Origin of the sequence: Sphingomonas sp. PSPC2-2, assembly GCF_049897725.1 — a bacterium.
Classification (GTDB): domain Bacteria; phylum Pseudomonadota; class Alphaproteobacteria; order Sphingomonadales; family Sphingomonadaceae; genus Sphingomonas.
In genome coordinates, this window is the sequence record NZ_JAFCWU010000001.1 from 113,773 (window position 1) to 169,410 (window position 55,638).

The window sequence follows — 55,638 nt, forward strand, 5'->3', positions numbered from 1 at the left end:
CGACCGACGATCGCGCCTTCCTCATGCCCCATCGCACGTGCCCGCAACACGCGGTTCGCCGCCCGGATCCGCCCGTCGGGATTGATCAACGCCGCCATGATCCCGGCGCTGCCGAGTCGATCGCCCGTCGCTCCCGAGATCAAATTCTCCATCGTCTGGGCGAGATCCAGGCCCTGCGTTGCATGGAAACGCCAGACCAGAAGGTTGCCGTCTTCGCCGGCCCGCGTCACTTCGGCGGAAAGCTGCGCGCCTTTGATGAGGAGCCGGGCGACTCCCGCCGAGCCATCACGCCAGGCGGCGCGTCCGGCAGCCCCCAAAAGCTCCACACCAGTCGCATCAAACGGCAGCCCCGGCGGGGTCGCAAAGCCGCCGAACAGCGTCTCGTAGCGATTGTTGGCGCACACCAACCGTCCGGCACGATCGGTCACCGCAATCGCATCCGGGCTGCTCTCCGCAACCGTACGCGCGACGCTCCAATCCGGCTCGGCAGCGAGTTCCGCGGTGCGCGGGAACAGACGGCGGAACAACAGCAGCCCGCCCGTCGCCACGAGCGCGGTCGCAAAGAACGCCGCCGCAATCGGCGCGCTGCCGATCACCACCAGAACGATCGCCGCAGCCGCGCAGCCGCAGCCAATCGCGATCAAAGCTGCGCCGCGAGACGGGTTCGGAGACGTTGGAAGCGATGCCATCCGCACCTGCATTGGGCGATGCGCCGGGAGCGTCAAGGGCAAAGCGGCCAGACACCGCCGCACCGCGCCACCCGTCCAGGCGGCGCGGTGCAGAATACCGCCTTTACCAGACCTTCACACGGTCAGCCGGGGCAAGATACAGCTTCTCGCCCGCCTTCACGCCGAACGCCTTGTACCAGGCATCGACGTTGCGCACCTCGGCGGTGCGGAAGGGCCCGGGCGAATGTTCGTTCGAAATCACCTGCGAACGCAGCGCCGGTTCGCGGAACTTGATCCGCCAGACCTGCGCATAGCCAAGGAAGAAGCGCTGGTCGCCCGTCAGCCCGTCGATCACCGGAGCAGGCTTCCCGCCAAGCGAGCGGTGATACGCATCATAAGCCAGCGCCAGCCCGGCAAGATCCGCCATGTTTTCGCCCAGTGTCAGCCCGCCCTTGATGTGCAGGCCCGGCAGCGGCTCATACGCGTCATACTGCTTGACCAGCTTGTCGGTCATCGCGGTGAAGCGTTTGACGTCCTCTGCGGTCCACCAATCGGCGAGCTTGCCGGTCGGATCGTATTTGCGCCCCTGATCGTCGAAATGGTGGCTCAGTTCATGCCCGATCACCACGCCGATGCCGCCGTAATTGACCGCCGGGTCCGCCTTGGCGTCGAAGAAGGGGGGCTGCAGGATCGCCGCCGGGAAGACGATCTCGTTCATCGGCGGATTGGCATAGGCGTTCACCGTCATCGGGGTCATGCCCCATTCGGTGCGATCGATCGGCTGGCCGAGCTTGTGCAGATCGCGCTCATATTCAAACGCGTTCGCCGCCGCGACATTGCTGACGATGTCGTCGCGCTTCACCGTCAGCGCCGAATAGTCGCGCCACTTCGACGGATAGCCGATCTTGGGGGTAAAGGCGGCGAGCTTGGCGTGCGCCTTTACCTTGGTTTCCGGGGCCATCCACGTCAGATTGTCCAGCCGCACGCTCATCGCCGCGATGATGTTCTTGACGAGCTGGTCCGCCGCCGCCTTGGTCGCGGGCGGGAAATATTGCGCGACATATTCCTGGCCGACCTGTTCGCCCATCGCCCCGCTGACGATCCCCACGCCGCGCTTCCACCGCACCGGCTGCTGCGGCGCACCGCTCAGCACCGTGCCATAAAAGGCGAAATTGGCGTCGTTGATCGGCTTGGCGAGAACGCCGGCGTAGCTGCGCAGCAAGCGCAGGATCAGGAAATCCTGGACCACCTGGACCGGGGCATCGGCGAAAGCCTTGGCTTCGTCGGTCAACGCGCTGGGCATCCCGACCAGATAATTGCCCTGGCCTGCGGTCCCCGCCGTCTTCATGTAGACCTCCCACGGGAAGCCCGGGGCCTTGGCCGCGAAGTCAGCCGCCGACCACTTATTGTAGGTCAGATCGGAATCGCGCGATTTGATGCGGTCCCAATGCGCGGTCGCCAGCGTCTTTTCAAAGGCGTAGACCGCCGCGCCGCGCGCCGCGGCATCGTCCACACCGGCGAGGCCCAGCATCTGCACCTGATAGGCCTGATATTTTGCGCGCGTGTCGGCGAGCTTGGGGTCGTCCTTCAGATAATAATCACGATCGGGCAAGCCGATGCCCGATTGGCTCAGCCCGACGATATAGGTATCGGGGGCCTTGTCGTCCTGGCCTACGCCCATGCGGAACAGGCCGCCCACGCCAATCCGTTGCAGCTTGGCCATCTCGACCGCCAGCGCAGTCTTGTCGCCCGCTGCGCGGATTTCGGCGATCCAGGGCTTGATCGGATCGATGCCCTTGGCGTTGATCGCGGCGTCATCCATGAAGCTCGCATAGAAATCGCCGATCTTGTCGCCGGGACGCTTCGCCGCAGCATCCAGGATCGTGCGGGTCTGTTCCAGCGAGCGGTCGGCCAAGCGGTTGAACATACCGTACGTCGCCTTGTCCGCCGGAATCTCGGTGGCTGCTTCCCACTTGCCGCCTGCGAACTTCACGAAATCATCACCCGGCTTAACGCTGGTGTCCATGCCGGCAATATCGAGCCCGAACGCGCCGATCTCGGCACCGGCCGCTTTCGGCGCGGGCTCTGCCTTCGCTGCAACCTTGGGCTTCGGTGCCGGATTTGCGTGGGTCACCCCCACCAGTGCCGCAGACGCGAGCAGGGAAACCGTGACCAACGAACGACGCATGCAAAAATCCTCTCAACGGACATTTAATGGAGCGTGTTGTAACCGCATGACACATTCCGTCAAATCGCTTGTTTCGGCCCTTTTTGCGCAGCACGCCTGCGCCATTTGCGACCGATGCGGACGCGCCACACCAGTCCGGCCAGAAAAAAACCTGCCGCCGACAGCGCCACAGCGATCAAAATCAGGCCGACAATCGTCGCCGGACCACCCTGCGAAACCAGCCAATGGAGCAGGCCGACATTGGCCTTCACATTGCTGGCAATCGGCGCGCCCGGCACGCTGCGATCGAGCCGCAACACCCAATGCCCGAGTTCGTAGGCGCACCAGAATAGCGGCACCGTTGTGACCGGGTTGTGCAACAACGTCGTCCCGACGGCGACCGGTACGTTGGCACGCACCGGAAGCGCAGTCACCGCCGCCAGGGGCATGTGCGCGAATGGGAACAGGACGCCCGTAAAGAGCCCCAAAGCGACGCCCCGCGGCACCGAACGACGCGTAAAGCGCCACAATTCCGGGGCGAGAATGCGGTGCGCAACGGGACGAAGATAGCGATTCGCCTCCACGCTTTCCCGCGTGGGGATGTGGCGACGCGCGAATGCGATGATCTGTGCCGTGCGGCGGGCGCGGATGACGACGTCAACCACGGTCGCGCATCAGCCTCCCTTGCTCGCGCTTCCAGTCGCGTTCCTTGATCGAATCGCGCTTGTCATGCGCCTTCTTGCCCTTGGCCAGCGCCAGTTCGACTTTCGCGCGGCCCTTGGAATTGAAATAGACCATCAGCGGCACGAGCGTCATGCCCTCGCGCGCCACCGCGCCGTGCATCTTGTTGATCTCGCGCTCGTGCAGCAGGAGTTTGCGCGCGCGCTTGGGCTCATGGTTGAAGCGGTTGCCGTGGCTGAATTCGGGCACGTTGGAATTGATCAGCCACACCTGACCGTCCTTCACCTCGGCATAGCTTTCGGCGATCGAGCCGGTGCCGCTGCGCAGGCTCTTCACCTCGGTCCCGGTCAGCGCGATGCCCGCTTCATAGACGGTATCGATCGCATAATCGTAACGCGCGCGCCGGTTCTCGGCGACGATCTTGGTTTTTTCGAAAACGGGGGGCTTTGGACGGGCCATAAGAGCGGCGATGTAGGCGCTGTCGCCGCGAAACAAAAGCCACAAGCGCAGATTGGCACCGACCCACCGCAAGATCGCACATTTTGCGCAGGTCGCGCGCGTTGTTCGCTCGCTATGCGCGCGCCAATCCTATAAGGTGAGGGTATGACCGAGTGCCTGAGCCCCAAATTCGCGACGCACAGCTTCGCCATCGCCATCGATGCCGCCGACATCGATTTCATGGGCCATGTCAACAATGCCTCCTATCTCAAATGGGTACAGGATGCGGTGGTCAGCCACTGGCAGCGCTTTGCCCCGGCAGAAGCGCTGGCGACTCACGCCTGGGTCGCGCTGAAGCACGAGATCACCTATCGCAAGCCGACCTTTCTCGACGACGAAGTGATCGCCACCGTGCTGCTCGAAAAGGTGCAGGGCGCGCGCGCTTTCTACGAAACGATCATCAAGCGCGGCGAAGACGTGCTCGCCGAAGTCAAATCGAGCTGGTGCTGCCTCGACGCCACCACCCTGCGCCCGGCCCGCCTGGCGCGCGACGTGATCGACCGCTTTTTCGCCAAGGATTGAGCGGCGGGTTGGCCGCTCAATCCCTACCAGCCCCCCATCCGTTCGTTTCGAAACGAACGGGGACGACCAAGCGCTATGCTGCGGGGCGGGATCGCCAGAGCGACCATGGAAGATTTTAACCAATAGCGGACGCAATGCGCTTGCGGTATCGTCGCAATATGGAAGAGATTTTCCTGGCGACGACCGATCTCGTTGGATGGATCAACGAGGAATATGGCCCTTGGGCAGGATGGGCTGCGGCCATCGTATCGCTATTTGGGTTTGCAGCCGTTATTTTTTCAATGTTCGCGTGGCTGGCGCGATAACAGCAGATACCGCCCAGTTGCGAACGTTCAACGCGGCGGTTTCTGACCTCGGATATCAGCCCAATATTCGGCTTCCACGTCACCATCGATATCGATCGGATTTGCGCTTCCTTTGTTGAGCCGATCAGAGCCATCCTTGCACGGCCCGGAAATCCAGAAGTGCGCTCCGCTCTCCGTATCGAAATAGTTCGCCTTGAAGCCCTGCCCACCGAGGCGCTGAAAGGTGCGACCTGCATAGTGAACCGACTGACCCGATTTCGACAGGGTGACGCGACCAATACGGGCGGGGCCGTTCAGGCCCTCGGATTTGTCCTCGATATACATGATGCGTGTTTTCTTCGCGGTCATCCGGCGTGCCTTTCCAGTCTATTTATACCCGCAATCGCCAAGGCACGAAACGGCGGCTTTCCACCAAGCCCAGAGGCTAACCCTACCCCCTCAAACCAACCCAGCCGCCGCCAGCCCCGCATCCACCGCGCGCTGGCTCGTCTCGCTCGGCCAGGTCATCGGCAAGCGCAGCGCTTTCGGAAAGTCCGGCCGCACCCGGCTCAGCGCATATTTCACCGGCCCCGGCGAAGCATCGGTGAACAGCGCCACATGCAGCGCGAAAAGCCGGTCGTGCAGCTCCAGCGCCGCCGCATAGTCCCCCGCCGCACACGCCGCCTGGAACGCCGCGCACAAAGCCGGCGCGACATTGGCGGTCACCGAAATGCACCCCACCCCGCCGGTCGCGTTGAACGCCAGCGCCATGTCGTCATTGCCCGAAAGCTGCACGAACCCCGCCGGGCACGCCGCGCGCTGCGCCGATGCGCGCTGGATCACCCCCGTCGCATCCTTGATGCCGACCACGCTGGGGAAGGCATGCGCAATCCGCGCGACCGTCTCGACCGCGATGTCGGTCACGGTGCGGCCGGGCACATTGTACAGCACGATCGGCAAGTCGCACGCCTGCGCCACCGCCTCGAAATGGCGGAAGATGCCCTCCTGATTGGGCCGGTTGTAATACGGTGGCACCATCAGCGCGGCATCTGCGCCCGCCGCCTTGGCCGCCTTGATATTGTGGATCGCGACGCGCGTGTCGTTGGAGCCCGCCCCCGCGATCACCGGCACGCGGCCCCTGGTCTGGTCGACGCAGATGCCGACGATGTGGAAATGCTCCTCCACGCTCAGCGTTGCCGCTTCACCGGTGGTGCCGCAGGGCACGAGACCGGTCGAACCCTCGTCAATCTGCCATTCAACCAGATCGCGATACGCCGACTCATCGAACGCGCCGTCGGCGGAGAACGGCGTGACGAGCGCCGGGATTGATCCCGAAAACATGGTTAAGTTGCTCCTGAGAGACGGAATTCCGTCGCATTTTTAGATTTGTCGCGCGACAAATACGGACGAAAGGCATATTCTGTCCACATGATTGCTTCGCTCCTTAAATCAGCCCTGTTGCTGGCGGGGGTTTCCACCATCGCGGTGACGTCGAGCGACGCACAGGATCAACTCGGCTGGGGCCGGGCAACACAGGTGCTGGCGGGCACGACCGCAACCAACGCCGCGCTGGCGGCGTCGATCGCCGAGTGGAAGGCGCTGCAACAACCGAGCGGCTATAGCTTCGAACGCTATGCCCGCTTTCTCCTCGCCCACCCCGGCTGGCCCGGGGAAATGGGCCTGCGGCGTGCGGCGGAGCGGTCGCTCGATCTGGGCGGTTGGTCGCCCTCCACCGTTGTCGCATTTTTCCACCGGTTCCCAGCTTTGACGGGTTCAGGCCGCACGCGCTTTGCCGAGGCGCTGGCGGCCACGGGCGTGCGCGAGGAGGCCAATGCCGCCGCCCGCGCCGCCTGGGTCGCAGGGTCGCTCTCCACCGCCGATGAAGCGCGGATCGTCACCGGCTTTGCGAACGCGCTGACGCCCTCCGACCATAATGCGCGGATGGACATGCTGCTGTGGCAGGGCGCGCTTGCGGCGGCACAGCGGCAGATGGCGCTGGTCAGCCCCGCCTGGCAACCGGTGTTCGCCGCCCGCCTTGCCTTCCGTACCAACGCCCCCGATGCGGCCGAGCGTGCAGTAGCGACCCAGCAATATGGCGCGGCCGATCCGGCCTGGCTGGCGGATCGCGCCAATTGGCTGCGGAGCACTGGTGCCTCCGCCAGCGCGCGCACCTTGCTGGCGCAGCGTCCGGCGCTGGCGATGACGCCCGGCAGCCCCGAACAATGGTTCGAAGTGCTGCTGACCAACGCCAAGGCAGCCGCAGCAGACGGTCAGGCGACGCTGGCATATGATATCGCCCGCAAGGTCAGCGATGCCTATCCTGCCGGCACCGATGTCAGCACCCGCCCCTATGGCGAGCGCGACGACTATACGAGCCTCACCTGGCTGGCCGGGCAGACCGCGCTGAAGCAACTCGCCCGCCCAGCCGATGCCGTCCCGCTGTTCCTGCTCTACGCCAGCGCATCGCGCACGCCGACGACGCAGTCCAAGGGGCTATACTGGGCCGGACGTGCGGCAGAGGCCGCCGGGCACCGCGACGAGGCCAATGGCTATTACGCGCGCGCGGCGGGCTTCCGCGACCTGTTCTACGGCCAATTGGCGAGCGAACGCATCGGCCAGCCGCTCAACCCGCCGGGCGACCCGATCCTGCGCCCGGTCGCGCCGGAAATCCGCGCGGCTTTCTATGCGCGCGAAACGGTACGCGCCGCGCAATATCTCGGGACAACGGCGGCGTGGGTCGACCAGACCGCCTTCGTCCGCCAGATCGCGATCGACGCCAAGACCGATAGCGACCATGTCCTGTCGACCGAATTGTCGCGCACGCTTGGCCGCCCCGATCTCGGCGTGATGGTCGGGCGCAGCGCCCTGCAGAATGGCCTGAGCGAATATTCCACCGTCGGCTTCCCCAATGTCCGCGTGCCCGTCGCAAGCCAGGACGACTGGACGATGATCCACGCCATCGCCCGCCAGGAAAGCCAGTTCGACCGCGCCGCGATCAGCCATGCCGGCGCGCGCGGGCTGATGCAGTTGATGCCGGGCACCGCCCGCGACACCGCGACCAAGCTCGGGCTCAGCTACAATCCGTCGGCGCTGACCACCGATACCGATTACAACATCATGGTAGGATCGACTTATTTCCGGCACATTTACGGGATTTACGGCAGCTACCCGCTCGCCGTCGCCGCCTACAATGCCGGTCCCGGCAACGTGAACAAATGGCTCCGCGCCAATGGCGACCCGCGCCTGCCGGGCGTGGACATGGTCGACTGGATCGAGGCGATCCCGATCTACGAGACCAAGAATTACGTGCAGCGCGTGCTCGAAAATGCCGTGGTCTATGATTTGATGAACCCAAGCCGTTCGCGGTCGTCCGGCGCGAACCGGATCAGTTGGTATCTTGGGAAGAGCACCCCAGGCTGAAACACCCCATCTTGGGGATGACAGCGCACCGGCAGATGTGGTGTAGCATCCGCGATGGACGATCGCCCCAATTACATGACCCCGGCGGGCTATGCCGCGCTCAGTGCCGAATATCAGCAGTTGCTGGGCGATGAGCGCCCCAAGCTGGTCGACGTCATCTCCTGGGCGGCGGGCAATGGCGACCGCTCGGAGAATGGCGACTATATTTACGGCCGCAAACGCCTGCGCGAGATCGATCGGCGGCTGGGGTTTCTCGCCCGGCGGATGAAGGCGGCTAAGGTCATCGACCCAGCAGCGCAGCCGGACCGGGGGCGCGTATGGTTCGGGGCGACGGTGACGATCGCCGACCCTGAAGACTTTAGCGACACCGCCGAACGCGTACTGACGCTGGTCGGCGACGACGAGACCGACGCCGCCGCCGGGCGGATCGGCTGGAACGCGCCGATCGCGCGGGCGCTGCGGGGGGCCGCAATCGGCGACGTGCGCCGCGTCACGCTCCCGGCAGGCGAGCGGCAATATGAGGTGATTGCGATCTCCTATCCGTGAAGAAACGCGAACACGCGACGGAAACTGCAGGATTTACGACGGAACCGGCAGGAACGACGATGACTTCGCGCACGTGATGCTACAGCACGGTAATCGCGCGCAAGACGATGCGCCGAGTAAAAGGTTGATGACAATGGCAGTGGTGCAGCGGGTGTTCGTCACCGGCAAGGTTCAAAATACGGGATTTCGGGACTGGGCGGTGCGCCGCGCGCAGGAATTTGGCGTGACCGGTTGGGTGCGCAATTTGAAGGACGGGCGGATCGAAATGCTCATCGCGGGCGAGGACGACGCCGTCACCGCCATGACCGAGGCGTGCCGACAGGGCCCTCCGCTCGCGCGAGTCGATCATCTGGAAGCCAATGCCGACGGCGAGCGCGTCCCCAAGGGGTTCACCAAACGCTTCACCGCCTGAGCGGCAGGCGGAACGGCGTGGTCCCGCCACGCCGTTCCGCCCAGCGCTTATCGCGTCAGCTTCTTGTAGGCGAGCCGCGTCGGGCGGTCTGCCGCATCGCCCAGGCGACGGCGCTTGTCTTCCTCATAGCTCTCGAAATTGCCCTCGAACCATTCGACATGGCTGTCGCCCTCGAACGCGAGAATGTGCGTGGCGAGGCGATCGAGGAAGAAGCGATCGTGGCTGATGACCACAGCGCAACCCGCGAAGGATTCCAGGGCCTCTTCCAGTGCGCGCAGCGTCTCGACGTCAAGATCGTTGGTCGGTTCGTCGAGCAGCAGGACGTTGCCACCCTCCTTGAGCATCTTGGCGAGGTGAACGCGGTTGCGCTCACCGCCCGAAAGCTGGCCGACCTTCTTCTGCTGGTCCTGCCCCTTGAAGTTGAACGCGCCGACATAGGCCCGCGTGCCCAGCTCCTGCTTGCCGAAGCGGAACACTTCGAGCTTGTCGGAGATTTCCTCCCAGACATTGTTGTTCGGGTCGAGATCATCGCGCGACTGATCGACATAGCCGAGCTTCACCGTCTGGCCGATCTCGATCGTGCCTTCGTCGGGGGTTTCCTGGCCGGTGATGAGCTTGAACAGCGTCGACTTGCCCGCGCCGTTCGGCCCGATCACGCCGACGATGCCGCCCGGCGGCAGCGTGAAATCGAGATTTTCGAACAGCAATTTGTCGCCATAGGATTTGGTCAGGCCCTTGGCCTCGATCACCTTGCCACCGAGGCGTTCGGGGAGCTGGATCAGGATCTGCGCCTTGCCGACCGCGCGGTTTTCCTGCTTCTCCATCAGCTCGTCAAACGCACGGATACGCGCTTTGGACTTGGTCTGGCGCGCCTTGGGGGTCTGCCGCATCCACGCCAGCTCGTCGGCAATCGCCTTGGCCTTGCCCTGCTCCTCCCGCTCTTCCTGCTCGAGCCGCTTCACCTTCTTTTCGAGATAGCCCGAATAGTTGGATTCATAGGTGTAGTACCGCCCGCGATCGAGCTCGAGCACCCAGTTGACGACGTTATCGAGAAAGTAGCGATCGTGGGTGACGAGAATGACGTTGCCGACATAATCGCGCAGGTAATTTTCGAGCCACGCGACGCTTTCCGCGTCGAGATGGTTGGTCGGTTCGTCGAGCAGCAGGATGTTGGGCTTTTCGAGCAGCAGCTTGCACAGCGCAACACGACGCTTCTCACCACCCGACAGGTTGGTGACGGCGCTGTCGCCCGGCGGGCAGCGCAAGGCTTCCATCGCGATTTCAAGCTGGTTGTCGAGGCTCCAGCCATCGGCCGCGTCGATCTTTTCCTGCAACTCGCCCATTTCGCCGAGCAGTGCATCATAATCGCAATCCTCGGGCGGATCGCCCATGATCGCGACGATTTCGTTATAGCGCTCGACCATCTGCGCGATCGGCCCGGCACCCATCTTGACGTTTTCGAGCACGGTCTTGGTTGGGTCGAGTTGCGGCTCCTGCGGCAGATAGCCGACCTTGATGCCATCAGCCGCCCATGCCTCGCCCGTGAAATCGGGGTCGATGCCGCCCATGATCTTCATCAGCGTGGATTTGCCCGAGCCGTTCGGCCCGATGATCGCGATCTTGGCGTCGGGCAGGAACTGCAGGTGGATGTTGTTGAGCACCGGCTTGGCGGCACCGGGGAAGGTCTTGGTCAGGCCCTTCATTACATAGCTGTACTGCACGGCCATCGGCTGCGGGCTCCGGGATCGAGAAGGATGGATTTGAGTGGCGGCAGATAGCGACCGCCAGCGCGCTTGGCAACGCGCCGACGACAGAGGTACCGCTCAGCGACAGGGGCGCAATCTTCGGAGGCGGATTTCGACGGTCCCATGCGATTCCCGTTGCAACCGCCCCGTGTCTTGGTCTTACTCTGGTGTTGACCAACCTTCCACCCGCCGCGCGGCAACGCCGCTCGGTGCTTTCCGCATCAACCCTTTGCCAACAGACGGGAACCGCCCTTGATAAAGCTTCGCGCCTTCGCCCCTGCCACGATGCTTCTCGCCACCACGGTGCTGGCGACACCCGCGCTCGCCCAGCGCGTCGCGCCGCCTGCGGTGGCGATCGCACCGACGGTGACCGCGCTGCGCGATGCGGCGCTGAAGGACGATGTTGCCTATGATATCGTGTCGGGCATCACCACCGAGGTCGGCCCGCGCCCGGATGGCTCCCCCGCCGAAGAACGCGCGCGGCAATGGGCCGTCGCAAAACTGAACGCACTCGGCTTCAAGAACGTGCGAATCGAACCCTATGAACTCAAGAACGTATGGGTGCGCGGCGTTGAAACCGCAGAAGTTCTGGGCAGCTATGCGCAGCCGCTGCGGCTGACCGCACTCGGCAATTCGGGTGCCACGCCCGCCGCTGGGCTGACGTTGCCCGTCGCCTATTTCGCCAGCTTCAATGATTTGCTGCTCGCCCCCGCAGGCAGCCTCACTGGCAAGATCGCCTTCGTCTCCAATGCGATGCAACCAACGCAGGATGGGTCAAGCTATGGCAGCCAGGGCATGGCGCGCTTCGTCGGGCCGACCGTTGCGGCCAGCAAGGGTGCGAGCGCGATCGTGATCCGCTCGATCGGCACCGACCACGGTCGCGGGCCGCATGCGGGCACGACCAACTTCGCGCCCGGCGTAACGCCGATCCCCGCCGCCGCGCTTTCGGTTGCCGACGCCGAAAATCTCGAGCGGATCGTCAAACTCGACAAGCAGGTGAAGCTGCACCTCACGCTGACGCCGACGGTGGTGCCAAGCCGCACGTCAGGCAATGTCATTGCCGAAGTGCCCGGCACCGACCCCGCGGCGGGGACGATCCTGATTGGCGGGCATCTCGACAGTTGGGATCTCGGCACCGGCGCGATCGACGATGGTGCGGGCATTGCGATTACGGCAGCCGCCGCCAAGCGTTTGCTGGATTCGGGCCCGCATCGCCGGACAATCCGTGTGGTGTGGTTCGGCGACGAGGAAACAGGCGGCTTTGGCGGCGCGGCCTATGCCAAGGCGCATGCCGGCGAAAACCACGCACTGGCATCCGAATCCGATTTCGGAGCGGATCGTGTGTGGCGCTTCGAAACCAATTTGCCCGAAAGCGCCAAAGCGGTTGGCGACCGTCTGGTCGTCGCGCTGGCCCCGCTCGGCATCGTGCGTGGTGCGGGTGTGGGGGGTGACGGAACCGATGTCGGTCCGACGCTCAAGACCGGCGTTCCGGCAGTTGATCTTAACCAATCGGGCTTGCGCTATTTCGACTATCACCACACGCCCGAGGACACGCTCGATCGTATCGACCCGGAACAACTCCGCCAGAATGTCGCCGCCTGGACCACGCTGCTCGCGATCGTCGCCGATGCGCCCGAAGCGATGGGCGCAGTGACCCCAAAGAAGTAACCATAACTCAACCCGTCGCAAATGTGGCGGAAAGGTGGCATTTGCGGTGACTTATGGCGAATTTAAGATTGACGCACCGCAGCAGGACGTTATGCCACGAGCCTTCGCGACGGCGTTGGGCCGTTCGTGAAACTGCTAATTTGCTTGGGAGCAATTGCATGAAGAAGATCGCCCTTGTTCTCGTTGCCGCCGGTGCCCTGTCGCTTGCTGCGTGCCACAAGAACCCTGAAGCAGCCGCCATCGAGAACAACGCCGACGTCATCGCCGACGGCATTGATAACAACGCTTCGGTCCTCGACGACGTTGCGTCGAACACCTCGAACGCTGCTGCTGCAGACGTGATCGCAAACTCGGCTGACGCGCTGCACGACAAGGCGGACAACGTCCGTGACGCAGGCGCAGCCAAGGCTGACAACGTTACCAAGTAAGACTGTCGGGCGTTTCGCCCAGGTCTGATGAATTGGGCGCTTCCTTCGCGGGAAGCGCCCTTTTTCGTGGCCGCTCAATATCCGCGTTGCGCGAGCACGACATTCAGCGCGTACAAACGCACCGCTATCTCGCGCCGATATGATATTTCGGGAGGGGACAAGGCCAGCGCCTTTGCCCAATATCGCTGCGCGGTACGGAAATCGCCCGCCTCCACATAGGCAAGTCCTTCAAAAAAGGGCGGCGCAGGATGATCCGGCGCAATCCGAGTCGCATGATCGAAGGCGAGCCGCGCGGCGGGCGAAACCGTATTATCATGCTGCGCCAGGGCGGTGCCAAGGCCAACCCACAAGGTTAAGCTGCGCGGATAGTGGCCAAGCCCCATCAGCACTACCTGCGCACCGCTGTCGCGGCTGCCACGTCGCATCAGCGCGTCGGATGCGACCAGATAGGCCCCATCCCCCGAAAATCGACCGAGCAACGCCCCGCGCAAATCGACGATCGAGGGATCGATCACGACCGTGGCGGCATTCGCCTGCGCCGGTCGGCCCGGCAGGGTTGCATGGCCCTGCATCGCGTACCCGACCGCCCCCAGCACCATGATGGGCACGACAACACCCCATAAGTGCGGCGAAACGCCCGCCCGCCACAGAACAAGAACGACCGTCAACGCAATCAGCGCCAGTGTCACCCAACCGTTCATTGCGGACCCATCAAGCTTGCCATCGCGTTACATTAGACCATTTTGTGTGCGCGTCGACGCGCAACCCCATGTCCGGCCGCGCGTTCGCCCACCAAACGGTCCAAGGAATCGATATCGTGAAACAGTTAATCGCTTTCGACCTCGACGGGACGCTCGCCGAGAGCAAGCAGAAGATCGGGGGTGAGATGGCAGGCTTGCTCAGCCAGATGCTCGCACGCGTTTCGGTTGCCGTCATCTCCGGCGGCGATTGGCCGCAATTCGAAAAGCAGGTGGTTGCGGCCCTGCCCGCCCCCGCCGCGATCGAGCATCTGTTCATCATGCCGACCACCGGCACCAAGCTCTATCGCTTCATCGATGGCATATGGAGCCCGGTCTATGCCGAGATCTTCGCGCCTGACGAGCGCGACCATATCCTAAGCGCGCTGACCGAAGCGACCAAGGAAGCGGGCTTTGCCGACGAGAAGATCTGGGGTGAGCGCGTCGAGGATCGCGGCAGCCAGATCACCTTTTCCGGGCTGGGGCAGGAAGCGCCGCTCGACGCAAAAAAGGCCTGGGACCCCGATTTCGCCAAGCGCAAGGCGATGCAGGTGCTGCTGCGCAAGGCCCTGCCCGATCTATCAGTCAATATCGGCGGATCGACCTCGCTCGACATCACCCATGCGGGGATCGACAAGGCCTATGCGATGCGGCGGCTTGCCGAACATTCGGGCATCGCGACCGCCGACATGCTGTTCCTCGGCGACGCGATCTATCCCGGCGGCAATGACGATGCCGTGCGCGCAGCGGGCATGGACACGATCGCGGTGCGCGACGTGGCGGAAACCGCCACCGCCGTGCGTGCGATGATCGCCTGCCTGCCCGTGCGTTAGCCCCGGCCGATCAAGCGGCGCGCGATGCTGTCGGCCACGTCGGCGGCAGGCGCGCCGGTGCGGTCGCTTTCGTCCCATACTTCGATCAGACGATCCGGGATGCGGGCGATCCGCGCATTGACCTCGGCCTGGTCGCCCTGGCCGAGATATTCCAGCCCGACATTGATGATGCCGCCGGCGTTGATAACATAATCGGGCGCGTAGAGGATCCCGCGCGCCTGCAGTGCCGCGCCCTCGGCCTTGGTTGCCAACTGGTTATTGGCGCCACCCGCCACCACCGTGGTCTGCAACGCCGCGATCGATTCGGGGGTCAGGATCGCGCCCAACGCATTGGGGCTGACGATGTCCGCCTTGATGCCGAGGATCGCGTCCGCCGCCACGGTTTCGACGCCGAGCTCTTCAGCCAGCGCCTTTGCACGGTCCGCATTGACGTCCGCCAGCGTCAGCCGCGCGCCATCCTTGGCGAGCAGCCGGGCAAGACCACCGCCAACGCTGCCCACACCCTGGATCGCGACATGCACGTCCTTCATCACGTCCGCACCAAGACCACGCTTGGCGGCAGCCTTGACGCCGAGATACACGCCCATCGCGGTATAAGGTCCGGGATCACCGCCCGCGCTGCCTGCCGCGACCGGCAGGCCGGAGACGTGCTTGGTCATTGTCGCGATCGTCTTCATGCTCGCTTCGGACATGCCAACGTCTTCCGCCGTGACATACCGTCCGCCCAGCGATTCGACCACGCGGCCAAAGGCTTCCAGTTGCGCGTGGCTGATCGAATCGCCCGGCTTTTCCGCCAGCACGACGCCCTTGCCGCCACCCATGGGCAGGCCCGCCATCGCGTTCTTGAAGCTCATGCCACGCGACAGGCGCAGCGCGTCGGTGATCGCACCGTCGCTATCGGCATAATGCCAGAAGCGCACGCCACCCGCTGCCGGACCTAGCTTGGTCGAGTGAATCGCAATGACCGCACGGAGCCCCGAGGCAGGATCGGTGAAGAGGTGTACGCCCTCATGATCGTCGAAATCGGGGAAGCCCCAGCCGCTGGTCACGCTAGAATTCCTGGCTGCTTGAAGAAATGGGGCGACCGACGGGACTTGAACCCGCAACATCCGGCATCACAAGCCGACGCTCTAACCAATTGAACTACGATCGCCGCAGAGCAAGCGCCCCTAGCGGGCGGGGGGGGCCAGCGTCAAGAATACAAGCTCAAAATTTCCCCTCAACGGCGAGAAGATATCCATTGGGCATGTGCTGAAACCCGCTGCGCTCCAGCTTTTGCGCGGCCGCAGCGTCACTCGGCTTGGCCAAAAACTCGGCGCGAAAGCGTCCCGAATCCCACAACCGTACCGTCACTTGCTCGGTCCCGGCCTGGCTGACGAGCGGCAACAGCAGCGCGCCCGCATCACACCGCGCCGCGCCCGCCAGGCCCTGCCCCAGCGTGATTCCGGCGATATCGCCACCCAGCGTTGCCTTGACGCGCCCTTCGGCGCGCTCGCACCGCCCGTCCACAAACCGCACGCTGACATCGTCCAGATCGATGGCCGTTATGGGCAGCGGCGCAAACGCGTCCCCGACGGGTACGCCAGCGGTCATCTGCTCGATTCCGACGCTGTGCCGCGAGACGCTGACCGCGCCGTGCAAGGCACGCCCGGTGCCCGAAGGGTGCCCCTCCAGCGCGAGTCGCGCGCGCCCCGCGAGCAAGGCCCATGGCGACAATGCAGCATCGACATCGCCCAAGGCGATGCTGCCCAGTTGCGCCTCGCGCAACGAGCCCGCCCACACGCTGCCACTGGCCGCACGCGCGGCAAAGCCGGTGCCATCCAGATCGAACCACGCCAGCGCGAACCGCAGCGGCAACAGCAGGATCAACGCCAGCACAAAGATCGCGCCGAACAGCGCCGCCGGTCCGGTGCGCAGACGGATCATTGGCCCTGCGCCTTCAACGTCATTTGTACCGCCACCGTGCGATCGCCATTGTCGGTCGTTCCCAAGCGATCGACCAGCATGCCCGACGCTTCGAGATCGGCGATCCAGCCGATCAAAGCCCCCGGCCGGGCCGAGGCGATCGTGATCTGCACCCGGTCGCCGCCCTGCGGTATGACACTGGCGAGCGCGAAACCGGCATCGTTGGCGCGCGTCCGCACCATCGCTTCGAGCGGCCCGGCCAGCGGCGCGGCGCGGTCGGCCTGCGCGGCCTTCACCGCATCGACCCGCGCTTGCGTCTCACCCAGGCGAATCACCGCATCGGCATGGCGCGTCCTGGCCGATTCGAGCGCATCGCCGAGCGGCACGACCAGGAAATAGCCCAGGGCGAGCACCGCCATCGCCGCACCGGCCAGCAGCAGATACTGCTCGCGCCGGGAGCGGGCGCGATACCAGAGGAGCAAGCGCTCGGTCATCGCGGCTTCACCATGATGTCCCCCGTCACGCGCCCGCCGACCGACTGGAACTGCCCCATCGGCGTAGCGCTGAGCCCGCTCGCTTCGATCCGGCGCTGGAGATCGAGAATCTGCCCCTCATTCTGCACGCCCACCGTCACGCGCATCGCGCCATTCGAATCGAAGGACAGCGTGCGGATCTCGGTACCGGGTGTCGCGCGCATCGCCGCGAAAACGGTCGCGGCGGTGCGGCTGAAGCCGAGCCCGCCGCCGCGCAACCGCTCGAGCCGCGCGCTGAGTTGGCGGTCAGCGTCGTTCACCGCCTCGCCGCGCGCCAGGCCACTGCGCGCTAGCAGATCGGCGCGGCGTTCGAGATCGTCGGCGGCGAGCGAATAGGTCAGCAGTTGAACGCAGGTGATCAGCAACGTCACCGCCAACACCGCCCCGGCCAGCCAGCCGAGCCGCCGGATCAACGCCCAATCGATCGCCGTGGCGACCACCTTCGCAAACGGCCCCTGTCGCAGGTTGAGTACGGGCGCATGGGCCGCCGCGATGATCGCCGCCTCCATTTGGTCGCGCGGCAAGGTCTCGGGCGTAACCCCGCCGGTGATAAGATCGGTCAGCCCGGCCTCGTCGGCAAAGCCGCTGGTCGGCCCCCGCACCACCCCCGCACCGCCGAGATCGGCGCGGACATAGCCCGCCTCCGGTCGCGGCAACAGCAACGGCGCGGGCAGCAGTACATCGGGATCGATGCCATAGTCTGCCAGGACGTTGAGCCAGTCCCGCATCTGGGTCGCCGCCACGACGGCGATCGGCCGTTCGACCAGCGCCTCCTCGCGCCCCACCGCGACATGCACTTCGCCAATCGGGGTTGCGCTCGCATCTGCGGCAAGCAAGCGCGCCGCCGCCACCGCCTGGGCGAGCGAGCGGTCGGGCAGTTCGGCCCAGTGCAGCGTCACCGCATCGGCGGGCACCACCGCGACCAGGCGTTCCTCGCCAACGGCGGCCAATACGGGCATCCCCTCGCCCCGCCCGGCCACGCCATCGCCCGCGATCCGCAGCCAACGCCACGCGGTGTCGTGCGTCGGAAGAAAGAGGACGAGCGTATCGGTCATGGTCGCTCACCCCATTGCCGCGATACCAGCCGCGCGGGAAGAGCCGTTGCGTCGATCAGGCCGCTTTGTTCCAAGCGAATACCGCCCAGCGCGACATCCACCCGCAGCGCAAACCATGTCGTCTTGACGTCGGTCTGCCCCGCGCCGCCCTCGCCCGCCGCCCCGGCGAGTGCCGACTGCGACCAGAACGCCCCCGCATTGGAAAAGCCCTTTGGCGGTCGCTGCAACAGCGCTTGGCGCACGGCCTCGACCGACAAAGTCTGGCCGAGCATTGCGATCAACGGCGCTTGTTCGGGCAGCACGGTATTGACGTTGATCTTCGAGGGGATGGCGACGGGCAACGTGCAAATCCACGGTCGCAGCCGATCGTAATCGAGGCGTGTAACGCCCGCGACCGCCCGCAATTCGCTGGGATCGCTCATCAACGTGTTGGCGGTGCGATAGGCGAGCTTGCCGCCGCCATAGACGTTATCCTCGGCACCACCATCGAGGGGGCTGTTGTCGCTGTCGATCCAGTCCGCCGCCGCCGCCGCAATCGCATCGGGGGAGCGCGCGGTGGGATCGACGAGCGCGATCAAGCGCGCGAACTGCGTGCGCGCCGGGGTATAAGCGGCATAAACGCCCGGCGTTGCCTCAATGGCGAGGCTGTTGAGGTTGAAGCAATTGCCGCCATCGGTGACGGTCGCGGTGGCGGTGCCGTTAGGAATCGGCAGCGCGAAGGGCTGGCCACTCCAGCCGCCCTCCAACGTCACCTTGTCCGGGCTTTTCGACAAAAGATCGCTGATCTTGAACACCGCGAGCGTTTCCGCCGCGAAAGAAAAGGCGCGCGCCTGGTCGAGCGTGACCGCGTTGCTGCCCAGTCGCGTCGCCAACCGCAGCTTCTCGAGCGCGACCCCAGCCAATACCGCAATCACCGCCACCAGCAGCAGCACCGTCAGCAGCGCCGCACCGCGTTCGGATCGGGGGGCCTCAGCGCGCATTGGTCACGCGTTTGCCATATCCGGTGCCGACGAGGAACATCTCGCGCGTCTCGTCCCCCGGATCACGCACGATCCTGAGTTCCAGTGCATCGGGCAGCGGGTTCTGGTCATTGCCGACCCAGCGATCACTCCACGCGCCCTTCAGACGATAGCGCAGCGCAACCGTGCGGATGTGCGACAGGAGCGGCGTCGGCGGCAGCGCGGGGGCACCGTCGAGCATTGGATATGCAACACGGACGAGCGCGCCATCCTCGAGCCGATATTCGACCTTCTGTTCGGACGGGCGCGGCGCGCCGTCGAGGTTGCTCCAGCCGCCGCGCACCACGCGCAACAGCACCGCACCGTTGGTGCCCGGTTCGCCGATAAACGCCGGCAACATCTCGCCCCCCTCGCCGCGCGTCGGGCGCACCACCGCCTGCGCGAGGTCTGCGGTCAGGATTGCGGACAGGCGATTGCGCGCCGACACCGCCTCCAGTCTCGCCCCGGTCAGCCCTTGCGCCCGCACCGAGAACGACAGCAAAGCCACCCCCGCCGCCGCCAGCAGACCGAAAATCAACAGCGAGATCATCACCTCTATCAAGGTGAAGCCGTGTTCGGCCCGTCTGCTCATGGATTGGTCGCCCCGTCGCGCACCATCGTGATATGTCCGGCGCTGCGACCAGCCGGATCGAGCACGGTCACGTCGATACGCAATATGCGGGCGTCACCGGTCGGCTGCACCACGCGCGTCCACGCCCAATCACGCCCGCCATTCGCCTCGGTGCCAGTGGCCGAACCGATGGTCGGCGGGCGGGCATCGGTCATCGCCTCGATCGCGATGTTGCGCGCCACCATTTGCGCCATCAGCGTGGTGTCGAGCGTCGCTGCGCCGCGGATCGTCGCGCCCTCCAGCCGGATCAAGGCGAGCGCGGCCAGGCTGAACACGGCGAGCGCGACCATCATCTCGATCAGCGTGAAGCCGCGCGTCGCGGTGCGCACCCTAGCCACCGATCCGCACCGAACCGTCGGCCCCGATATGCACCACCACGTTCTCGCGCGACCGCGTGAGCGTCACGTCGAGCGGCCGATCGGCCATGCCGGTCGAATCGAACAGGATACGGTCGCGTGGTGTCGCGCCACTTGGCACCGCCCGCGTGCCGCTGCTCCAACGTGTCACCCGCAATGGCTTTTCCGCCATCGCCACCCATGCGCCGTCCTGCCGTTCGTCAAAACCATAGCCGCCCTCGGACACCCACACGCTGATCGGCCGCGCTCCCACCACCGCCAGATCATGCGCCGCGCGCGTCCGGGCGGCGAAGCGCGCGGCCTCGTCGGTCAGCCGCCCGCGCGGATCGGGCAGCGCCAGCACCACCACCGCGCTGGCCAGGCCGATGATCGCGATCACGATCATCAGCTCGATCAGCGTGAAGCCGCGCTCGCGCGCGTTACTGCCAGCTACCGATATCGGCATTGGCCCCCTCGCCGCCTTCCTTATGGTCCGCGCCCAGCGTCCACACATCGGCCTCGCCATGCGCGCCGGGAGACGCATAAAGATAGGGCTTGCCCCACGGGTCGAGCGGCAATTTCTTGATATAGCCGCCGCGCTGATATTTCGACGCGTCGGCGTCGGCGGGGGGTGAGACCAGCGCCTGCAAACCATCGGTGGTCGAGGGATAGACATCATTTTGCAGTTTGTAGAGATCGAGCGCGCCTTCGATCTGCGCGATATCGGCCTTGGCCTTGGTGATCTTGCCCCGGTCACCCAGCGGCAGCACATTGTAGGTCACGATCGCGGCGAGCAAGCCGAGGATGACGACCACCACCATCAGCTCGATCAGCGTAAAGCCTTGTTCGCTCGGGCGAACACGGCGGCGAGTGCGGGGAACAGACATTTCAGACCTCATTGTCCGGCAAGCGTGTTGAGTTGCAGGATCGGCAGCAGGATCGATAGCACGATCGTGGCGACAATGCCCCCCATCACCACGATGATGAGCGGTTCGAGCAGTGACAGCGCGGTGGTGGTGAAGCGATCGAATTCGCGCTCCAGATAATCCGCCGCGCGTTCGAGCATGTCGTCGAGCTGCCCCGCTGCCTCGCCCGATGCCGCCAGATAGGTCAGCAAGGGCGGGAACACACCCGTGCGCCGCATCGCCGCCGACAGGCTGCCGCCACCCCGGATCGATTCGATGATGTCGTCCGACGCGCGTTTGAGGCGGAGGTTGTGGATCGTGCCGCCGGTCAGCGTCAGCCCTTCGAGCAGCGGCAAGCGGCTCGCCACCATCGTCGCCAGCGTGCGCGCCATCCGCGCGGCGTGGAGATCGCGTAGCAACCGACCGAGCAAGGGGATCTTCAGGAGCCACGTATCGAAGGCGAGCTTCGCGCGGGGGTCTTTCAGCACCCGCCAAACGCCAACGCCGATCAGCGCGGCTCCCGTCAGCAATGCCCACCAATAGCCGACCAGGAAGGCCGACAGCCCCATCACCGCGCGCGTGAGGAAGGGCAATTGCTGCCCGACCGTGTCGAACTGTTCGACCACTTGCGGCACCACGAACACCATCAGCGCGGTTACCACCGCCATCGCCACCACCGCCAGCACCATAGGGTAAGCCAGCGTAGTGATAATCTTGCCGTTAATCTCGGCTTGCCGCTCCAGCAGCAGCGACAGGCGTTCGAGAATGATCGGCAGCGCGCCTGACGTTTCGCCCGCCGACACCATCGCGCGGTACAAGGCCGGGAAGCTCCTGGCCTCGCGCGCCATCGCCTCGTGCAGCCGCCGCCCTTCGACCACGCCGGCATGGACCGATTCGACGATCGCGCGGACATGCTCCTGCTCGGTCTGGCGCGCGATCGTGCGCAGCGATTCCTCCAGCGGCGACACGCGGTTGAGCGTGGCAAGCTGACGTGTGAACAGCGTCAATTGCTTGGTGCTCATGCGGCGACGGCCAAGGCGCAGGTCAGCCAGCAGCGGCTTGCCCTTGGCCGGGCGGCCCGAACCCGGCTCGACCTTGACGACATACAGTCGCCGCCGATCGAGCAACACGCGCGCATCATCGATCGACGGCGCCGCGATATGCCCGCGCGCCTCGCGCCCCTTGGTGTCGATCGCGAGATAATCGAAATCAGGCATGAGCCCCCCAAAACCCCTCTCCCTTTGGGAGAGGGAGGGGCCCGCCCGGCAAAGCCGGGCGGGAGGGTGAGGGCGACCGCCGAAACCAAAGGGTGCCACCCTCACCCTTCCGCCGCCTGGCGGCGGCTCCCTCCCTCTCCCAAAGAGAGAGGGATAAGGGCGCGCACTCCCTCACGCCGCATCCTCCGGTACCACCATCGGCGCTTCCGCATCGGCCATGTCGCGCCGCGACACGCGCACCGCTTCCTCCGCCGTGGTCACGCCGTCGCGCACCAACTGCCGCGCCGCTGCGCCCAGCGTCGGCGCATGGAGAAAGGCATGGCGCGCTATCAGCGCTTCATCGCCGCCATCGTTGATCAGGCGGCGTACCGTCTCATCGACGCGGACCGCTTCATACACGCCCACGCGCCCCTTGAAGCCGCTGCCCTGGCACTGTTCGCACCCAACCGCCTCATAGACGATCGTGCCGGGTTCAAAGCCGAGCAACGCCGCCACCGGCCCATCCGCCGCGACCGGCCGGCGGCAATGCTCGCACAACCGCCGCACCAGCCGCTGCGCGATCACCGCGCGCAAGGTGGACGCCAGCAGGAACGGCTCGACCTTCATGTCGCGCATCCGCGTGATGGCGCCGACCGCATCATTGGTGTGAACGGTCGACAGCACTAGATGCCCGGTGAGCGAGGCCTGCACCGCAATCTCGGCGGTCTCGCGGTCGCGGATTTCGCCGACCATCACCACATCGGGGTCCTGCCGCAGGATCGCGCGCAGGCCCGCCGCAAAGGTCAGCCCGACCTTGGGGTTGACCTGCGTCTGCCCGACGCCCTCCATCGCATATTCGACCGGGTCCTCGACCGTCAGGATGTTGCGGCTACCATCGTTGAGCAGCCGCATCGATGCGTACAGCGTCGTCGTCTTGCCGGAGCCGGTCGGCCCGGTGACGAGGATGATGCCGTTGGGCTCCGTCACCGCATCCTTCAGCAATTGATGGATAGCGGGCGTCATGCCCAGCGCATCCAGCGTGATCCCGGCATTTTCCTTGTCGAGAATACGCAGCACCACGCGCTCGCCCGCGCGGCTCGGCAAGGTCGATACGCGCACGTCGAGCAACTTGCCGCCCAGCGTCAGCCCGATCCGCCCGTCCTGCGGCACGCGCCGCTCGGCAATGTCGAGCCGCGCCATCACCTTGATGCGGCTGACGACGACCGGCGCGACATGCGGCGGCATGCGCAGCGTCTCGCGCAGCACGCCATCGATCCGCATCCGCACCACCAGCCCGGTTTCATACGGCTCGACATGGATGTCGGACACGCCGTTGCGCGCGGCATCGGCGATGATGCCGTTGATCAGCCGGATCGCGGGCGCATCGTCGGCGGTGTCGAGCAAATCGTCGGCTGTCGGCAGGTGGTCGGCCAGCATGTCGAGTTCATCGCCCAGCCCCAGCGCCCCCGCCGCCATCGCCGCCGCTTGCCCGTCCATCGCATAGACTTCGGAGAGCAAGCGGTCGAAATCGCTCGGCGTAACGGGTGTTACCTGAAACGGCCGGGCCAGATGGCGGCGCAGCTCGATCAAGGTTTTGGGGTCGGCTCCTTCGCGCATCGCGACGGTGAGGTGCCCTTCATGGTTCGGCGCGACCACCACGCCGAACCGACGCGCAAAGGCGTAGGGAATGGTGATTTGCGGCAAGGCATCAAAATCTCCCCTCCCGCTTGCGGCAGGGGTTGGGGGAGGGTTGTCGCTGGACAAGACGGTGGCGAGAGTACCCTCCCCTAGCCCCTGCCGCAAGCGGGAGGGGAAAGTTCCAGGATCACCGCCCGTCCCCATCACCGCCCCCGCTTGGTGTGGATCACGGTGCTCGAACTGCGCTGCACCGGCACCGCGATGCGGGGATCCTCGATGTTGCCCGGCACCGGCGCGCTCGGGATCGGCGGGGCCGCGCCCATATAGTCGCGCACCAACTGGTCGATCGAAGGCTCGTCATTCGGCGCGGCCAAGCCCTGCTGCAGGCGCAGATAGCCATAGCGTTGCTCGGTCAGGCGACGGCTGTCCTCGGCGGTGCGCAGGATCGTCGGGCGGATGAAGATCATCAAATTGGTCTTGGTCCGCGACTTCGCCTTGGAGCGGAACAGATTGCCCAGCCCCGGCAGATCGCCCAGCAGCGGAATCTTCTGGATCGTGCGGCGTTCATTATCGTCGAGCAGGCCGCTGATGACGGCGATGTCGCCATCGTCGACCGTGCGCACTGTCTCGACCTCGCGCTTGTTGAGGATCAGGTCGCTATTGTCGCTCGACACCGGCCCCGCGATCGAACTCACCCCCAGCCGCAGATTGAGCTTCACCGTGCCCGAGGAATTGACTTGCGGCCGCACCGTCAGCTCGATCCCCACATTCTCGCGTTGGGTGGTGCGGAAGGTATTGTTGAAATTGTTCGACAGCGCCTGCCCAGTGGTGATCGGGATTTCCTGCCCGACCAGGCTGTGCGCTTCCTGATTGTCGAGCATCACCAGATGCGGGACTTGCAACAGGTTGGAGGTGGTGTCGCTCTTCAGGGCATTGATGATCGAACCGAACACCGTGTCGCCGATCTTACCGGCCCAGCCGCCAAAACCGCCGCTCGCCCCCAGAATCGAGCTGATCGCCGATTGCGCGAGCGAATCGCTCGCGCTGCTGTTGGTGCTGGTGGTCACGGTGGTGCCGTTGACCACCGTCGTCGTGGTATTGAGCTGCCGCGCGCCAATCGCCCCGGCGATGGTCAGCAAGCTGGGTGCGGTGTTCTGGAAACTCGATGCCGCGAACACGCCGCCCTTGATGTTGGCGATGGCGAATTGTGCGCCAAGCTGGCTGGCGGTCTGGTCCGAAACTTCGGCGACGATCGCTTCGACCAGCACTTGCTCGCGCCGGGTGTCGAGTTGATGCACCACATCTGCCAATTGGCGCTGAACCTCCGCAGGCGCCGCGATGACGATAGCGTTCGCGCCGACGAAGCGCGTGACCACTGCCGCCGTCCGCCCGGCCGAACTGATCGCGGCTTGCCCGGTCGTGGTGCCGCCGCCGGTCGAGACGTCTTGTTGGACGGTCGGCGCGGCGGTCTGGCGTGCGGTCGTCTGAAACCCGCTGCCGCTGCTACCATTCGACTGGCCGTTATTGCTGCCAAAGGTCGATGCCGAAAGTTGCTGGTTCGAAATGGGTGACGGGGCCTGCCCGACCAGTTGCTGAAGCACGGGCAAAAGCTGCTCGGCATCGGCATTTTCGAGGAAAATCACCTTGATCTCGGTGCCGTTCTTGGCGCGCCGGTCCAGATCCTCGGCCACCGCCGCCAGCCGCGCAACCGACGCCGCATCGCCGCGGATCGCCACCGAATTGGAACTGGTCACGGCCACCACGCTCGCGCTCGAGCCAGTTGACGGTCCACCGCCGCCTGCGGCCTGCCCGGTCAGCGCTTGCAACGCCGTTGCAATTTCACGGGCACCGGCATTCTTCAACGCGACAATGCGCGTTGCAGCATTGTCGGTGTCGATCTGGCGGATCACCTCGCGCACGCGTCGGACATTGTCGGCGAAATCGACGATGACCAGGCTATTCCCGCCACGATTGGCGGTGACCGAGCCCTGCGGCGAGATCAACCCGCGCACGGTATCGACCGCCGAGGCAGCGTCGATCGAGCGCAAACGAACGATTTCGGTCACGTAGCTGTTGCTGGCCGCCCCGCGCGCCCCCACGCGGCTGGGCTGCGACGCGGCATTGTCGGTCGGCTGCACCCGAAACGCGCCGTTGCTGGTCGGCACCGCGACCAGGCCGTTGGCGCGCAGCGTCGACAGGAAAATCTCGAAATATTGCGATTTGCTGACCGGGTGATCGGTCACCACCGTCACCTTGCCCTGCACGCGCGAATCTATGATGAAAGTCCGCCCCGTCACCCGCGCCGCATCGGCGATGAACGCGCGGATGTCGGCGTCGCGCACGTTCATCGTGGTCTGCGCGACGGCAGTGCCTGCGAGCGCAAGCGCCAGAAACGGTGCCAGAGTTAGTGTCTTCATTGCCCCGCAATCGTGATGGAAAGTGGAATCGTGTCCTTGCCGCGCTCCACCGCGATGGAGAGCAGACCGCCCTTGGCAAATTGTGCGGCTAGGCGCTCGATGTCGCCCGCCCCCCCGACCGCTTTCCCGGCGATCTGGGTCACGACGTCGCCCTCGTGCAACCCCGCAGTGCGAAAGGCCATGCCACTGCCTTGCGATCGGACTGTCAGCCCAGTCACCCGGCCATTATCGATGCGCGGGATGAACCCAACGTCCGAACGCAGTTGGGCGAAGGTAATCCCCGAAGGAGCCGGAGGCATCGGCCGCACCGGACCACCGCCAACCAGCGGCGGCGCAGCGGGCGCAGGCGTGGCGACTGGCGGGGTTTCCGGCTGGACCAGGAAGAGGTCTTCAGACGCGCCATTGCGGTCGATCGTGACATGGTCGAACGCGACCGCCTTCAAGCGCACGCCGGGCATGATTTCCTGCCCCACACCGACGCTTTGCTGCACCCCGTCAGGCCCAGCAATAATCGCCGAGCCGCCGCCCTGCGCTTCATCGACCCGCGTTCCGAACAAGGTCAGTTGCAGGCTGGTGACGACGGCCGGTCCCGCCGCATCGCCACCGCTGATGCGAAAGAACGGATCGAAGCTGCTCAAGAGCGCTTGCGGCGCTCCGGCGAACCCGCTGTGTGCCGGACGCCAGACGCCGATCGCGCCGACCGGCGTCACCACCGTCCACACCAGCCGCGCTCCTTGCACCGCGAGCAGAGCGATCAGCAGCAGCTCGAGCGCGCTATACACTTTCGTCACGGGTACGCGTCGCAAAACACTCCGCGCTCGCGCATCCAACACCAACCGCATGCGGCATTATTCCTTGATCGCGCGCCTAACCTTGTCCGCGTGTTACAGACACCGGGCGACGCTGTGAACCTCGCACGGTCGCAAGGACTGGAAAAGCCACAACGGCTTTGGCAGGGATAGGCCGATGACCGCGCAGACACATTTCGGATCGGGCAACCCGGCGGTCGCCATGATCGAGCATATCCTCGCCCAACCGGGCGTGCAGCGCGTACCCAGCACGAAACTGACGCTGTTTGTTCGCCGCGGCTTTCTCGATCCCGAAACGTCCACGGCCTTGTGTGCGCGCGTGGACGCCACACGACGCCCCTCGACCCTTTCCGATTTCAACGGCGACCCGACCTTTCGGACCAGCGAGACGGGCGATCTGGACCCGCTCGATCCGCTGGTGATCGATCTCAACGCGCGGATCGCCGCCTTTACCGGACTCGATCCGGCACATGGCGAGCCGATCCAGGGGCAACGCTATGCGGTGGGACAGGAGTTTAAAGCTCACACCGATTATTTCGAACCCAACGGGATCGACTATCAGCGGTATTGCGGCATTGCGGGCAACCGTACGTGGACGGTGATGATCTACCTCAACCAGCCCGAAGCTGGCGGTGCGACCCGCTTCAAGGCGATCGACAAGATCATCCAGCCCGAAACCGGGAAGCTGCTGGCGTGGAACAATCGCCTACCCGACGGGCGGCTCAATCCCGCCACGTTGCACCACGGGATGAAAGTCCGCGCGGGCACCAAATATGTCATCACCAAATGGTTCCGGGAACTGCCCTGGCGCTGAGGCCAGAACGCGGCTGGCTCCGAGGGAGCGCCAAGCGCGAATGGTGGGCGCGGCAGGGATTGAACCTGCGACCCCACCCGTGTGAAGGGTGTGCTCTACCACTGAGCTACGCGCCCGTTGCCGTCCTGCACATGCGTATGTGGGAGGGCTAAACGGATGAGGGCGGCGTTACCGCCGCCCTCTTCACCAATCCCTTAAAACGAGCGAGTGCCGCTTGTCCAGCGGCACCTAACATGTTTTCGGGAGATTAGATCAATTGACCGAATCCTTCAGGCCCTTGCCGGCCTTGAACTTCGGCTGCGACGACGCCTTGATCGTCATCGGTTCGCCGGTGCGCGGGTTGCGGCCGGTCGAGGCCTTGCGCTTGCTGACCGAGAACGTGCCGAACCCAACCAGGCGGACTTCGTCACCCTTTTTCAGCGCCGCCGAGACCGCGTCGAACACCGCCTCGACCGCCTTGCTTGCATCACCCTTCGTCAGACCCGACGTGTCGGCCACCGTCGCGATCAATTCCTGTTTGTTCATCGCCACCAAACCCCCGATACAAAATGGAAAAATATACCCAGGCAAAAAGCCGGTTGCGCACTAAGACGGCTAGCGCGGGGGCTGTCAAAACAAAAAGCGACAGCCCCGGTCTAAAATCGGCGGAAATGCGGCATTTCGAGTAATCGATCCGATCAATGATGCACTTCGCCGCCAATCGGGGCGACACCCGCCGGCGGCTGCGCCGCCAGGTCATCGGCCTCGGTCCAGTCGATCGCGGTGAGCGGGCCGGTCAGCGCGAGCCGCAACACTTCATCGACATGCGCCACCGGGATGATTTTCAGACCATCCAGGATATTGGCCGGAATCTCCGCGAGATCCTTCTCATTCTCCTGCGGGATGAGCACGGTGGTGATGCCGCCGCGCAGCGCCGCCAGCAGCTTTTCCTTCAAGCCGCCGATCGGTAGCACACGGCCGCGCAACGTCACCTCGCCCGTCATCGCAATGTCGCGGCGCACCGGCACGCCGGTGAGCGTCGAGACGATCGCCGTCACGATGCCGATACCCGCCGACGGACCATCCTTGGGCACCGCCCCTTCGGGCAGATGGATGTGGATGTCCTTGCGCGCAAAGATGCTCGGCTTGATCCCATAAGAAGGCGAGCGCGCCTTGATGAAGCTGAACGCGGTCTCGATCGATTCCTTCATCACATCGCCGAGCTTGCCGGTGATCTTCGCCGCACCGCGCCCGGGCACGGTGACGCTTTCGATCGTCAGCAATTCGCCGCCGACTTCGGTCCAGGCGAGGCCGGTGACGGCACCGATCTGATTCTCTTCCTCGCCCAGGCCATGACGATATTTTTTCACGCCCGCAAATTCAGACAGGTTGTCCGGGGTCACGGTGACGCTCTCGGCCTTGCCCTCAAGAATGCGCCGCAACGCCTTGCGCGCGAGCTTGGCAATCTCGCGCTCCAGCGTACGCACACCGGCTTCGCGCGTGTAGAACTGAATGAGCGCGCGCAACCCCTCGGTGGTGAGCGTGAACTCGCCGTCCTTCAGGCCGTGCGCCTCGATCTGCTTGGCGATCAGATGCCGTTCGGCGATCTCGACCTTCTCATCCTCGGTATAGCCCTCGAGCCGGATGATCTCCATGCGGTCGAGCAGCGGCTGCGGCAGGTTGAGCGTGTTCGCGGTCGTCACGAACATCACGTCGGAAAGATCGACGTCGATTTCGAGATAGTGATCGTTGAACTTCGCATTCTGCTCGGGATCGAGCACTTCGAGCAGCGCCGAGGCCGGATCACCGCGGAAATCCTGGCCGAGCTTGTCGATTTCATCGAGCAGGAACAGCGGGTTGCTGGTCCCAGCCTTCTTGAGATTGGTAACGATCTTGCCCGGCAGCGAGCCGATATAGGTGCGGCGGTGGCCCCGAATTTCTGCTTCATCGCGCACACCGCCTAAAGATTGGCGGATAAATTCGCGGCCCGTGGCCTTGGCGATCGACTTGCCCAGGCTGGTCTTGCCGACGCCGGGGGGGCCGACGAGGCACAGGATCGGCCCCTTCAGCTTGTTGGTGCGCGCCTGTACCGCGAGATATTCGACGATGCGGTCCTTGACCTTTTCGAGCGCATAATGGTCCTCGTCGAGCACCGCTTGCGCCGCCGAAATATCCTTGCGGATCTTGGACTTCTTGCCCCACGGCAGGCCCAGCAGCACGTCGAGATAGTTGCGCACGACGGTCGCCTCGGCCGACATCGGTGCCATCGTCTTGAGCTTCTTCAGCTCCGCCGTCGCCTTGGTGCGGGCTTCCTTGGACAGTTTGAGCGTCGCGATCTTGTTGGTCAGCTCGGCGATCTCGTCGCCTTCGCCCTCGTCGCCCTCATTGCCGAGTTCGCGCTGAATCGCCTTCAACTGCTCGTTGAGGTAATATTCGCGCTGGGTCTTCTCCATCTGGCGCTTGACGCGGCTTTTGATCTTCTTCTCGACCTGCAGCACGCCCAGCTCGCCCTCCATGAAGGCAAACACCATCTCGAGTCGCTTGGCCGGATCGCGTTCGATCAGCAGCGCCTGCTTGTCGGACACCTTGACCTGAATGTTCGCGGCAACGGCATCGGCGAGCTTGTTCGCATCCTCGATTTCCCCGAGCTGGACCGCAGTTTCGGCGGGCAGCTTGCGGTTGAGCTTGGCATAGTTTTCGAACTGCTCGACCACGGAGCGCATCAGCGCCGCCATTTCGGTGCTGACAGCCTCGAGTGCCTCCTCGCCCTCATCGCCTTCAAGCAACTCGACGTCGGCAGCGAGATAGCCCTCGGTCTGCGTCAGGCCGGTCAGGATGGCGCGGCGCTTGCCCTCGACCAGCACGCGCACCGTGCCATCGGGCAATTTCAACAGTTGCAGCACGACGGCGGTCACGCCGATTTCGTACAGATCGTCGCGATCGGGATCGTCTTCGCTCGGGTCGAGCTGCGCGACCAGGAAAATCTCCTTGTCGGCGGCCATCGCCGCCTCCAGAGCCGCGACCGACTTGTCGCGACCAACGAACAGCGGCACGATCATGTTGGGGAACACGACGATGTCGCGCAGCGGCAGCACGGGATAGGCGTGGGTGGGCGACGAGGACTTGGACGGGGTGAAGGTAGCTTTGGTCATGGATACTCCGGGGTCGCGTCAACGACGCGGGCTTAGTTCCTTATATGGGGGGAGTTGCCGTTGCATCAATCGTCGAACGATTTTGGGTGGTGCAGCGGCCATCGCCGCGTTCCCGGCCAGCGCGAAACACCCGCTCGACCCCATCGCCCACGCCCTGGCAGCGGCGGGCGGGCAAGCACTTTTGTCGCGTGTACGCGTGATCGCGTGGAGCGGTACTGCCCGCATGATGATCGGCCGGACGCCGGTCGACCTGATGGTCGAAACCCGAATCGAACCCTTTGCGCGCGCGCGTTCCGACACCTGGCTGACGAGCGAAGGGCGCAGCGCCACGCAGACCATCATGGTGGAACGCGACAGTGCGTTTCTGGTCCATAACGGCGCACAGACCAGCCTGCCCCAGCCGCAGGCCTATTTCGAGCGGCAGAAGCTGGCGGCGTACAGCTATTTGCTGCTTGCCCCGGCGTCGCTGTCACCAAGCGGGCGGCGCGGCATTACGGCGATCCGCGACGGGTATCCGCCGATCGCACTGACGCTCGCCCCGGACGGGCGGATCGCCTCGGCCGACTACACCCTTGCTGGGCCGCCGCCGAACCCGCCGCTCGTGCATCAACACCTGCTGTTTACGGGAACCGTATCCGCACTAGGAATCCGCTTTCCCCGCACCACCACGATCCTGCAGAACGGTCGCCCCGTCCTGCGCATGACCATCACCGATTTTTCCGTAGAGCTAGACCCTTCATGATCGCTTCCAGACTCGCTTTTGCTTGTGGCTGCCTCGCGCTGACCGGTGCCACCACCCTGCCCAAGAAAGGCGAGCCCGCCATCACAGCGCAGACCGCGCGCTCGGGCGGGGTGATCGATCCCGATCAGGCCAAATTGGGCTTCGATGCCGCCGATCTGTCCTTCGAGGTGTTGCCCGAAACAGAGACGCTGCGCGGCGTGGCGACGCTCAGTTTCACCGCAAAGGCCGCGCTCGACCGCCTTGCGATCGACCTGGACCGCAATTTGCCGGTCGATGCCATTGCCATCGATGGCGCGGCGCTCGCGCCCGGCGCGTGGAGCAACCCCGAAGGGCGGCTCGTCATCACGCTCCCGCAGCGCGTCGCCAAAGGTGGCCATGTCACCGCGCGCATCAGCTATGGTGGGCAGCCGCATGTCGCGGTCAAGGCCCCGTGGGATAGCGGCATGGTGTGGGCGACCACGCCCGGCGGTGCGCCGTGGTTCGCCACCACCGCCGAGGGCTATGGCTGCGATCTGTTTTGGCCGTGCCTCGATTTCCCGACGGGCGAGCCGGGCGTCGTCACGCTCCACATCACCGTGCCCAAGGGATTGAAGGCCCCGTCCAATGGCAAATTGCTGGGGGTGGATACGCTGGCCGACGGGCGGACGGTGTGGAACTGGCGGATCAAGCACCCCAACACCTATGGCATCGCGCTCAATGTCGGGCCGTATGAGGAAATTTCCGGCGTTTATAAGAGCCGCTACGGGAACAGCATCCCGATGTTCTACTGGTATTTGCCGGGCGAGGAGGCCAAGGCCCGCGCGCTCTTCGCTGAGTTTGCCTCGACGCTCGATTTTTTCGAAAGCGAGGTCGGCCCCTACCCGTTCGGTGACGAGAAGCTCGGCGTGGTCGAGACCCCGCACAAGGGCATGGAGCATCAGACGATCAACGCCTACGGCAACGACTATGCCAAGGCCCCCGAGGGCTTCGACTGGTTGTTCCAGCACGAATTCGCCCATGAATATTTCGGCAATCAGCTGACTGCGGCCAATTGGGACGATTACTGGCTGCACGAGGGCTATGGCACCTACATGCAGCCGCTCTACGGCCGCTGGCGCGAGGGCGAGGCGCGCTATGCGACGATGCTGGCGGACGAACGCGGCAAGATCGCCAACCTCCGCCCGATCATCTCTGGCAAGGTGCGCACCGAGGAAGAGGTGTACGAGGTCGACAAAGGCGGCCCGGGCCAGGACATCTATTACAAGGGCGCGTGGATGCTCCACACGCTCCGCACGCTGATCGGCGACCGCGCGTTTCGCGATGTCACACGGCTGGCGGTGTACGGGCGGATCGATCCGCGGCCGGGCAATTTCGCCCCGCGCTACGGTTCCACGCTCGAATATGAACGCTTCGTGCGGCGCGTGACCGGCAAGGATTATGGCTGGTTTTTCGACGTCTATCTGCGCGAAGCCGCCCTGCCCGATCTGATCGAGACGCGCAGCGCAACGCGCCTCGCGCTGCGCTGGCAGGCACCGGGCGGACGGGTGTTCCCGATGCCGGTCGAGGTGCAGATCGATGGCCGGATCGTGAAGTTGCCGATGGCGGGGGGCGTGGGCAGCCTGCTTGTGCCGAAACGCGCGCATGTGGTGATCGACCCCAAGGCCAAGCTGCTGCGGCGCTCGGTCGCGATCGAGCAATATCAGGCATGGCGCGATGCGCAGGCGCGGCGGCCGCGCCCCACCAATTGACGGACGCGTGTTATTTGAATAACACAGCGTCGATCTGGAGGCTATGATGCGATTTCCGACCGATCCTGTTGGACTTCCCGGCTTGATCGCGCTCGGCGTTGGCATGGGCGTGTTTGTGGTGTCGCTGCTCCGCGCCCGCGCGCGTGGCGTCAAAAGCCCGAAGAGCTCCGATGCGCGGCGCAGCAATGCATCGATTCGGGGGATCGTGGCGCAGGGGATAGGGATCGGCATGGTCGGATTTGGCCCGATCCGGGTCAGCCTCGATCCCGCCTCCACCACAGCGCTGCTCGAAGGGGCGATCGTGCTGGTGCTGATCCTCGGGGCGGTGTGGCTGTTCGATTCGTCGTCGCGCGCGATGGGCCGCAACTGGGCCTTGGTCGCGCGCACCCGCAGCGACGGGCACCTGGTGCAATCGGGCCCGTTCGCGCATGTCCGCAACCCGATCTATGTGGCGATGGCGCTGTTCACGCTGGCGATGGCGATCGCTTACGGCCACACGCTCAACCTGATCGCCGGCGCGCCCTTGTTCGCGCTCGGCACCGCCATGCGCGTGCGGCACGAGGAAAGCGTCCTGCGCGCGACCTTCTCCGATTACGACGCCTATGCCGCGCGGGTGAAGCGCTTTATTCCCGGCCTGTTCTGACGCGGCTCAGCCGGGAATGGCGGGCACTGCCCCCCGCACGACCGGCGTCACCGGCACCAGTTCGTAGATATCGAGCAAGGCCCCCTTCCCCGCGCGCGTCAGCACCAGCCGCCAGCGGAACGGCGCGACACGCTCGACCACGCCCGCCACGTCCTGCGCGGGATTGACGCTATAGGGTGGCGCGCTGTCAGCATGGGCCGGGCGGAAGGTGCCGAGGAAGACCTGTCGCTTGTCGGTATCGGGAAACAGCCAGCCGCCGGGCAGACTGGTGCCGCTCTGCTTGGTGAAGGACAGCGCGTGCGTCGTCCCGTCGACCGTGCAGAAATCGGGCTTGTAGGTGTCCAGGCCGTGCGCTCCGCCAAGGCGGACGAGACGGCAATAATAAGGGCCCGGCGGCAGCGCGGGCAAATCCAGCGCGGCTCCGGGCTGGACCAAAGGGCCCTCCGCATCGAGCTTGGCCTTGAGGCGGACCGGCACCGCAGCGCGTGCGCGCACCCATGTCGTCGGCAGCGCGTCGAGCCGACTGCGATCTTCGGCTGTCACCGAACCGGCCCATCCGGTCGGCGTGGCGGCAACGTGCGATGTCGCGTGGGGCCGTGCTGTTCCGGCGGTGCAGCTCGACACGCTCGCCCCAAGGGCAATCAGCGACGTGAGAACAAGGGGCGTCGATACGAAACGCATTGCGGTCGTTCTCCAGGATGTCGATGCGTGATGGGCCTTGCAGCGCGTTAACAATCGGTAAACGCCAAAGGTTAACGGATGGTAAACGACGCGACGGACGCGCGGTTCCGCCCGATCAGCTGCGGAGCATCGACCAGAACGCCGGGCCGCCCTTCGGGACGTGCCACGCCTCGGTCACAACGAAGCCGAGGGTAGCGTAGAAGCCCAAATTCCGCTCGTTGGCGGTTTCGAGGTAAACTGGTCGACCGTCCCCCGCGATCCGATCGAGCCCGGCCTGAACCACTGCACGACCGAGGCCGCGCCCCTGTGCCGCCGGGTCGCACCCGGCGATATGCAGATACCAGACATCGTCGGAGGGGAGATGCGCATCGATCGCGCTCGACACCGTCAGCGCCCGACCGATCGCCCCGCCCAAAGCCCGCCACAGCGGCCAGACGTGCAACAGCAAATCGAGCAGCGACGTCTTGCCCAAGCCGGGCGCGCGCCACAGCGTGGCGGCTGCGCCGCCCCCTGCCACCAGCCGCAGACCGGCCTGCGCATCCGCATCGAACAGCAACGCGAAAAGCCGCGGCAGCCGGAGCGCGCGGTCGGCGGGATCGGGGAAAATATACGCCATCGCCGGATCGTCGGCGAAGGCACGGGCCAGCATCGCCGCGATCCGTCCCCGATCGGCGTCGTCAGCGACACCGATCGGGGTGGAACGCGGCGCGAGGGTCAAGCAGCCCCCGCCCCGGCCTTTTCTTTCTTGGCATAGACGCGGATCGGTTCCTTGCGGCCGTCGATCACGTCCTTGTCGATCATCACCTCGTCGACGCCGTCCATGCCGGGCAGATCGAACATGGTGTCGAGCAAGATGCCCTCGAGGATCGATCGCAGGCCGCGCGCGCCGGTCTTGCGGTCGATCGCCTTCTTGGCGACCTGCACCAGCGCATCGTCGGTGAAGCCGAGCTTGACCGCCTCCATGTCGAACAGCTTCTGATACTGTTTGACCAGCGCGTTCTTCGGCTCGGTCAGGATGGTGACGAGCGCGGGCACGTCGAGATCCTCGAGCGTCGCGATCACCGGCAAGCGGCCGACGAATTCGGGGATCAGGCCGAACTTCAGCAGATCCTCGGGCTCGACCGACTTGAGCGTCTCGCCAGTGCGGCGTTCCTCAGGGGACGCGACATAGGCACCGAAGCCGATCGACTTGCCCTGCAGACGGTCCCCGATGATCTTTTCAAGGCCGCTGAACGCGCCGCCGCAGATGAACAGGATGTTGGTCGTGTCGACCTGCAGGAACTCCTGCTGCGGATGCTTGCGGCCACCCTGCGGCGGAACGCTGGCAGTGGTGCCTTCCATCAGCTTGAGCAATGCCTGCTGCACGCCCTCGCCCGACACGTCGCGCGTGATCGACGGGTTCTCGGCCTTGCGGCTGATCTTGTCGATTTCGTCGATGTAGACGATGCCGCGCTGCGCCCGCTCGACATTATAGTCGGACGCCTGGAGCAGCTTGAGGATGATGTTCTCGACATCCTCGCCAACGTAACCCGCTTCGGTCAGCGTCGTCGCATCGGCCATGGTGAACGGCACGTCGAGGATGCGCGCCAGCGTCTGCGCCAGCAACGTCTTGCCGCAACCGGTCGGGCCGACGAGCAGGATGTTGGACTTGGCGAGCTCGACATCGGCACCCTTCTGGCCGTGGTTGAGGCGCTTGTAATGGTTGTGCACCGCCACCGACAGCACGCGCTTGGCGCGCTTCTGGCCGATCACATAATCATCGAGTACGTCGCAGATTTCCTGCGGCGTGGGCACGCCGCCATCCTTCTTGGACACGAGCGCGGACTTCGTCTCCTCGCGGATGATGTCGTTGCACAATTCGACGCATTCATCGCAGATGAATACGGTTGGGCCCGCAATCAGCTTGCGCACCTCATGCTGCGACTTCCCGCAGAAGGAGCAATAAAGCGTGCTCTTCGAGTCGCCGCCGCTGAGCTTCGTCATTCAAACCATCCTTGGCACCACCAATGGGCGCACATATGCGGGGTGCCTATCCTAGACTGACCCCGCGCAATCCGACAATCACCAAAATTGCCGTATGAATACGGTAGCGGGACGCCTTTTCGAAGCCCCGCCACCTAAAGTCTACCTCAAGCCGAAGTCAAAGCCGGTGGCGTGCTCGAATCGTCGGGCAGCGCCGGACGCTTGTCGAACACCTGATCGACCAGACCGAAGTCCTTGGCCTCATGCGCCTCGAGGAACGTGTCACGGTCCATCGCGCGCTCAATCTCCTCGATCGGCTTGCCGGTGTACTGCGCGTAGAGCGAGTTCATCCGGTTCTTGATGCGTTGGATTTCCTTGGCCTGGATCTGGATATCCGATGCCATGCCCTGCGCACCGCCCGAAGGCTGATGGATCATGATACGGGCGTTGGTCAACGCGACGCGCATCCCCGGCTCACCGGCGGCAAGCAGGAAGCTGCCCATTGATGCGGCCTGGCCGATGCACACGGTGCCGACGCGCGGGCGGATGTACTGCATCGTGTCATGGATCGCCATGCCCGCCGTGACGACACCGCCCGGCGAGTTGATGTACATGAAGATGTCCTTCTTCGGATTTTCCGATTCGAGGAACAGCAGCTGCGCGGTGATGACCGCCGCCATATGATCCTCGACGCCGCCCGTTACGAAGATGATCCGCTCGCGCAACAACCGCGAATAGATGTCGAACGAACGCTCGCCGCGGTTCGATTGCTCCACCACGATCGGCACGAGGCCGTCTTGAATGGGAGCCAGAAAGTCGCCGGTGTCGAACGGATTGCGCATGATGAGCCTTTTAGTCCTTATGCCCCGAGAAGAACGGAAATTCGAACCGCATACATCGGCGCTGGCGGAAACGAGTTCAAGCCCCGCCTGCGATGGCACCTTGATCGGCACGACGATCGTCGCCGCCCGGCGCACGGTGCGCCAGATACGCCAGTCGCCGCACCTCGCGCCGACCGCGCACCACGGTATCGAGGATCAACCCGGTAAACACGTTGAGCGCGGCGAGAATCGTCAGCCCGGTCGCCATCACCGCCGTCGGCAAGCGCGGCACCAGATGGGTGTGCATATAGGTGATGACCAACGGGATGCCGAACGCCAATGCGGCGGCAAACAAGAGGCCCGCGATCACGCCGAAGAACAGGAGAGGCCGCTCGATCCGGTACAGCGTCACGATCGTGCGCGCGATGCGAAAACCGTCGCGATAGGTGCTGAGCTTCGATTCGGAGCCCTCGGGCCGCGCGAAATAGGGCGTTTCGATCTCCCCCACCGGCATCTTGAGTTCGAGCGCATGGACGCTGATCTCGGTCTCGATCTCGAAACCCGAGGACAACACCGGGAAACTCTTCACGAAACGCCGTGAGAACACGCGATACCCTGAGAAAATGTCGGTAAAACTGCGTCCGAACAATTGCGCGAGCAACCCGGTCATCGCCTTGTTGCCGAGCACATGGCCGCGACGATAGGCGGCGGTGACCTGCGTCACCCGGCTGCCGACGACCATGTCGAGCTGTTCGTCGAGCAAGCGCTGCACCAAAGCGGGCGCGACGGTCGCGTCATAGGTCGCGTCGCCATCGGCCATCACATAGATATCGGCATCGACATCGGCGAACATGCGGCGGACGACGTTGCCCTTGCCCTGCATCCGCTCGGTCCGCACGATCGCGCCCGCGGCGCGCGCCACCGCCACGGTGTCGTCGGAACTGTTGTTATCGTAAACGTAGATCGCAGCGTCCGGCAGTGCGGCGCGGAACCCGGCCACCGTCTGCGCAATGGCGGCGCTCTCATTATAACAGGGCAGCAGGATGGCGATGCGCGTGATCATGGCTCTGCCATAGGGACGAATGGCGATCGGTTCGACCCCCTTTGTGTCATTTGACACAAGCGCTCCGTCGCTCGCGCAAATCGATTCCCGCCGAAACGAGATCACCCCCGAGGCAAGCCCCGGGGGTGACGGATTTTCGTGCTGCGATGAAGGCTTATTCCGCTGTGTCGGCAGCAGCAGCCTTCTTCTTCGCCGGAGCCTTCTTGGCAGGGGCCGGTGCCGCTTCGGCTGCTGCGTCAGCGGCTGGCTCGGCCACCGCGGCCTTCTTGACGGGTGCCTTCTTGGTAGCAGCCTTCTTCACCGGCTCAGCTTCGACCAGCTCATCGCCGGGTGCAGCCGGTTCGATATCAGCCGCTTCCATTTCCTTGGCATCGTCTGCCGAAGCCTTGGCCTTCTTGGCCGCCGCCTTCTTGGTTGCCTTGGGCTTGTGGTTTTCGTGATCGTGGCTGTGCGTGCCGGTCGAGAAGCCTTCTTCGCTCTCGATCGCGGCTTCCAGCTCGGCGCGCGTCACTTCGCGATCGCTGACTTCGGCCTTCTCGAACAGGAAGTCGACGACCTTGTCCTCGTACAGCGGGGCGCGGAGCTGGGCTGCGGCCATCGGCTCCTGCTGGATATATTGCAGGAAGCGCTTGCGATCCTCGGGGCCGTATTGCTGTGCAGCCTGTGCGATCAGGCGGTTCATTTCCTGCTGGCTGACTTCGACGCCATTGGCCTGGCCGATTTCGCTCAGCAACAGGCCCAGGCGAACGCGACGCTCGGCGATCTTGCGGTAATCGTCCCGCTCGGATTCCATCTCGGCCAGTGCTGCTGCCGGATCTTCCTCATGCGTCGCTTCGTGCTGGAGCTGCTGCCAGATCTGCTCGAATTCGGCTTCCACCATCGACGGCGGCACTTCGAAATCATGGCCTTCGGCAAGCTGGTCGAGCAGCTTGCGCTTCATGTGGGTGCGCGTCAGGCCGTTCAGTTCCTGCTCGATCTGGCCCTTCAGCAGACCGGTGAGCTGATCGAGGCTCTGCAGGCCAAGCGAGGTGGCGAGCTCGTCGTCGATCTTGGTCTCGCCTGCGGTCTTCACGGTCTTGACCGTCAGATCGAAGGTCGCGGCCTTGCCGGCCAGTTCCTTGGCCTGGTAATCCTCGGGGAACGTCACGTTGATCTGGCGCTCGTCGCCAGCCTTCACGCCGACGACCTGCTCCTCGAAACCGGGGATCAGGCGACCCGAGCCGATTTCGACCGACATGTCCTCGCCAGTGCCACCCTCGAACGCTACGCCGTCGACCTTGCCGACGAAATCGAGCACGACCAGATCGCCGGTCTTGGCTTCATAAGCGGCATCGGCCTCTTCCCAGCGCTTCTGCTGGTCGGCGAACTTCTGCAGTTGCTCCTGCACGACGGCCTCGTCTGCGGGAACGGTCAGGCGCTCGAGCTTCAGATTGTCGATCGCAGGCGTCGGCACGTCGGGGAGCACTTCGAGCTCGACCTTCACATCGGCATCCTTGCCGAGCTCATAGCCGTCATCGAGGCTGACCGAGGGCTGCAGCGCGGGGCGCAGCTTGTGCTCGGCGATCAGTTCCTGAATGCCCTGCTGGATCGAGGTGTTGAGCGCGTCCTGCATCAGCGCCTCGCCGTGCATCTTGCGCACCAGGTTCGCGGGAACCTTGCCGGGGCGGAAGCCGGGCATGCGCACCGTCGGCGCAACGCGCTTCAGTTCGGCGTCCACACGCGAATCGATGTCCTTCGCGGTGATCTTCAGCGTGTAGGCGCGCTTCAGCCCCTCGTTCAACGTCTCGACAGTTTGCATACTCAAGTCGTGCCTTTTACAGGAATTTCTGATGGCTACCGCCCGTTTGCCACGGGCGGCCTGGTGCGGGCGAAGGGACTCGAACCCCCACATCTTGCGATGGCAGGACCTAAACCTGCTGCGTCTACCAGTTCCGCCACGCCCGCATGGGACACCGCCGGTGTGGGGCGCGTCTATACCAGCCCTATGGCCGGGGGCAAGCGCGCAAACAGACTGGCTTTATATTGCGCAACCGCCGACGATGCTCGCGCGTTGTTCAGCATCGAGGAGAATCATCATGGCAACCACGCCCCCGACCGAATTGCCCCCGTTCCCGAGCCAGCCCGGCCAACCCGATCCGGTGCCCACCGAATTGCCGAGCCCGACGCCCGACGTGGACTTCCCCGCTCCCGACGCAACGCCGGGCGACGAGCCGTTCCAGCCGACCGACACCGGCCTGACGGGGGATTTCGCATGAACGACGAGATCAACAAGGGCCCGCTCGACGATCCCCGCGACAACACCGATCCGCGTAGCGACCTCCAGCAGGAAGTCGAAGCCCGCAAGGATGCCGTCGAGCGCGGCGAAGGCGGCAAGGAACCCGATGCGTTCACCTCCGCCGGGATGCCCGATGGCGTTGGCGGCACTGGCGGCGTGGTGAAGAATCAGGGGGATGACGGGCAGTAACGCCCGGTCCAGCTATCGCGCGATCGTCGCCGCGGTGACGATCGCGCGATAGGCCGGTTGGTCACGCTGGAAATAGAACACGTCCGGCGCTTCGAAGGTGATCATGTAGAGCTTGCCATCGACGATCGCTGCCACCGCTTCGCCCTTCCGGCGAACTTCCTCGTTCAAACGACTGAACGTAAAGGCAAAGCGAATCCCTTTCTGGCCCAGAAACGCGGTCGGTTCGACCGAGTCGATCGTCATAAGCTGCGTGTCGAGCGCGATGCTGTAGCTATCGGCAAACAGCGTCGGCAGGTCGGTCAGCAACATCGTCGCGGAGAAATGCGGCAGCGGCTTGGCCTTCTTGCTGACTTCGCGGAACAGCGTGCGGCCGGTTTCGATGCCGCCGTAAAAGGTCACATCGTTCAGTCCGTCCCCGTCAATCGTCCAGGTTTCCGAATTGCGCCCCGGTCGAGCACCCATCTTGTTCCATTCGCGGTCAGGCGTCACCGTCAGCGGTGATTTCGCGACGGCGACTGGGACACCGCTCGGGATCAGCGTGTTGGATGCAAGGCCCGGGGCCGCGTGCAGCAACAGAGCCGCGGCGAAGATGGAAAACGAGGTGCGCTTCATGCTCTTCATCTCACTGAATCAAGGTGGAAATCATGGCGCTGTCGACAGCGTTTGGCTTCATCGCCAGATACCGCCGCAGCGAGTCCGCCGCCGCCGGATCACGGCTGCGCATTTGCGCCAGGCCGAGCCCGCGATACGCGTCGGCATTGCTCGGCTCCTGCTCCAGCGCGGCACGGTAAAAACCGGCAGCGGAGACGAGATCGCGCGGATTTCCGCGCGACCGATAAAGTTCCCCACGCGCGAACAGCAGGTCGGCCGTCCACTGCGCCCCGGCGAGTTCCCCCAACAGATAATCGGTACCCTCAAAATCGTTGAGCTTGATCTGATCCGCCAGCAACTGCGGCCGCCACGCGACCATCGCCGCGTCCAGCCGTGCGCGGCCGTCCTCGCCGGATTTGTCCATGGCGATCGCAAGCTCGCGCAAATAAGTGGCGCGCTCCAAGGTTGCCGGGTGCGTCGCGAAAAAGGCGACGCGGTCGTACCGGGTGCTGCGCTGCCGCCGCCCGCGCGCGGTCGCGTCGGCCTCGTCCATCACGCGGCCCCAGAGATCGGCGAAACAGCGCGGATCGTAGGACGACGCCTTCAAATACGCCATCGAGAGCAAATCCGCCTGGCGCTCCTGCTCGCGGCTGAACGCGAAGATCGATCCGAAAGCCGCGTTTTGTACCGATTGCGCCGTGCGCACGGTATTGTAGGCACCGGTTCCACCGTAGGTATACGCGCCGGCTGCCGCGACCCCGGCCCACGCCATGACATCAGTGGCCGAGCGCTTTTGCTTGAAGCCCACCAGGCTGTGCCGCAACTCGAAATGCGCGAATTCGTGCCCCAGCACAGCTGCCAGTTCGGCCTCGTTGCGGACACGCAGCAACAGGCCGGTTTGCACCACAAGCATGCCATTTGGAGCCATCGACGCGTTGAAGGCCGCGTTGCGCACGACATAGATGCGCACGCTGTCGCAGCGTGGTGCCCCGACCGCGCGACACACCACGTCATGCAGATAGCTTTGCAGCTTGGGATCGGACACGACCGCCTTCGAATCGCGCAGCAGCCGCTCGTCTTCATCAACCATCATCCACAGGCCGCGCTCATCCATGCCCTGCGGCTGATAAGCACCCGCATAGGGCGGAAGCGTCGGCAACGGGTCGCCCTTCGCCGCGAGCGGCGCGGCAACCACGATCGCCATGGCTGCCAACACCTTCCACAAGGCGCGCATTTACTTGGCTGCCGACGCCGGAGCGGCCGACTGTGAACTTCCGGGAAAATTCTTCAACAATTGCGAGACGCGCTTTTGCGCGCCGTCCGGCGTGCGCACGTCGCCGCCCATGGCAAGATCCGCGTTGAGCCAAACCAAATCGCCGGTGTGAAGATCCACCAGCCCGGCAAAACCCTTATGTTCTCCCGACTTGACCGAAACATAGGCCATTGCCGCGAACGCCTGCAAAATCTTGCGGCCGGTCGACCCATATTGATCTTCGTTGAACAGGAACAAAGCATAATCGGCCCCCGTCCCCTTGGCGAGATCAGCGACCCCCGGGCCCATAGTCCATTCGAACGCGTCTTTGCGTTTCTTGGTTGGCAGGCGATTACCAACGAAAAACTGGTAGCGGATCACCGAATCCGCGAGCACCGAGAACAAGGCCCGATAATCGGCCATGGTGGTTGCGGCTGGACCAATGGGTTCGTCCGCGATCAGGATCTCATTGCCCAGCTTGGTCTGCGCGGCCGCGAGCGCCACCGCCAGATTTTCCTTGGCCTGGGCGGTCCAGTCTGCGTTCGGCTCGAACATGCCGCCGGTCGATTGCGCGCCGACCTTGATCGTCGGGCGTATCAGCAGGATTCGCGCCGACCTCTGCGGGAGGACGAAGCCTGGCTTGATCCCCGATTTCTCCTGCGCCGTCGCAGGCGAACCACTCGCGACAAGGCAAACGGACGCCAGAATCGGCACCCACAATCGCAGCAACATGGATTCCCCCCGTCATATCGGACTCGCCCCCGAGTCCGATATGACGAGCTTAAGCGCCGGAAGCGCGCCGGATCAACCCACTATTCGATGCCGCACCGCAACGAAAATGCAATAAACCCTGAGATTCTATCCCAGCATCTTCTTCAGCACTTCATTCACCACGCCCGGATTAGCCTTTCCGCCCATCGCCTTCATCGTCTGGCCGACGAAGAAGCCGAACAATTTGTCCTTGCCGCCGCGATAATCGGCAACCTTGTCTTCGTTAGCCGCCATCACTTCGGCGATGACACGTTCGATTTCGCCGGTGTCGCTGGTCTGCTTGAGTCCATGTTCTTCAACCACCGCCGCCGCGCCCTGCCCGGTTTCGAGCATGATCTCGAACACCTGCTTGGCGAGCGTGCTCGACAGCGTGCCATCGGCGATCAGGCCGAGCAGTTCCGCCGCCTGGGTCGGACTGACCGGCGCGTTTTCAATATCCTTGCCGGTGCGGTTGAGCGCACCGAACAGTTCCGACGTCGTCCAGTTCGCCGCCGCCACCGGTGCCGCACCGCAATCGAGCAGCGCATCGAACCAGCGCGCCGCCTCGACCTCCGCCGTCAGCACTGCGGCTGCATAAGGCGTAATGCCAAGCGCTTCATAGCGCCGCCGCTTGGTGTCGGGCAGTTCGGGCAGCGACGCACGACATTCGGCGAGGAACGCCTCGTCGAGCTCAAGCGGCAACAGATCGGGGTCGGGGAAATAGCGGTAATCGTGCGCATCTTCCTTCGACCGCATCGAGCGCGTCTCGTTGCGATCGGGGTCGTACAGCCGCGTTTCCTGGACGATGCGCCCGCCATCCTCCAGCACCTCGACCTGGCGGCGCGCTTCCTGCTCGACCACCGCCATCACGAAGCGCACCGAATTGACGTTCTTGGTCTCGGTCCGCGTGCCCAGCGGCTCGCCCGGCTTGCGCACGCTGACATTGACGTCGGCGCGCATCGAGCCTTCTTCCATATTGCCGTCGCACGATCCGACATAGCGCAGAATCGATCGCAACTTTCGCAGATAAGCCCCTGCTTCTGCAGGAGACGTCATGTCCGGCTTCGACACGATTTCCATCAGCGCCACGCCCGAGCGGTTGAGATCGACATAGGAGCGGGTCGGATGCTGATCGTGCATCAATTTGCCGGCATCCTGCTCGACATGGATGCGCTCGACGCCGATGCGCTTGCCGTGCGCGTCGGGGTTCTTTTCGTCCAGGCTGATGTCGATCGCGCCCTCGCCCACCAGCGGGTGGTAGAGCTGACTGATCTGATAGCCCTGCGGCAAATCGGCATAGAAATAGTTCTTGCGGTCGAACCGCGACCAGCGGTTGATCTGCGCCTCGATCGCCATGCCGGTGCGCACCGCCTGGCGGATGCATTCGCGGTTGGGCACGGGCAGCATCCCCGGCATCGCCGCATCGACCAGCGACACTTGCGTGTTGGGCTCCGCGCCAAACGCCGTCGCCGCGCCCGAGAAGAGCTTGGCATTGGTGGTGATCTGCGCATGGACTTCGAGGCCGACCACGACCTCCCAGTCGCCGGTTTCGCCGCGGATGGTGTATTTAGTATCGGTCATTATTTTAGCCCTTCGGCTTCGCGACGGAGTGCGTCGCGCTGGCGCTGGCGGTCTCGAGGTGATTGGCGGATGCTTTTCGAACGCGAACTTTGTCGCACAGGCGCGGCAAACTCGATCAGCCGCCCGACAAACTCTGCGACGACATCCGAGACGCTCACCACCAACGCTCCGCCCGCGCGGTGAAGCCCGCGCGTTGCTCGATCGCGAGGCCGGCGTTGAGCACGCTCTGCTCATCCAGCGCCTTGCCGATGATCTGAAGCCCGAGCGGCAGCCCCTGCCCGTCCAGCCCGCCGGGCACGCTCATCGCCGGCAAACCGGCGAGCGACGACGGCACGGTGAACACGTCGTTCAAATACATCGCGATCGGATCGGCCGACTTTTCGCCCAGCGCGAATGCCGCCGAGGGCGCAGTCGGGGTCAGCAGCACGTCACACGTGGCCCAGGCCTGCTCGAAATCGCGCGCGATCAGCGTGCGGACCTTCGAAGCCTGTGTGAAGTACGCATCGTAAAACCCTGCCGACAATACATAGGTGCCGATCATGATCCGACGTTTCACTTCGTCACCGAAGCCCGCGGCGCGGGTCGCGGCATACATGTCCTGCAAGCCTGCCCCCTCGGGCAGATCGCGCAGGCCGTAGCGCACGCCGTCATAGCGCGCGAGGTTGGACGAGGCTTCGGCCGGCGCGATGATGTAATAAGCCGGCAGCGCATATTTGGTGTGCGGCAGCGAGACTTCGACGATCTCCGCGCCCGCATCCTTCAGCCACTCAATGCCCTGCTGCCACAGCGCCTCGATCTCGGGCGGCATGGTATCGACGCGATATTCCTTGGGAATACCGACGCGCTTGCCCTTGAGATCGCCCGACAATCCGGCTTCCCAGTTGGGCACCGGCAAATCGAGCGAAGTCGCGTCCTTGGCATCGAATCCGGCCATCGCCTCGAGCATGATCGCGCAGTCGCGCACATCGCGCGCCATTGGTCCGGCCTGATCGAGCGAGGAGGCGAAAGCGATCGTCCCCCAGCGCGAGCAGCGGCCATAGGTCGGCTTGATGCCCGAAATGCCGGTAAAGGCGGCGGGCTGGCGGATCGATCCGCCGGTATCGGTGCCGGTCGCCGCCGGGCAAAGCCGCGCCGCGATCGCCGAGGAAGACCCGCCCGAAGACCCACCGGGTGCGAGCGGCGCGGTATCGCCATTGTTGCGCCGCCACGGCGAGATCACGTTGCCGAACGCGCTGGTCTCGTTCGACGATCCCATTGCGAACTGGTCGAGGTTGAGCTTGCCCAACATCCCGGCGCCTGCCTTCCACAAATTGGCCGAGACCGTCGATTCATAAGGCGGGGTGAACCCCTCCAGAATGCGGCTGGCGGCGGTGGTCGGCACGCCGTTGGTGCAGAACAGATCCTTCATGCCGATCGGCACGCCCGCCAGCGGCTTCAGCGTTTCGCCAGCGGCACGTGCGGCATCGGCGGCGTCGGCAGCGGCGAGCGCATGATCGGGGGTTTCGACGAGGAAGGCGTTGAGCGCCGTGGCGGCAGAGACGTTGGCGATGAAGCCCTCGGCCACTTCGCGTGCCGAAAAGCTGCCGTCGCGCACGCCGTCACGAATGGCGGCAACGCCGAGATCGGTAAGGTCGGTCATTATTCGATCACCTTGGGCACGGTGAAGAAACCGTGTTCGGCCTGGGGCGCATTGGCGAGCACGGCGTCACGAATACCGCCGCCGGTCAGCGGATCGGCATTCACGACATCGTCGCGCAGGCGCAGATGGTTGGGGATGACCGCAGTCATCGGTTGAACACCGGTGCAATCCACCTCGCCCAATTGCTCGATCCATCCCATGATGTTGTCGAGCTCGGGCGCGATGCGCGCGGCGTCTTCCTCGGTAATGGCGATACGGGCAAGACTCGCGATCTTGCGGACGGTGGCGATGTCGACTGGCATGGATCGCGGCTAGCAGAGCGCCCAAGCCTTACGCAACCTATTCGAACGGATCGCCGACCGGAACGCCCCCGACAAAGACGCGACGCGCGGGCACCGAACGAATCTCGACCTTGCCCGCCGCGTCCCCCGCTTTCAGCGCGGCGCGCTCGACGGGCGTGAGAGGGCGCTGGGTGTTTTCATCGATGCGCTGCCATGTATCGCCGGTCAGCCGATAGCGCGATACCCCACAGCCTGATGGAACCGTCGCCATGAACATCGCGCCGTTCTCTTCCTTTACCTTCGGCTCCCGTGCCAGATCGTCGATGCAGCTTTGCTTTATCGACACCGCCTCGGTGGCAGCGGGACGATAAAGCAAGGTGCAGCGATCCTCGCGACCCGCACCGCACCCCTGCCAATCGGTGAGCTTGGTCCGCAAGGCCAGCGGCACCGGCACCGGCACCGGCAGCACGCGCAACCGCTTCACCAGCAGATCCGCCTCGGTTTGCGTGCGGTCGATCGCCGCGACGTCCCAGCGATTGGCTTTGCCCGAAACCCCCTTGGCGCGCGCCGCGATCACCGCATTCTTCGATCCCGCCAGCCGCTTCAGCGCCGCTTTGCCGGGATCACCGAAATCGAACGCCAGCGCCGCCCAGTCGAACTTTTCAGGCGCGGTCTTGCCGGATTCGAGCCGCGCAACCTGATCGGCGGTCGACAGCGCATTGAAGCTCAGCAGCGGCGTCGCCAGCACCAGCCCGACACCCGCGACGACGAACGCCAGCCGCAAGTTGCTCGGCCGTACCCACGCACCCCAGCGCATCCGCCCGCGCGCCAGTGCAACGATATAGGCAACACCATAAGCCGTCGCCAAGGCGACGAACACCACCGCCCACAACCGATCGGGCGTCAGGCCATATTGGTCGATCCGCAGCCCCGTCGCGATCGCCGCTATCACCGCCAGCGGCAGCACCGCGAGCGCCAGCACCATCGCGCCCGGGCGCAGCACCGGATTGCGCAATTCCTCCTGCTCGCCATTGCCGATCACCGCATTGGCGAGGATCAGCGCGCCGATGACGCAACTCAGCAGGATCGGCGTGGTTGATTTGGTCGCCTCCCACAGCGCATTCAGCCCGGTGAACGGCAAGGCGAGGAGAAACACCAGCAACCCCAGCCCCAGCACGGGCGCCAGCACCGCCAGCACCGAGGTCACCACGCGCTGCAACAGCCGCAGCACCCCGTCGCGCTCGCGCAGCAGCCCCAGCGACGCCCCGAAACTCGCGCCGAACAGCAGCGCATTGAACCAACTATGCTGCAACAGATCGCGCAGGAAATGCAGTCCGATCAGATCGAACAGCGATGACAATAGCCACGCGAGCCCGAACACGACGCCGGTGAACAGCCAGCACGCGCACCACAAGACGACATTGGTCCAGGCATTGCCGTGGACATCGGCATAGGGAAATCGCCACGCCGCCTCGTTCCGCGCGGTCTGGAACAAGGGCACCGCGATCGCGATCGACAGGAACAGGCTGGCGCTATGCCAGTCCCGCCACATCCCCCAGCCGCCGCCATTCCAGTAGAACACCAGCCCGGCAACAGCACCGACCACCAGCCCGAACAGCACCGCCCAAGGCGCGCGTTGCCGCTCCAGCGCGAAGCCGAAGCTCGCAGCGCCCGTGCCAACCGCCGTCGCCAGCGCGATTCGCCAGTTTTCGGGATCGATCGCGGGATAGCGAACCGGCTCGCCGCGATCGAGCAATTGCTGCACCACCAGCGCGGCCAGCGCGCCGACGATGGCCAAGATCAGCGGCCGCAACCGCCATCCCGCATCCGCTTCGAAATCGCCCGATCGGTCCATCGCCATGCTCCCCAACAGTCAGGTGGGACCGAACGCCAGCGCCAAGGCGATTGCAAGCGCCGTCGTCCTGCTGCACGGAAATCGCATGACCAGTGCATCGCTCCTCCAGAAAGGCTGACCCCGCGCGTGGCACGCAAATTCCTTTATGCCTTTGCGGTCCTGATCGTGCTCGTGATCGCGGCCGGCTTTGCCTATGCGCTCTGGGGCATCGATCTCATAAAATTGGCGATGGTGCCGCGCGCCGCCTTCGTCGCGCTGCCGCCAGAGCCCGCCGCTGCCTATGGCCGCGCCGACATGTGGCTCGCGCGACCCGACAAGCCCGGCAATCCCGCTTTGTGGACCCCCGCAGGCTACACCCCAGGCAAGGACCAAAAGGCGGCGGTGTTCTTCATCCACCCGACTTCCTACCTCAACCGTGCGCAGTGGAATGCGCCGCTGGACGATGCCGAGGCCAATGCCCGCGCCGAACTGTTCCTGCGCGCGCAGGCCAGCGCGTTCAACGCCAGCGGCCAGATCTGGGCACCGCGCTATCGCCAGGCGACATTCGGCGCATTCCTGACGACCCAAGCCGCCGCCAACCAGGCGCTGAACCTCGCTTATGGCGATCTTGCCACCGCCTTCGACGCCTTCCTCGCGCAGGCGGGGACGCGCCCGATCATCCTCGCCGGGCACAGTCAGGGCGCACTCCACCTGCTGCGGCTGCTGCGCGAGAAGGTCGCGGGCAAGCCGCTCGCCCGGCGCATTGTCGCCGCCTATCTCATCGGCTGGCCGGTCTCGCGCACGATCGACGTGCCAGCGCTCGGCCTGCCTGAATGCCGTACCGCCGATCAGGCCGGATGCCTGCTATCGTGGCAAAGCTTCGCCGAACCCGCCGATCCCGCGCTGATCCTCGATGCCTATGCCGCCAGCACCGGCACCGACGGCAAACCGCGCCGTGGCACGCCGATGATCTGCACCAACCCGTTGACCGGCACGCCCGATGCCGCCGCGCCTGCCGACGCCAATCTCGGCACGCTGTTCCCCGCCCCCGATCTCGCCAGCGCGACGATCGAGCCCAAACGCGTCCCCGCGCGCTGCGATGCGCGCGGCCTGTTGCTGATCGGCACCCCGCCCGCGCTTGGCGGCTATGTCCTGCCCGGCAACAATTACCACGTTTATGACTACAGCCTGTTCTGGGCGAACGTGCGCGCCGATGCGGCACGGCGGCTGGCGGCGTTCGAAAAGAAATGATGCCGTCCCCCCACCCCGCTCGCCCTGAGCCTGTCGAAGGGCCCGTCTCCGCAAGCGGACCGGTCGCGTGCGGAGAGCTGTGCTTCGACGCGCTCAGCACGAACGGAACCTGCGCATGATCACCACCGACCGCACCGAATTCCGCGCAGCCCTCCCCACCGGTGGCCGCCTGATCGGCCTCGATGTCGGCACCAAGACGATCGGCACCGCTTTGTGCGACGCCGGCTGGAGCTTCGCATCGCCCGCTTTGCTCATCCGCCGCACCAAATTCCAGAAGGACAAAATCGCGCTCGCCGAGCTGATCGCGGCGCAGCAAGTGAAGGGCATCGTCATCGGCCTGCCGCTCAACCTCTCCGACGGCAGCGAAAGCCCGCGCAGCCAATCGAGCCGCGCGTTTGCCCGCAACATGGCGGACCTGGGGCTGCCGATCTTCCTGCAGGACGAACGCTGGTCGACCGTCGCGGTAACGCGCACGCTGATCGAACAGGACGCCAGCCGCGCCAAGCGCGCCGAACTGGTCGACAAGATGGCAGCCGCCTATATTTTGCAAGGCGCGATTGACGCGCTGGTGGCGGTTTAGCGGCTATCCGCCCCGGGCCAGGAGGCTCGTGGAAAGAGGTCGCGCTCTTCGCGCAGGATGCGCCGCCGCAGCAATGTCATGACATCGCGAGTCGCGGCGCGAAACGCCTCCCAATCCTGCTGGATGCGCTCGATCGGCCAAGCTGCATGATAGGCCGCATAGGTGCTTGCGGTGCCGCCAACCTCGGCCAGCACTTGCTCGGCCAGCGAAGCCGTCGCCGGGTTCGCGCGCAAAATCGGATACAGGAGTTGGTCCTCCATCGCGAGGTGCTTGGTCAGCACGCGATTGAGCCGCCAGCGCAGCGACGACAACTCCACGCTCGGGCCATCGCCCCCGACCTCGGCCAGGATACGCTTTGCCAACGCGTCGAGTTCGCGATGCTCGTCGGTCAGAACCGCACGCTTAATCAATACGATCCCCCGCCACAGCATCCAAACCGACGTTACGTCTGCGTATCGTTCCTATCCTAATGAAATATTATCAAACATTATCATTTGCGCGACGGATTGAAAGGCCCACCTTGCCACCGCACGCATGCCCGGCTACCCGGCACTCTCGATGCAGCCCTCCGATCACCGCCCCGCCTCGCTCATCCCCGGGCGTGCCGTGTTCCCGCACCGGCACTTGACCGGAATCGAGGGCTTGCAACCCCATGAGATCGTGTTTTTGCTCGACGAAGCCAATGGCTGGGTCGCCGCGAACCGTACGCGCGCGATCAGCGACAAACGACTCGGCGGGCTGACCCAGATCAACGCCTTTTTCGAGAATTCGACCCGCACGCTGCTGTCGTTCGAAATCGCCGGCAAGCGCCTAGGGGCCGATGTTGTCAACATGCACGCGGCGCAAAGTTCGGTAAAAAAGGGCGAGACGCTGATCGACACCGCGATGACGCTCAACGCGATGCGCGCCGACGTCATCGTCATCCGCCACATGTCCTCGGGCGCGGTGCGGCTGATCGCGGGCAAGGTCGATTGCCCGGTGCTCAATGCCGGCGACGGGCAGCACGAACATCCGACGCAAGCATTGCTCGATGCGCTGACGATCCGGCGGCGGCGCGGATCGATCGCGGGGCAGCGCGTGGTGATTTGCGGCGACGTGCTGCACAGCCGCGTCGCGCGCTCGAATATCCTCGCACTCACTGCGCTGGCCGCCGAAGTGCGCGTGTGTGCGCCGACCACGCTGATGCCCGCCGCGATCGAGCGGATGGGTGTCACGCCCTTTACCGATTTCGACGAAGCGCTGGAGGGTGCCGATGTCGTGATGATGCTGCGCTTGCAGAATGAGCGGATGAATGGCGGCTTCGTCCCTTCCAACCGCGAATATCATTTGCGCTATGGCCTCACCGAAAAGCGGCTCGCACGCGCCAAGCCGGACGCGCTGGTGATGCATCCCGGCCCGATGAACCGCGGCGTCGAAATCGACTCGGTCGTGGCCGACCACGCGCGTTCGGCGATCACCGAACAGGTCGAAATGGGGGTCGCGGTGCGCATGGCCTGTCTGGACGTATTGACGCGGCGGTCGCGCGACGTGGCGGGTTGGGCATGAGCCGGACGCTGGCCCTGCTCAACGCGACGCTCGTCTGCCCGGTGGCGGGCGTGTCTGCGGGTGGCGTGCTGATCGACGGCGATACGATCGTCGCCACCGGCCTGATCGAAGTGCCCGATGGAACAGAGACGATCGACTGTGGTGGCCAGATGCTGGCCCCCGCGATCGTCGATCTTGGCGTGTTCGCAATCGACCTGCCCGCCTTTCACGCCGGTGGGATCGTGCGGGTCGGGTTGATGCCCGATCAGTCGCCCGTGCTCGACGACCCCGGCATCGTGCAGCGCGCCGCGCTGATTGGGCGGCCTGGGCTGTGGATTCACCCGATCGCCGCGGCAACGCGCGGGCTCGCGGGCACCGACCTCGCCGAAATGGCAATCAACCGCGACGCGGGTGCGCGCGCAGTCGGCACCGGTGCAGGCTGGATCGCCGATTCGGGCGTGATGCGCAAAGTGCTGGCTTATGCTGGCGATCTCGGGCTGACCGTCATCACCCATGCCGAAGATGGCGGCGTGACGGCGGGCACGGTGGCGACCGCAGGCGAAACCGCGACGCGCATGGGCCTGCCCGCCGCCCCGGCCATTGCCGAGCCGCTGGCCATCGCCCGCGACGTGATGCTGGCCGAGGAAACCGGCGCTGCGCTGCACATCCGCCAAGTCACGACCGCCGCCGGGTTCGATCTGGTCCGCGCGGCCAAGCGCCGCGGCGTGCGCGTCACCTGCGGCATTACGCCTGCCCATTTCATGCTGTCCGACATCGCGATGACCGATTTCCGTACCTTCGCGCATCTGTCGCCGCCCTTGCGGTCGGAAAGCGACCGGCAAGCGGCGCTGACGGCGCTGGCCGATGGCACGATCGATGTGCTGTGTTCCGGCCACGATCCGCATGGCCCCGAGGAAAAACGCCTGCCCTTCGCGGATTCCGCATCGGGAATGGCGGGTGCCGAGACCCTGCTCGCCTTGGGATTGGGGCTGGTGCGCGACGGGACCATTACGATGGAGCGGCTGTTCGCCTTGCTCGCCGCCAATCCCGCGCGCGTCCTGGGCGTGGCCACCGGCACGCTCGCCATCGGGGCACCCGCCGACCTGCTCGTGCTCGATCCGCATGCCCCGTGGCAAATCGATGGCAATCGCCTGCATGCCAAGGCCGGGAACACGCCGTTCGACGGGTTGCCGGTTCAGGGCAAGGTGGTGCGGGTGTTCAAGGGCGGCACCGCGCTCCCCCTGCCCGCATAAGGCTTAGCGCGACGCCAGTTCGCGACCCTTGGCCCACATCGCAACTTGGTCGCCAGCGCCTGCGCGCACGAAGCAGCTTCCGCCCGTCGCGCGATAGCCCAGGCACAGCGCCACCGCATCGCCGCGCGCGAAGCCGCCGACCGACAGACGATAGAAGCTCTTGCCCTTGGTCGTGACGCTCATGCCCTGCGGCGTGCGCCCGGCGAAACCGGCAAAGCGGCGCGAGACGCGGCCCCAGGCATCATGCGCCACGCCTGCGGTCTCATAGGCACCAAGCTGGACATAGAAGCTGCCCTTGGCGACGGCGCGCGGTGCCGAAGCGACGGCAACCGCCGCGCGCGGTGCAATCGCGCCACGCTTTGCGCGGGCCTCGGCGACCGACACGGGCAGCGCCTGCACGACTTCCTTGCGTTCGGCGAACACCACACCGGCGATGCTCGGCCCAATGACGGGCTTCGCGTCCGGCTCGGCTGCGGCGACGGCGACCGGTGCGGGCGTGGGTGCTGGCGCGGACGCGGCCTCAACCTTGCCGGGCATGAAGGCATCGACCGGTGCCTCGGCTGCGGCCATTGCGGTCGCTGCGGGACGACCGCCGTTCAAAGCGAGCGCGACCGGCAGGCCGGGATCGACCGCGGGCCGCACCCCAAGCAAGGTCGCGACCTGATCCGACGCCGAAGTCGGGCGCGAGAAGCTCGACCAATCGAGGATGCGTCTGGCGACATCGGCGGGGGCGACGTCCATCGCCACCACCGTCTGCGCCTCGCGCCAGCGCCCGGCAAGGGCCAGGCTCAGCGCGAAGTTCTGGCGGATCTTGGCATCGGCCTCGGGCGCGCGGGCGGCGGGCTCCAGCACTTCGACCGCCGTCGCCGGATCGCCTGCCAGCGCGATTGCGAGGCCGCGATCGGCAACCGGGATCGTCGCTGCATGGGTGTCGAGCGTCTTGCGCGCGCCAGCCCAATCGCCCGTCGCGATCTGTGCGAGCGCCAGGTTCAGCGCGACCTTGCCGTTGCTATCGTCGAGCGACAGCACATCGGCGAAGACATCGCGCGCCGAGGCAAAGCGGCCGCCCTTCAGGTAGCTTTGGCCAAGCAACAGGCGATAGGCCGCGACCTGCGGCTGATCGCCAACCGCCGCCTCGGCGTGCCGAATCGCAACGTCGAATTTACCATGTGAGAGCGCGGCTTGCGCAGCCGCAAATTCCACACGCCCTTGCTTTTCCGCACGCGATTGCTCGCGCGCGCTGGCTGCGGCGATCGTCGCGGTGGTGACGGCGGCAAGCGTGCCGCCAGCGAGACAGAGCGCGACCCCCAATGTCAGGGGACCGAAAGTGATGGCGGACCGAGTCTTCATCGTATCTCCCCCTTCAGGGTTGTCAGCGCTTTGCCCGGGTCGGGAGCTGGCGCACCAGATCCTCGACTTCGGGCAGGGATTGCAGGAAGTGGTCGAGCGCTTCGGTCACCAGCGTTTGCGCCGACGCATTATGCAGCGCGCTGGCCAGCCGCAGCCGCAGGTGGCGATCCTGGTCGAGCCGCAGCGTGAAGGCCGATTTCGGGCGGCTCTTGCCGTGCTTCTTCTTGGTTTCGCGTTCGATCCGGCTGGCGGTGGCGACCGATACCGGCTTCATCGCGATCGGGCGTGCGGGTTCGACCGGCTCGGGCGCGGCAAATTCTTCGCGCAGCACCTCGCGCTGGATCAAAACCGAAGGGACCGGGGCCGGCGGGACCGCCGCCACGACCGGCGCGGGCTCCACCACCGGCGGATGATCGCCGCCCATGTCGTTCCAGCCGAGATCATCCTGCGCGCCCGGCATCGTGCCGAACCCGCCAAAGCCCTGCGGGCGCATCGCGGGCTTGGCCTGGCCCTTGCGCGCGAGCAGCGTCGAGGACAGCGAAGCGAGCGGTTTTTGTTGGCCGAACATGTTCATGTCAGCTCACCACCCGGCGGCCGAAACCACCCGCTGCAGGGCGCTGCGCCCCGAAACCATTGGCGACATTGGGGGCGGCGAACACGGTGCGCCGGAAAT

The 55,638-nt window shown here is 65.0% G+C and carries 57 protein-coding genes and 3 tRNA genes (2 of these 60 cut by a window edge); 17 read left to right on the top strand and 43 right to left on the bottom strand.

Annotation, left to right across the window (positions count from 1 at the left end):
* The 4 genes from ACP7BY_RS00545 to smpB all read right to left on the bottom strand — a co-directional run.
* Nucleotides 1-689, bottom strand: the start of a protein-coding gene (locus tag ACP7BY_RS00545; protein ID WP_126845676.1) for a response regulator. Its footprint begins 1,714 nt before the window's first position; 689 of the gene's 2,403 nt are visible here — the first part of the coding sequence; it begins with the start codon at nt 687-689; the stop codon falls past the left edge of the window.
* Between the two features lie 103 nt (nt 690-792).
* The gene (locus ACP7BY_RS00550) at nt 793-2,856 is read right to left on the bottom strand and encodes a M13 family metallopeptidase (RefSeq protein WP_137902599.1); all 2,064 of its coding nucleotides are present in this window, start codon (nt 2,854-2,856) and stop codon (nt 793-795) included.
* 59 nt (nt 2,857-2,915) lie between these two features.
* Nucleotides 2,916-3,500: a DUF2062 domain-containing protein gene (locus tag ACP7BY_RS00555; protein WP_052192291.1), complete on the bottom strand. Its 585-nt coding sequence runs from the start codon at nt 3,498-3,500 to the stop codon at nt 2,916-2,918.
* Nucleotides 3,493-3,975 (bottom strand): SsrA-binding protein SmpB, encoded by a 483-nt coding sequence (gene smpB, locus ACP7BY_RS00560; RefSeq protein ID WP_033964621.1) that lies wholly within the window; start codon nt 3,973-3,975, stop codon nt 3,493-3,495. Before smpB ends, ACP7BY_RS00555 begins: the two co-directional genes overlap by 8 nt.
* A gap of 144 nt (nt 3,976-4,119) precedes the next feature.
* Here smpB and ACP7BY_RS00565 point away from each other — a divergent pair, with 144 nt between their 5' ends.
* On the top strand, nt 4,120-4,536 hold the full coding sequence (locus ACP7BY_RS00565) for an acyl-CoA thioesterase (protein ID WP_033964580.1): 417 nt from the start codon (nt 4,120-4,122) through the stop codon (nt 4,534-4,536).
* 332 nt (nt 4,537-4,868) lie between these two features.
* On the opposite strand, the gene ACP7BY_RS00570 is transcribed toward ACP7BY_RS00565, so the two are convergent.
* Together ACP7BY_RS00570 and dapA are read right to left on the bottom strand one after the other, a co-directional pair.
* Nucleotides 4,869-5,189, bottom strand: coding sequence for a hypothetical protein (locus ACP7BY_RS00570; RefSeq protein WP_033964579.1), 321 nt, complete (start codon nt 5,187-5,189; stop codon nt 4,869-4,871).
* A gap of 90 nt (nt 5,190-5,279) precedes the next feature.
* The gene (dapA, locus tag ACP7BY_RS00575) at nt 5,280-6,161 is read right to left on the bottom strand and encodes a 4-hydroxy-tetrahydrodipicolinate synthase (RefSeq protein WP_137902598.1); all 882 of its coding nucleotides are present in this window, start codon (nt 6,159-6,161) and stop codon (nt 5,280-5,282) included.
* An 87-nt stretch (nt 6,162-6,248) separates the two neighbouring features.
* Between dapA and ACP7BY_RS00580 the strand changes: the two genes are divergently transcribed.
* From ACP7BY_RS00580 to ACP7BY_RS00590, 3 genes are all read left to right on the top strand, one after another.
* Entirely contained in the window at nt 6,249-8,240 is a 1,992-nt protein-coding gene (locus ACP7BY_RS00580; protein ID WP_137902597.1) for a lytic transglycosylase domain-containing protein, read from the top strand.
* Between the two features lie 54 nt (nt 8,241-8,294).
* Nucleotides 8,295-8,786 (top strand): GreA/GreB family elongation factor, encoded by a 492-nt coding sequence (locus tag ACP7BY_RS00585; protein WP_137902596.1) that lies wholly within the window; start codon nt 8,295-8,297, stop codon nt 8,784-8,786.
* 127 nt (nt 8,787-8,913) lie between these two features.
* The gene (locus tag ACP7BY_RS00590; RefSeq protein ID WP_310303501.1) at nt 8,914-9,198 is read left to right on the top strand and encodes an acylphosphatase; all 285 of its coding nucleotides are present in this window, start codon (nt 8,914-8,916) and stop codon (nt 9,196-9,198) included.
* A 47-nt stretch (nt 9,199-9,245) separates the two neighbouring features.
* On the opposite strand, the gene ettA is transcribed toward ACP7BY_RS00590, so the two are convergent.
* Nucleotides 9,246-10,925, bottom strand: a complete 1,680-nt coding sequence (gene ettA / locus ACP7BY_RS00595) for an energy-dependent translational throttle protein EttA (protein WP_033966743.1) — start codon at nt 10,923-10,925, stop codon at nt 9,246-9,248.
* Nucleotides 10,926-11,228: 303 nt separating this feature from the next.
* Here ettA and ACP7BY_RS00600 point away from each other — a divergent pair, with 303 nt between their 5' ends.
* Together ACP7BY_RS00600 and ACP7BY_RS00605 are read left to right on the top strand one after the other, a co-directional pair.
* Entirely contained in the window at nt 11,229-12,611 is a 1,383-nt protein-coding gene (locus tag ACP7BY_RS00600; protein WP_405052998.1) for a M20/M25/M40 family metallo-hydrolase, read from the top strand.
* A gap of 158 nt (nt 12,612-12,769) precedes the next feature.
* The gene (locus ACP7BY_RS00605; protein WP_010403172.1) at nt 12,770-13,039 is read left to right on the top strand and encodes a hypothetical protein; all 270 of its coding nucleotides are present in this window, start codon (nt 12,770-12,772) and stop codon (nt 13,037-13,039) included.
* A gap of 74 nt (nt 13,040-13,113) precedes the next feature.
* Here ACP7BY_RS00605 and ACP7BY_RS00610 read toward each other — a convergent pair whose 3' ends face one another.
* On the bottom strand, nt 13,114-13,740 hold the full coding sequence (locus ACP7BY_RS00610) for a tetratricopeptide repeat protein (RefSeq protein ID WP_033966742.1): 627 nt from the start codon (nt 13,738-13,740) through the stop codon (nt 13,114-13,116).
* A 116-nt stretch (nt 13,741-13,856) separates the two neighbouring features.
* Between ACP7BY_RS00610 and ACP7BY_RS00615 the strand changes: the two genes are divergently transcribed.
* Nucleotides 13,857-14,609, top strand: coding sequence for an HAD-IIB family hydrolase (locus ACP7BY_RS00615; protein WP_137902595.1), 753 nt, complete (start codon nt 13,857-13,859; stop codon nt 14,607-14,609).
* Here ACP7BY_RS00615 and ACP7BY_RS00620 read toward each other — a convergent pair.
* From ACP7BY_RS00620 to ACP7BY_RS00685, 14 genes are all read right to left on the bottom strand, one after another.
* Nucleotides 14,606-15,658, bottom strand: a complete 1,053-nt coding sequence (locus tag ACP7BY_RS00620) for a Glu/Leu/Phe/Val family dehydrogenase (protein ID WP_033966738.1) — start codon at nt 15,656-15,658, stop codon at nt 14,606-14,608. The two genes, ACP7BY_RS00615 and ACP7BY_RS00620, sit on opposite strands and share 4 nt — an antisense overlap.
* A 27-nt stretch (nt 15,659-15,685) precedes the next feature.
* Nucleotides 15,686-15,762, bottom strand: a tRNA-His gene (locus tag ACP7BY_RS00625).
* Between the two features lie 53 nt (nt 15,763-15,815).
* Entirely contained in the window at nt 15,816-16,535 is a 720-nt protein-coding gene (gene gspN / locus ACP7BY_RS00630; RefSeq protein WP_137902594.1) for a type II secretion system protein N, read from the bottom strand.
* Nucleotides 16,532-17,008: a type II secretion system protein GspM gene (gene gspM / locus ACP7BY_RS00635; protein WP_033966737.1), complete on the bottom strand. Its 477-nt coding sequence runs from the start codon at nt 17,006-17,008 to the stop codon at nt 16,532-16,534. Before gspM ends, gspN begins: the two co-directional genes overlap by 4 nt.
* Nucleotides 17,005-18,102: a type II secretion system protein GspL gene (gspL, locus tag ACP7BY_RS00640; protein WP_033966736.1), complete on the bottom strand. Its 1,098-nt coding sequence runs from the start codon at nt 18,100-18,102 to the stop codon at nt 17,005-17,007. The genes gspM and gspL overlap by 4 nt, the downstream gene beginning before the upstream one ends.
* The gene (gspK, locus tag ACP7BY_RS00645) at nt 18,099-19,082 is read right to left on the bottom strand and encodes a type II secretion system minor pseudopilin GspK (protein WP_137902593.1); all 984 of its coding nucleotides are present in this window, start codon (nt 19,080-19,082) and stop codon (nt 18,099-18,101) included. Before gspK ends, gspL begins: the two co-directional genes overlap by 4 nt.
* Nucleotides 19,072-19,692, bottom strand: coding sequence for a type II secretion system minor pseudopilin GspJ (gene gspJ / locus ACP7BY_RS00650; protein ID WP_052192511.1), 621 nt, complete (start codon nt 19,690-19,692; stop codon nt 19,072-19,074). Before gspJ ends, gspK begins: the two co-directional genes overlap by 11 nt.
* A complete protein-coding gene (gene gspI, locus ACP7BY_RS00655; RefSeq protein WP_081988830.1) occupies nt 19,689-20,060 on the bottom strand; it encodes a type II secretion system minor pseudopilin GspI in 372 nt (123 codons plus the stop codon). The genes gspJ and gspI overlap by 4 nt, the downstream gene beginning before the upstream one ends.
* A 1-nt stretch (nt 20,061) precedes the next feature.
* Nucleotides 20,062-20,532: a GspH/FimT family pseudopilin gene (locus tag ACP7BY_RS00660; RefSeq protein ID WP_033966733.1), complete on the bottom strand. Its 471-nt coding sequence runs from the start codon at nt 20,530-20,532 to the stop codon at nt 20,062-20,064.
* Nucleotides 20,507-20,953 carry a type II secretion system major pseudopilin GspG gene (gspG, locus tag ACP7BY_RS00665; protein WP_081988829.1) on the bottom strand — a complete coding sequence of 149 codons (447 nt, stop codon included), beginning with the start codon at nt 20,951-20,953 and terminating at the stop codon, nt 20,507-20,509. Before gspG ends, ACP7BY_RS00660 begins: the two co-directional genes overlap by 26 nt.
* Nucleotides 20,954-20,961: 8 nt before the next feature.
* Nucleotides 20,962-22,188 (bottom strand): type II secretion system inner membrane protein GspF, encoded by a 1,227-nt coding sequence (gene gspF / locus ACP7BY_RS00670; protein ID WP_033966730.1) that lies wholly within the window; start codon nt 22,186-22,188, stop codon nt 20,962-20,964.
* Nucleotides 22,189-22,359: 171 nt separating this feature from the next.
* Nucleotides 22,360-23,871 (bottom strand): type II secretion system ATPase GspE, encoded by a 1,512-nt coding sequence (gene gspE / locus ACP7BY_RS00675; RefSeq protein WP_033964099.1) that lies wholly within the window; start codon nt 23,869-23,871, stop codon nt 22,360-22,362.
* A 137-nt stretch (nt 23,872-24,008) separates the two neighbouring features.
* Nucleotides 24,009-26,222: a type II secretion system secretin GspD gene (gene gspD / locus ACP7BY_RS00680; protein ID WP_137902592.1), complete on the bottom strand. Its 2,214-nt coding sequence runs from the start codon at nt 26,220-26,222 to the stop codon at nt 24,009-24,011.
* A complete protein-coding gene (locus ACP7BY_RS00685; RefSeq protein ID WP_137902591.1) occupies nt 26,219-27,064 on the bottom strand; it encodes a type II secretion system protein N in 846 nt (281 codons plus the stop codon). The genes gspD and ACP7BY_RS00685 overlap by 4 nt, the downstream gene beginning before the upstream one ends.
* A 124-nt stretch (nt 27,065-27,188) precedes the next feature.
* Here ACP7BY_RS00685 and ACP7BY_RS00690 point away from each other — a divergent pair, with 124 nt between their 5' ends.
* Nucleotides 27,189-27,845, top strand: a complete 657-nt coding sequence (locus tag ACP7BY_RS00690) for a prolyl hydroxylase family protein (protein WP_033964100.1) — start codon at nt 27,189-27,191, stop codon at nt 27,843-27,845.
* 41 nt (nt 27,846-27,886) lie between these two features.
* Here the strand turns inward: ACP7BY_RS00690 and ACP7BY_RS00695 are convergent.
* The 3 genes from ACP7BY_RS00695 to lon form a co-directional block, all read right to left on the bottom strand.
* A tRNA-Val gene (locus ACP7BY_RS00695) sits at nt 27,887-27,961 on the bottom strand.
* 136 nt (nt 27,962-28,097) lie between these two features.
* A complete protein-coding gene (locus ACP7BY_RS00700) occupies nt 28,098-28,370 on the bottom strand; it encodes an HU family DNA-binding protein (protein WP_010186832.1) in 273 nt (90 codons plus the stop codon).
* A 152-nt stretch (nt 28,371-28,522) separates the two neighbouring features.
* Nucleotides 28,523-30,976: an endopeptidase La gene (gene lon / locus ACP7BY_RS00705; RefSeq protein WP_137902590.1), complete on the bottom strand. Its 2,454-nt coding sequence runs from the start codon at nt 30,974-30,976 to the stop codon at nt 28,523-28,525.
* 181 nt (nt 30,977-31,157) lie between these two features.
* Between lon and ACP7BY_RS00710 the strand changes: the two genes are divergently transcribed.
* Genes ACP7BY_RS00710 through ACP7BY_RS00720 form a run of 3 tightly spaced genes read left to right on the top strand, consistent with a single transcriptional unit; the run spans nt 31,158 to nt 34,088 of the window.
* Entirely contained in the window at nt 31,158-31,718 is a 561-nt protein-coding gene (locus ACP7BY_RS00710) for a hypothetical protein (protein WP_249340819.1), read from the top strand.
* A complete protein-coding gene (locus ACP7BY_RS00715; protein WP_137902589.1) occupies nt 31,715-33,445 on the top strand; it encodes a M1 family metallopeptidase in 1,731 nt (576 codons plus the stop codon). Before ACP7BY_RS00710 ends, ACP7BY_RS00715 begins: the two co-directional genes overlap by 4 nt.
* A 43-nt stretch (nt 33,446-33,488) precedes the next feature.
* Nucleotides 33,489-34,088, top strand: a complete 600-nt coding sequence (locus ACP7BY_RS00720) for a methyltransferase family protein (protein ID WP_249340818.1) — start codon at nt 33,489-33,491, stop codon at nt 34,086-34,088.
* Between the two features lie 6 nt (nt 34,089-34,094).
* On the opposite strand, the gene ACP7BY_RS00725 is transcribed toward ACP7BY_RS00720, so the two are convergent.
* The 7 genes from ACP7BY_RS00725 to ACP7BY_RS00755 all read right to left on the bottom strand — a co-directional run bounded on the left by ACP7BY_RS00725 (nt 34,095) and on the right by ACP7BY_RS00755 (nt 40,559).
* Nucleotides 34,095-34,769: a DUF4893 domain-containing protein gene (locus tag ACP7BY_RS00725; RefSeq protein ID WP_033964103.1), complete on the bottom strand. Its 675-nt coding sequence runs from the start codon at nt 34,767-34,769 to the stop codon at nt 34,095-34,097.
* Nucleotides 34,770-34,884: 115 nt separating this feature from the next.
* Nucleotides 34,885-35,487 (bottom strand): GNAT family N-acetyltransferase, encoded by a 603-nt coding sequence (locus ACP7BY_RS00730; protein ID WP_137902588.1) that lies wholly within the window; start codon nt 35,485-35,487, stop codon nt 34,885-34,887.
* A complete protein-coding gene (clpX, locus tag ACP7BY_RS00735) occupies nt 35,484-36,752 on the bottom strand; it encodes an ATP-dependent Clp protease ATP-binding subunit ClpX (RefSeq protein ID WP_010403209.1) in 1,269 nt (422 codons plus the stop codon). The genes ACP7BY_RS00730 and clpX overlap by 4 nt, the downstream gene beginning before the upstream one ends.
* A gap of 146 nt (nt 36,753-36,898) precedes the next feature.
* Entirely contained in the window at nt 36,899-37,573 is a 675-nt protein-coding gene (locus ACP7BY_RS00740; protein WP_010403211.1) for an ATP-dependent Clp protease proteolytic subunit, read from the bottom strand.
* Between the two features lie 76 nt (nt 37,574-37,649).
* Nucleotides 37,650-38,615 carry a glycosyltransferase family 2 protein gene (locus ACP7BY_RS00745; protein WP_137902609.1) on the bottom strand — a complete coding sequence of 322 codons (966 nt, stop codon included), beginning with the start codon at nt 38,613-38,615 and terminating at the stop codon, nt 37,650-37,652.
* 154 nt (nt 38,616-38,769) lie between these two features.
* A complete protein-coding gene (gene tig, locus ACP7BY_RS00750; protein ID WP_033964104.1) occupies nt 38,770-40,413 on the bottom strand; it encodes a trigger factor in 1,644 nt (547 codons plus the stop codon).
* A gap of 61 nt (nt 40,414-40,474) precedes the next feature.
* Nucleotides 40,475-40,559 (bottom strand) — tRNA-Leu (locus ACP7BY_RS00755).
* 131 nt (nt 40,560-40,690) lie between these two features.
* On the opposite strand from ACP7BY_RS00755, the gene ACP7BY_RS00760 reads away from it, so the two are divergent.
* Nucleotides 40,691-40,870, top strand: coding sequence for a hypothetical protein (locus ACP7BY_RS00760; RefSeq protein WP_081988636.1), 180 nt, complete (start codon nt 40,691-40,693; stop codon nt 40,868-40,870).
* Entirely contained in the window at nt 40,867-41,079 is a 213-nt protein-coding gene (locus ACP7BY_RS00765; protein WP_126845702.1) for a hypothetical protein, read from the top strand. Before ACP7BY_RS00760 ends, ACP7BY_RS00765 begins: the two co-directional genes overlap by 4 nt.
* A 12-nt stretch (nt 41,080-41,091) precedes the next feature.
* Here the strand turns inward: ACP7BY_RS00765 and ACP7BY_RS00770 are convergent, their stop codons facing one another.
* The 7 genes from ACP7BY_RS00770 to ACP7BY_RS00800 all read right to left on the bottom strand — a co-directional run bounded on the left by ACP7BY_RS00770 (nt 41,092) and on the right by ACP7BY_RS00800 (nt 49,028).
* Nucleotides 41,092-41,691, bottom strand: a complete 600-nt coding sequence (locus ACP7BY_RS00770; RefSeq protein WP_137902587.1) for a hypothetical protein — start codon at nt 41,689-41,691, stop codon at nt 41,092-41,094.
* A 10-nt stretch (nt 41,692-41,701) separates the two neighbouring features.
* Complete coding sequence (locus ACP7BY_RS00775) at nt 41,702-42,874, bottom strand: M48 family metallopeptidase (RefSeq protein ID WP_310303495.1); 1,173 nt, start codon at nt 42,872-42,874, stop codon at nt 41,702-41,704.
* A gap of 30 nt (nt 42,875-42,904) precedes the next feature.
* Nucleotides 42,905-43,654 carry a hypothetical protein gene (locus ACP7BY_RS00780; RefSeq protein ID WP_033964107.1) on the bottom strand — a complete coding sequence of 250 codons (750 nt, stop codon included), beginning with the start codon at nt 43,652-43,654 and terminating at the stop codon, nt 42,905-42,907.
* Between the two features lie 126 nt (nt 43,655-43,780).
* The gene (gene gatB, locus ACP7BY_RS00785; RefSeq protein WP_033964108.1) at nt 43,781-45,253 is read right to left on the bottom strand and encodes an Asp-tRNA(Asn)/Glu-tRNA(Gln) amidotransferase subunit GatB; all 1,473 of its coding nucleotides are present in this window, start codon (nt 45,251-45,253) and stop codon (nt 43,781-43,783) included.
* A 154-nt stretch (nt 45,254-45,407) separates the two neighbouring features.
* A complete protein-coding gene (gene gatA / locus ACP7BY_RS00790; protein WP_137902585.1) occupies nt 45,408-46,892 on the bottom strand; it encodes an Asp-tRNA(Asn)/Glu-tRNA(Gln) amidotransferase subunit GatA in 1,485 nt (494 codons plus the stop codon).
* Nucleotides 46,892-47,194, bottom strand: a complete 303-nt coding sequence (gene gatC, locus ACP7BY_RS00795; protein ID WP_010403225.1) for an Asp-tRNA(Asn)/Glu-tRNA(Gln) amidotransferase subunit GatC — start codon at nt 47,192-47,194, stop codon at nt 46,892-46,894. Before gatC ends, gatA begins: the two co-directional genes overlap by 1 nt.
* A 37-nt stretch (nt 47,195-47,231) precedes the next feature.
* Nucleotides 47,232-49,028: a DUF4153 domain-containing protein gene (locus ACP7BY_RS00800; protein WP_137902584.1), complete on the bottom strand. Its 1,797-nt coding sequence runs from the start codon at nt 49,026-49,028 to the stop codon at nt 47,232-47,234.
* Between the two features lie 126 nt (nt 49,029-49,154).
* Between ACP7BY_RS00800 and ACP7BY_RS00805 the strand changes: the two genes are divergently transcribed.
* Nucleotides 49,155-50,258 carry a DUF3089 domain-containing protein gene (locus ACP7BY_RS00805; RefSeq protein WP_033964109.1) on the top strand — a complete coding sequence of 368 codons (1,104 nt, stop codon included), beginning with the start codon at nt 49,155-49,157 and terminating at the stop codon, nt 50,256-50,258.
* Between the two features lie 115 nt (nt 50,259-50,373).
* Complete coding sequence (ruvX, locus tag ACP7BY_RS00810) at nt 50,374-50,838, top strand: Holliday junction resolvase RuvX (protein WP_033964111.1); 465 nt, start codon at nt 50,374-50,376, stop codon at nt 50,836-50,838.
* Here ruvX and ACP7BY_RS00815 read toward each other — a convergent pair.
* Entirely contained in the window at nt 50,835-51,248 is a 414-nt protein-coding gene (locus ACP7BY_RS00815; protein ID WP_171010478.1) for a hemerythrin domain-containing protein, read from the bottom strand. The genes ruvX and ACP7BY_RS00815 overlap by 4 nt on opposite strands.
* Before the next feature lie 148 nt (nt 51,249-51,396).
* On the opposite strand from ACP7BY_RS00815, the gene ACP7BY_RS00820 reads away from it, so the two are divergent.
* Nucleotides 51,397-52,383, top strand: coding sequence for an aspartate carbamoyltransferase catalytic subunit (locus tag ACP7BY_RS00820; protein WP_033964114.1), 987 nt, complete (start codon nt 51,397-51,399; stop codon nt 52,381-52,383).
* Entirely contained in the window at nt 52,380-53,615 is a 1,236-nt protein-coding gene (locus ACP7BY_RS00825; RefSeq protein WP_137902583.1) for a dihydroorotase, read from the top strand. Before ACP7BY_RS00820 ends, ACP7BY_RS00825 begins: the two co-directional genes overlap by 4 nt.
* A gap of 3 nt (nt 53,616-53,618) precedes the next feature.
* Here ACP7BY_RS00825 and ACP7BY_RS00830 read toward each other — a convergent pair whose 3' ends face one another.
* The 3 genes in view from ACP7BY_RS00830 to ACP7BY_RS00840 are tightly spaced (at most 22 nt apart) and all read right to left on the bottom strand, a layout consistent with a single transcriptional unit that may run on beyond the window.
* Entirely contained in the window at nt 53,619-54,965 is a 1,347-nt protein-coding gene (locus ACP7BY_RS00830; protein WP_126845714.1) for an SPOR domain-containing protein, read from the bottom strand.
* Nucleotides 54,966-54,987: 22 nt separating this feature from the next.
* A complete protein-coding gene (locus ACP7BY_RS00835; protein WP_126845715.1) occupies nt 54,988-55,539 on the bottom strand; it encodes a hypothetical protein in 552 nt (183 codons plus the stop codon).
* A 1-nt stretch (nt 55,540) separates the two neighbouring features.
* Nucleotides 55,541-55,638 carry the 3' portion of a ParA family protein gene (locus ACP7BY_RS00840; protein ID WP_010403240.1) on the bottom strand. It continues 619 nt past the right edge of the window, so only the last 98 of its 717 coding nucleotides appear in the window; its start codon lies off the right edge, out of view; the stop codon is at nt 55,541-55,543.

Bases quoted from the DNA above. Each gene is read 5' to 3' on its own strand.
- ACP7BY_RS00830 (WP_126845714.1), bottom strand. From the start codon at position 54,965: ATGAAGACTCGGTCCGCCATCACTTTCGGTCCCCTGACATTGGGGGTC.
- ACP7BY_RS00835 (WP_126845715.1), bottom strand. From the start codon at position 55,539: ATGAACATGTTCGGCCAACAAAAACCGCTCGCTTCGCTGTCCTCGACG.
- ACP7BY_RS00715 (WP_137902589.1), top strand. From the start codon at position 31,715: ATGATCGCTTCCAGACTCGCTTTTGCTTGTGGCTGCCTCGCGCTGACC.
- lon (WP_137902590.1), bottom strand. From the start codon at position 30,976: ATGACCAAAGCTACCTTCACCCCGTCCAAGTCCTCGTCGCCCACCCAC.
- gatB (WP_033964108.1), bottom strand. From the start codon at position 45,253: ATGACCGATACTAAATACACCATCCGCGGCGAAACCGGCGACTGGGAG.
- gatA (WP_137902585.1), bottom strand. From the start codon at position 46,892: ATGACCGACCTTACCGATCTCGGCGTTGCCGCCATTCGTGACGGCGTG.
- ettA (WP_033966743.1), bottom strand. From the start codon at position 10,925: ATGGCCGTGCAGTACAGCTATGTAATGAAGGGCCTGACCAAGACCTTC.
- gspM (WP_033966737.1), bottom strand. From the start codon at position 17,008: ATGACCGAGCGCTTGCTCCTCTGGTATCGCGCCCGCTCCCGGCGCGAG.
- ACP7BY_RS00770 (WP_137902587.1), bottom strand. From the start codon at position 41,691: ATGAAGCGCACCTCGTTTTCCATCTTCGCCGCGGCTCTGTTGCTGCAC.
- dapA (WP_137902598.1), bottom strand. From the start codon at position 6,161: ATGTTTTCGGGATCAATCCCGGCGCTCGTCACGCCGTTCTCCGCCGAC.
- ACP7BY_RS00585 (WP_137902596.1), top strand. From the start codon at position 8,295: ATGGACGATCGCCCCAATTACATGACCCCGGCGGGCTATGCCGCGCTC.
- ACP7BY_RS00700 (WP_010186832.1), bottom strand. From the start codon at position 28,370: ATGAACAAACAGGAATTGATCGCGACGGTGGCCGACACGTCGGGTCTG.
- ACP7BY_RS00565 (WP_033964580.1), top strand. From the start codon at position 4,120: ATGACCGAGTGCCTGAGCCCCAAATTCGCGACGCACAGCTTCGCCATC.
- ACP7BY_RS00760 (WP_081988636.1), top strand. From the start codon at position 40,691: ATGGCAACCACGCCCCCGACCGAATTGCCCCCGTTCCCGAGCCAGCCC.
- ruvX (WP_033964111.1), top strand. From the start codon at position 50,374: ATGATCACCACCGACCGCACCGAATTCCGCGCAGCCCTCCCCACCGGT.
- gatC (WP_010403225.1), bottom strand. From the start codon at position 47,194: ATGCCAGTCGACATCGCCACCGTCCGCAAGATCGCGAGTCTTGCCCGT.
- ACP7BY_RS00610 (WP_033966742.1), bottom strand. From the start codon at position 13,740: ATGAACGGTTGGGTGACACTGGCGCTGATTGCGTTGACGGTCGTTCTT.
- ACP7BY_RS00570 (WP_033964579.1), bottom strand. From the start codon at position 5,189: ATGACCGCGAAGAAAACACGCATCATGTATATCGAGGACAAATCCGAG.
- ACP7BY_RS00590 (WP_310303501.1), top strand. From the start codon at position 8,914: ATGACAATGGCAGTGGTGCAGCGGGTGTTCGTCACCGGCAAGGTTCAA.
- ACP7BY_RS00745 (WP_137902609.1), bottom strand. From the start codon at position 38,615: ATGATCACGCGCATCGCCATCCTGCTGCCCTGTTATAATGAGAGCGCC.
- ACP7BY_RS00825 (WP_137902583.1), top strand. From the start codon at position 52,380: ATGAGCCGGACGCTGGCCCTGCTCAACGCGACGCTCGTCTGCCCGGTG.
- ACP7BY_RS00775 (WP_310303495.1), bottom strand. From the start codon at position 42,874: ATGGCGATCGTGGTTGCCGCGCCGCTCGCGGCGAAGGGCGACCCGTTG.
- ACP7BY_RS00800 (WP_137902584.1), bottom strand. From the start codon at position 49,028: ATGGACCGATCGGGCGATTTCGAAGCGGATGCGGGATGGCGGTTGCGG.
- clpX (WP_010403209.1), bottom strand. From the start codon at position 36,752: ATGACGAAGCTCAGCGGCGGCGACTCGAAGAGCACGCTTTATTGCTCC.
- ACP7BY_RS00740 (WP_010403211.1), bottom strand. From the start codon at position 37,573: ATGCGCAATCCGTTCGACACCGGCGACTTTCTGGCTCCCATTCAAGAC.
- ACP7BY_RS00600 (WP_405052998.1), top strand. From the start codon at position 11,229: ATGCTTCTCGCCACCACGGTGCTGGCGACACCCGCGCTCGCCCAGCGC.
- gspD (WP_137902592.1), bottom strand. From the start codon at position 26,222: ATGAAGACACTAACTCTGGCACCGTTTCTGGCGCTTGCGCTCGCAGGC.
- gspN (WP_137902594.1), bottom strand. From the start codon at position 16,535: ATGATCCGTCTGCGCACCGGACCGGCGGCGCTGTTCGGCGCGATCTTT.
- ACP7BY_RS00820 (WP_033964114.1), top strand. From the start codon at position 51,397: ATGCAGCCCTCCGATCACCGCCCCGCCTCGCTCATCCCCGGGCGTGCC.
- ACP7BY_RS00550 (WP_137902599.1), bottom strand. From the start codon at position 2,856: ATGCGTCGTTCGTTGGTCACGGTTTCCCTGCTCGCGTCTGCGGCACTG.
- gspG (WP_081988829.1), bottom strand. From the start codon at position 20,953: ATGTCTGTTCCCCGCACTCGCCGCCGTGTTCGCCCGAGCGAACAAGGC.
- gspL (WP_033966736.1), bottom strand. From the start codon at position 18,102: ATGACCGATACGCTCGTCCTCTTTCTTCCGACGCACGACACCGCGTGG.
- smpB (WP_033964621.1), bottom strand. From the start codon at position 3,975: ATGGCCCGTCCAAAGCCCCCCGTTTTCGAAAAAACCAAGATCGTCGCC.
- gspJ (WP_052192511.1), bottom strand. From the start codon at position 19,692: ATGAGCAGACGGGCCGAACACGGCTTCACCTTGATAGAGGTGATGATC.
- ACP7BY_RS00720 (WP_249340818.1), top strand. From the start codon at position 33,489: ATGATGCGATTTCCGACCGATCCTGTTGGACTTCCCGGCTTGATCGCG.
- ACP7BY_RS00725 (WP_033964103.1), bottom strand. From the start codon at position 34,769: ATGCGTTTCGTATCGACGCCCCTTGTTCTCACGTCGCTGATTGCCCTT.
- ACP7BY_RS00605 (WP_010403172.1), top strand. From the start codon at position 12,770: ATGAAGAAGATCGCCCTTGTTCTCGTTGCCGCCGGTGCCCTGTCGCTT.
- gspK (WP_137902593.1), bottom strand. From the start codon at position 19,082: ATGCGCGCTGAGGCCCCCCGATCCGAACGCGGTGCGGCGCTGCTGACG.
- ACP7BY_RS00580 (WP_137902597.1), top strand. From the start codon at position 6,249: ATGATTGCTTCGCTCCTTAAATCAGCCCTGTTGCTGGCGGGGGTTTCC.
- ACP7BY_RS00690 (WP_033964100.1), top strand. From the start codon at position 27,189: ATGACCGCGCAGACACATTTCGGATCGGGCAACCCGGCGGTCGCCATG.
- ACP7BY_RS00660 (WP_033966733.1), bottom strand. From the start codon at position 20,532: ATGCCGATATCGGTAGCTGGCAGTAACGCGCGCGAGCGCGGCTTCACG.
- ACP7BY_RS00685 (WP_137902591.1), bottom strand. From the start codon at position 27,064: ATGCGGTTGGTGTTGGATGCGCGAGCGCGGAGTGTTTTGCGACGCGTA.
- tig (WP_033964104.1), bottom strand. From the start codon at position 40,413: ATGCAAACTGTCGAGACGTTGAACGAGGGGCTGAAGCGCGCCTACACG.
- ACP7BY_RS00780 (WP_033964107.1), bottom strand. From the start codon at position 43,654: ATGTTGCTGCGATTGTGGGTGCCGATTCTGGCGTCCGTTTGCCTTGTC.
- ACP7BY_RS00765 (WP_126845702.1), top strand. From the start codon at position 40,867: ATGAACGACGAGATCAACAAGGGCCCGCTCGACGATCCCCGCGACAAC.
- gspF (WP_033966730.1), bottom strand. From the start codon at position 22,188: ATGCCTGATTTCGATTATCTCGCGATCGACACCAAGGGGCGCGAGGCG.